Below are 54,841 nucleotides of genomic sequence, written 5' to 3' on the forward strand. Positions count from 1 at the left end.
GTGACCCGTTCAAGGACACCGCCGGCCCGGCCATCAACCCGCTGATCAAGGTGATGAACCTGGTCTCGCTGCTGATCGCCCCGGCCGTGGTGGCCTGGAGCGTGGGCGACGACCGGAACACCGGCCTGCGGGTGGCCATCGCCGTGGTGGCCGCGCTGGTCATCGTGGCGGCCGTGGTGTTCAGCAAGCGCAAGGGCGTGGCGATGTCCGACTCGGACACCGACGCCGGCGCGGGCAGCCCGGATCAGCGACCGGAGCCGGTCAACGCCTGATCCGTACCTCCCACCCGGTCCCCGGTCGGCAACCCGCCGGCCGGGGACCGGTCCGTCCGGGCCGCCGGGGCGGCGTCGGGGCACCGCGCCTGACCGGTGCCACCACTCGACAGAGGTCGTACGCTGCAACGCATGCGTACGTGCCGGGCGGCAGCCGCCGGAAAGCTCACGGTGGTCGTGGCCACGCTCGTACTCATCGTCGCCGGCTGCGGCGGCGGGCCCAGCGCGCGCGCCTGGGCGGCGTCGGTCTGCTCGGCGCTGACCCCGTGGCGGGCCGAGATCAGCAAGCTGACCAGCAGCACCGACCAGCAGATGACCGCGCAGACCACGCCGGCGCAGGCCAAGGAGAACCTGGTGCGGCTCTTCGGTGGCGCCGAGCAGGCCAGCGAGACGGCCCGGCGCAAGGTCGAGCAGGCCGGCATCCCGGAGGCCGAGCACGGTGCCGAGGTGTCCGCGGGGTTCCGCACCTCGCTGGCGAAGATGCGGGACGCCTACGGCAAGGCCCGGGACACCATCGACGGGCTGAGCACCGGCCAGGCCGGGCCCTTCTACGACGGCGTCCGCGCCGCCGTGGACACCCTGAACAAGGAGTACGACGCGAGCGCGCTGGACACCAGCCGGCTCAACTCCGAGGAGTTGAAACGCGCCTTCGCCGAGGTGCCGGAGTGTCGCTGAGCGGGACCGGTGAGCCGCCGGGCGGGCAACCGCCCCCGGCGCTGTTCCCGGTGCCCGAGCCGGCCTCGCCGCCGCGGGGTCGGCCCGGGCGGCCGGCTGCCGGTGGTGGCCGGCATCGGCCGGGCGGCCGGTCCCGCGACGCCGGGTCGACCGCGACGGCCGACCGGGGCGCGGCGACCGCCGAGGGCGACCCGGCCGATCCGGCCCCTGCCGAGGGCGGCCGGGACGACGCCCGGCGGCAACTGGTCTTCTTCGGCGCGGAGGCGGCGGACCCGTCGGTCGCCGACCTCGCCGGTCTGCTCGCCGGGCCCGGCGAGGTGGCCGTGATGGGGGGCACCGCCCGACTCTCGGTGGTGGTGGACGCCGCCTGGCGGGTGCACGTCCTGGTCGCCGAGTTGGCGCTGCGCGGCCTCGCCGCCAGCTGGGAGGCGACCGGGGACGAGCGGCACGCGGTGCGCACCTCGTACACCCGGACCTTGAAGCCGCTCGCGGCGGCCTGGCTGCGCGGCACGGTGAAGCGGCCGCCCGCCGGTTTCCACCTCACCGGCCGGCGGCTGCGGCTCTGGCTGTCCGCGGCGGGGGTGGCGGAGCCGGCCGGGTTCCTGCTCCGGCTCGGCCCGGCCGACGCCGAGTGCCGGGCGGCGGTCGGCGCGGCGCTGGCCGCGGCCGGGCTGGCCGGGGCGCCGGTGGATGCGGAGGCGGACGGGCCGGCGTACCGGATCACCGGCCGCCGCCGGCTGGCCCGGCTGGCCGAGCTGGTCGGCGACCGGCCGCCCGCCGCGCCCGTCACCGCCTGGCCGGCCCGGCCCTGACCGCTCGGCTCGCCGCCCGGCCCCGCGGCCCGGACCGCCCGGGTGACGCGGCCTGGCGGCCCTGACCGCCGGCGTCACCGCCCGGGCCGGTTCGCCGCCCGGTCCGGCGACCCGGACCTCCGCCGCCATCGCCTTCGCCCGCACCGCTGTCGATTCGCGTCGCGCCGCCCTGACCTGCGCCGGGACCGCCCGGCGCCGGCGTCGCCGGGACGCGCCGGGTGGCGGCGGGCTGTCCGGTCGGCGACAGTGGGGGTGGTTTGGCATGGAAAACGGCCGGGTGGCGCCTCGGCCGAGGGTCCGCCATCGTCACAGTGTCCCGCTTCCGGGCCTACCCACGGTGTACGGTGGCGCCGTCCGGCAACCCCGGCCGCGTTTCGGCGGCGGCGACCGCCCCGCCGGGTGGTTTGCCGCCCGCGAAACCCGAAACGCGGACGGCGCGTTACGTTGGACATCCGGACCGCCGGGCATCGGCGGGTCGAAGCCGGCCCGAACGGGACGCGGGCGGCAGTGAGCAGGAGTGAGGTCGGAGAGAAACGTGCCGAGCAACGCTGGAACCACCCGTCTGGTCATCGTCGAGTCACCGGCGAAGGCCAAGACGATCTCGGGCTACCTCGGCCCGGGGTACGTCGTGGAGGCCAGCTTCGGCCACGTCCGGGACCTCCCGCGCAACGCCGCTGACGTGCCGGCCAAGTACAAGGGCGAGCCGTGGGCCCGGCTCGGGGTGGACGTCGACAACGGTTTCCACGCCCTCTACGTGGTCTCCGCCGACCGCAAGCAGCAGATCAGCAAGCTGGTGAAGCTGGCCAAGGAGGTCGACGAGATCTTCCTGGCGACGGACGAGGACCGCGAGGGCGAGGCCATCGCCTGGCACCTGGTGGAGACGCTCAAGCCCAAGGTGCCGGTCAAGCGGATGGTCTTCCACGAGATCACCAAGCCGGCCATCCAGGCGGCGGTGGCCAACCCGCGCGAGATCGACCGCGACCTGGTCGACGCCCAGGAGGCCCGGCGCATCCTCGACCGCCTCTACGGCTACGAGGTCTCCCCGGTGCTGTGGAAGAAGGTCATGCCGAAGCTCTCGGCGGGCCGGGTGCAGTCGGTGGCGACCCGGATCGTGGTCGAGCGGGAGCGGCAGCGGATGGCCTTCCGCACCGCCGAGTACTGGGACATCCTGGCCACCCTGGCGGTCGGGAACGCCGGCGAGGGCCCGCGCAGCTTCAACGCCACCCTGGTCGCGCTGAACGGTGACCGGATCGCCACCGGCAAGGACTTCGAGCCCACCACGGGCCGGGTGAAGCCGGGCGCCGGGGTGGTCCACCTCGACGAAGGAGGTGCCCGGGGTCTCGCGGCCCGTCTGGAAGGGCGGCCGTTCACCGTCACCCGGGTCGAGGAGAAGCCCTACCGCCGCCGCCCGTACGCGCCGTTCATCACCTCGACGCTCCAGCAGGAGGCGGCCCGCAAGCTGCGGTTCTCGTCGCAGCAGACGATGCGCACCGCGCAGCGGCTCTACGAGAACGGCTACATCACCTACATGCGTACCGACTCGGTGAACCTGTCGGAGACCGCCATCGCGGCGGCCCGCCGGCAGATCGTCGAGCTGTATGGCGAGCGGAGCGTGCCGCCGGAGCCGCGCCGCTACACCGGCAAGGTGAAGAACGCGCAGGAGGCGCACGAGGCGATCCGCCCGGCGGGGGACAACTTCCGTACCCCGGGCGAGGTGGCCAAGGAACTCTCCGCCGAGGAGTTCAAGCTCTACGAGCTGATCTGGCGGCGCACCATCGCCTCGCAGATGACCGACGCGGTCGGCTCCAGCGTCTCGGTGCGCATCCGTGCCGTCTCCTCCGCGCAGGAGGAGGCCGACTTCGGCGCCACCGGCAAGACCATCACCGACCCGGGCTTCCTGCGGGCGTACGTCGAGTCCAGCGACGACGAGAACGCCGAGGCCGAGGACGCCGAGCGACGGCTGCCCACCCTGGTCAAGGACCAGCCGCTGACCGCCGAGGAGCTGGCCGCGCAGGGCCACCACACCCAGCCGCCGTCGCGCTACACCGAGGCGTCGCTGGTCAAGGCCCTCGAAGAGCTGGGCATCGGCCGCCCCTCCACGTACGCGTCGATCATGCAGACCATCCAGGACCGCGGCTACGTCTTCAAGCGCGGCCAGGCGATGATCCCGTCCTTCCTGGCGTTCGCGGTGATCGGGCTGCTGGAGCGGCACTACCCGCGGCTGGTCGACTACGACTTCACCGCCAGCATGGAGAACGAGCTGGACGAGATCGCCGGCGGGGACCACGCGGCGGTCGACTTCCTGACCGCTTTCTACTTCGGCAGCGCCAACGGCGCCGGCGACCAGGACATCGCCCGCTCCGGCGGGCTGAAGAAGCTGGTCACCGAGAACCTCAGCGAGATCGACGCGCGCAGCGTCAACTCGATCCCGCTCTTCACCGACGACGAGGGCCGCGAGGTCGTCGTCCGGGTGGGCCGCTACGGGCCGTACCTGCAGCGGGCGGTGCCGGGCGAGGCGCCGGCGCCGGCCGCCGAGGGCGAGGAGGGCGGCGCCCAGGGCGACCGGGCCCCGATCCCGGAGGGCCTGGCGCCGGACGAGCTGACCCCGGAGAAGGTGCACGAGCTGTTCCTCGGTGGCGGGGGCGAGCGCAAGCTCGGCGACGACCCGGCCACCGGCGAGCCGATCCTGCTCAAGTCCGGCCGGTTCGGCCCGTACGTGGCCAGCGGCGAGCGGAAGTCCTCCCTGCTGCGCTCGCAGTCGCCGGACTCGCTCACCTTCGACGAGGCGCTGAAGCTGCTCAGCCTGCCCCGGCTGGTCGGGGTGGACCCGGAGGGCAACGAGGTCTTCGCCAACAACGGCCGCTACGGCCCGTACGTCAAGCGCGGCGAGGAGTTCCGCTCGCTGGACTCCGAAGAGAAGATGTTCACCGTCACGCTGGACGAGGCGCTGGCCCTGCTGGCCGCCCCGAAGACCCGCCAGCGTCGGGCCGCCGCGCCGCCGCTGCGGGAGATGGGCGTCGACCCGCTCACCGAGAAGCCGCTGGTGATCAAGGACGGCCGGTTCGGCCCGTACGTCACCGACGGGGAGACCAACGCGTCGCTGCGTCGCGGCCAGACTCCGGAGGCGCTGAGCCTCGAGGAGGCCTCCGAGATGCTCGCCGAGAAGCGCGCCAAGGGCCCGGCCCCGCGGAAGAAGGCGGCGGCGAAGAAGGCCCCCGCCAAGAAGGCCACGGCGACCAAGAAGACGGCCGCCGCCACCAAGTCCACGGCGAAGAAGACCACCACCGCCAAAACCACCACCCCCAAGAAGGCCGCCCCCAAGAAGGCCACCACCCCCACCGAGTAACGCCTCCCTCAGGGATCTTGGAAGGAAACGGCCCTTGGAGGGGCCAGAGCCTTCCAAGATCTCGACGTTGTCCACAGGGGCGGACGGGGAGTGGTCGCTTCGCGGAGACTCGGTGGGGTGGGGGCACGGCGAAGAGTGACGCTGGGGGCGTTGAATCGGCGTCTGCCGGCCGATGACGCCGACGAGTTGACCTGGCTGCTCTTCCGGCAGGACGACGTGATCAGCCTCAGCCAGGCGCTGCGGCACCTGTCCCGCAAGGCGATCCGGCACCGGGTGGCGACCGGCCGCTGGCGTCAGGTCCACCGGGCGGTGTTCGTCACGCACAACGGCCCCGTGAACGCCGACCAGTTCCGGTGGGCGGCGGTGCTCGCCGCCGGGCCGTCGGCCGTGCTGGCTGGACTGACCGCTGCCCAGGCCGGCGGGCTGCGCGGCTTCCCGCACCGGATCGTTCACGTGTTGCTGCCGGCGACGTGCCGGAGGGGCCCGCTACCGCCGGGTGTCGCGGCACACCGCACGACCCGCCTGCCGTCGGAGGACGTGCACGCCGCCGGGCAGCCGCGCCGGACGATGCCGGCCCGTTCGATCGCGGACGCCGCCCAGTGGGCGGCCACCGACGACGAGGCCCGGTCGATCGTCGCCGCCGCGTTCCAGCAGCGCCTCGTCGGCGGTGACGAGCTGCATCTGGTGGTCGAGCGGCTGCCCCGCCTCCGGCGCCGACGGCTGATTCTCGACACCGCCACCGACGCAGCCGGTGGTGCCCATTCGCTGAGCGAACTCGATTTCCTGCGTCTCATCCGCCGCGCCGGGCTGCCCGAGCCGACGCGCCAGCAGGTCCGACGGGACTCCGCTGGCCGACGCCGTTACCTCGACGCCTACTTCGAGGAGTGGCGGGTGCACGTCGAGATCGACGGCGGCCAGCATCTGGACCCGGCCCACGCGTGGGCGGACATGCGTCGGCAGAACACTGTCTGGACCGAGGGTGACCGAATGCTCCGGTTCCCCGCCTGGGCCATCCGCGCCCGCCCACACGACGTCATCGATCAGCTCCGCTCCGCCCTACGCGCCGCAGGCTGGCCCGGTTGACGGTCCGCTGACCAGAGATCTTGGAAGGAAGCGGCCCCTCAAGGGGCCATTCCCCGCCAAGATCTCGGATGGGCTCAGCCGAGGATGTGGGTGAGGTGGGGGTTGGTGAAGAGGCGGTCGGGGTCCAGGCGGGTGCGGAGGGACTGGAAGTCGGCCCAGCGGGGGTAGGCGGGCGCGAGTGACCCCGCGTCCCGGTAGTGCAGCTTGCCCCAGTGCGGGCGTCCGCCCAGGCCGGCGGCGACCTGCTCGAACGCGCGGAAGTACGGCTCGTAGGGCATGCCCACGTACTGGTGCACGGCCAGGTACGCCGAGTCGCGGCCGTAGCCGTGCGACAGCCAGATGTCGTCGGCGGCGGTGAACCGGATCTCGACCGGGAAGAGCACCTTGAACGGCAGCCCGTCCACGATCCGGCGCAGTCCGTCCAGCGCCTCGGGCAGCGCGGCGCGCGGCACCGCGTACTCCATCTCCACGAAGCGGACCCGGCGCGGGGTGCAGAAGACCCGGTCGGAGCGGCCGGTGTAGCGGCGCTCGGTGAGCGCCCGGGCGGAGACCGCGCTGATTCCCGGGGCGAGCGCCGGCACGGCGCGGCCCAGCCGGCAGGCCCCGGCGAAGACGGTGTTGGCCAGGAAGTCGTCGTCCAGCCAGCCGCGCAGCCGGGACAGCGGGCGGTCGTCGGCGGGCACCCGGTCGTTCGTCTTGAGCTGCACCCGCGCGGTGTACGGGAACCAGTAGAACTCCACGTGGTCGTGCGCCTCGATCAGCTCGGGCAGCTCGCCGAGCACCGCGTCCAGCGGGGCCGGCCGTTCGTGCGCGTGCAGCACGAAGGCGTCCACGCAGCGCAGGGTGACCTCGACCAGCACGCCGAGCGCGCCGAGCGAGACCCGGGCGGCGGCGAACACGTCCGGGTGCTCGTCGGCCGAGCAGCGCAGCACCTCGCCGGTGCCGGTGACCAGGGTGAGCGCCTCGACGAAGGTGGAGAGGCAGCCGTAGCCGGACCCGGTGCCGTGGGTGCCGGTGGAGATCGCGCCGGCGATCGTCTGCGCGTCGATGTCGCCGAGGTTGGGCAGCGCCAGCCCGTGCGCGGCGAGCAGCCCGTTGAGCGTGCGCAGCGTCATCCCGGCCGGTACGGTGACCAGCCGACGCTCGGCGTCCACCCGGACGCCGGTGTCGAGCGCGTCCAACTCCATCCGGTGACCGTCGGTGACCGCGACGGCGGTGAAGGAGTGGCCGCTGCCGACCGCCCGGATCCGCTGGCCGCTCGCCGCGGCGGTCCGGACGGCCTCGGCGACGTCCGCCACCGAGGTGGGGCGCAGGATGGTGGTGGCGGTGCTGCGCTGGTTGCCGGCCCAGTTGGTCCAGGCGGTGGTGAGCGGTGCGGTGGCGGCCATTCGCGCTCCTCGACATGAATATGAACTGACTTCATATCAGGAACGTTGTACCTGGTAAATACCGCAACCGAGGTCCGCTCGTTGTACCGGTAGTCACGAAGATGTGACGTGCAGATATGTTCATCCGTCGAAGGGGGGTGGCGCCGAGTGTCCACACCAGCCGCCACGACCGGGCCGCTGCGCCGCGTACCGGTGCAGGGTCGAAGTGTCGCGCGGGTCCAGCGGATGCTGGACGCCTGCGCCGAGCTCGTCGACGAGGTGGGGTACGAGGGGCTGACCACGACCTTGCTCGCCGAGCGTGCCGAGGTGGCGATCGGGTCGGTCTACCAGTTCTTTCCGGACAAGCGGGCGATCGTGCAGGCGCTGACCCTGCGCACGATGGAGTCCTACCTCCAGCGGCTCGACGAGCGGTTCGCCTCCGACGACCTGACCCACTGGTGGGACGGCGTCGACGCGGGCATCGACGAGTACATCACGATGCACCGCACGGTTCCCGGGTTCCGTACCCTGCACTTCGGCGACGTGGTCGACCTGCACCTGCTCGATGAGCAGCGGGACAACAACGGGGTGATCGCGGACCAGTTGGCCCGCGTACTCACCGAACGGTTCGGGCTCACCAACGTGCCCGAGCTGCGCTTCCACCTGGAGATCGCGGTGGAGGTGGCCGACGCGCTGATCAAGCTGGCGTTCCGCCGCAAGCCGGACGGCGACGAGCGGGTGCTGGCCGAGGCGAAGGCGCTCATCCGGGAGTACCTGCACCAGCAGGTCGAGAGCCCGGTGGACGCCGCGCGGTCCAGCTGATCCACGCCGCCGGCGTCGGTGCGGCGCGGCGGACCGCCCGGGTGCGACCGGGCGAGGGTGCGACAGGACGATCGGCCCGGGGTGCGACCGGGGCACGGTGCGACAGGACGATCGGCCCGGGGTGCGCCGGGCGAGGTGCGACAGCGGAACGCCCGGGGTGCGACCGGGTGACGGTGCGGAACGACCCCGGGTGCGCGGGGAGTCGGCGCGAGCCGGCCCCGCGGCGTGCGGGGCCGGTGGCTCAGAGGAAGGCGTGGCCCTCGCCCCGGTAGGTGGGCACGGTCGCCACGACCTCGTCCCCCTCCACCAGGTGCAGCTCGTTGACGTGCTCGCAGAGCTCGCCCGCCTTGGCGTGCCGGAACCACACCCGGTCGCCCACCCGCAGGGTGGCGGCCGCGGTGCCGGCCAGCGGGGTCTGCACCTCGCCGGTGCCCTCGGTGCCGATCAGCTTCAGCCCGGCCGGCAGCCACGGCCGGGGCAGGCGGCTGGGCGCGGCCGGGCCGGAGGCGATCCAGCCGCCGCCGAGCACGGTGGCCAGCCCCGGCGCCGGCCGGCGGACCACCGCGCAGGCGAAGAACGCCGCCGGGGTGGGCTGCCACGCCCGGTACGCGTCGAACAGCGTCGGCCCGTACAGGCCGGATCCCGCGGTGACCTCGGTGACCGCGGGATCGGCGCTGGTCGCCGCCACGCTGCCGGTGCCGCCGCCGTTGACGAACTCCAGCTCGGCGTGTTCGCGGACCGCGGCCACCGCCGCCCCCCGGCGGGCCAGCAGCTCACGGTACGAGCCGCGCTGGGTCAGCCGGATCGCGGCGCCGAGCAGCGCCTGCCCGGGCGGCGCGTCGCCCAGGCCGGCGATCTGCGCCTCGTACGCCATCAGGCCGACCAGCCGGAAGCCGGCGCGGCCGGCGACGGTGGCGGCGAGCGCGCCGGCCGCCCGGGCGCTGTGCACCGGCGAGCGGCGGACCCCGACGTGCACCCCGCGCATCGGCCGCCACGAGGCGTCCAGGTCGAGACAGACCCGCAGCTCGGGGCGGCCGGCCGGGGCCCGCACGGCGTCGACCAGGTCGAGCTGCTCGGTGCCGTCCACCATCAGGGTGATCGCGGCGGCGAGGGCCGGGTCACCGGCCAGCTCGGCGAGCGCGCCCCGGTCGGCGGTCGGGTACGCGACCAGCACGTCGTCGCTCACCCCCTGGCGGACCAGCCAGATCGCCTCGGGCAGGGTGAACGCCATCACGCCCCGCCAGCCCGGCCGGCCGAGCGCCCGGCTGAGCAGGTCACGGCTGCGGACCGACTTGCTGGCGACCCGGAGCGGCTTGCCGGCCGCGCGGTCGGCGAGCGCCGTCGCGTTCGCGTCGAAGGCGGTCAGGTCGACGACCGCGTACGGGGGGTCGAGGTGGGCGGTCGCCCGATCGAGGCGCTCGCGCAGTTTGTCGCTTTCGGTGGCCACGTGTGCACGCTAACTGTCCGGCGGTCAATGCGAAACACCCTCGCGTACGCCGGGTGTGCGCCGTGGTGCCGGCGGCCTAGGCTCGGCGAGCAGGAGAATGTCATCGGTGGGACGGGGTCCCACCGGGTCTAGAGTGTTGCACCGGGGATGCCCAGCGATGGGCCGGCACGTGGAGGTACGGCCATCGAAAGCCAGTTCAACGGCGAGTCGCCCGGCGTGTCGCCGTCCTCGAACAAGTCCGGCGCCGCCGCCGAGAAGTCCGGCAACGACCTGTCCGGCTACGCGGGCATCCGCTCGGTGCTGCGGATCACCCCGTTCCGCCGGCTCTGGATCGTGCTCGGCGCGGCCTCCTTCGGTGACTGGTTCGGCCTGCTCGCCACGTCGGTCTTCGCCGCCGCCCAGGTCGAGGGGAGCACCGCCAAGGGCGCCGCCTTCGGTGGCGTCATCGCCGTCCGGCTGCTGCCGGCGCTGGTGCTCGGCCCGATCGCCGGCGTGCTCGCGGACCGCTTCGACCGCCGCTGGACGATGGTCATCTGCGACGTGCTGCGGTTCCTGCTCTTCGCCTCGATTCCGCTGGCCGCGCTGCTCGGCGCCCCCGGCGGGGTGGTGGTCGGTTGGGCGGCGATCGCCACCTTCCTGATCGAGTCGCTCACCCTGCTGTGGATCCCGGCCAAGGAGGCCGCGGTCCCCAACCTCATCCCGCGGGCCCGGCTGGAGGCCGCCAACCAGCTCACGCTGATCACCACGTACGGCCTCACGCCGGTCCTCGCCGCGCTGATCCTGGCGGCGCTCGACGGCATCGTGCGGGCGGCCACCGGCGGCTCGACGCCGGACTGGGCCGAGCCGGCCCAGCTCGCGCTCTGGTTCAACGCGTTCTCCCGGCTGGCCACCGCGCTGGTGGTGGCGTACGGCATCAAGGAGATCAGCCACGGGCAGGCCGACGAGCGGGAGCGCACCGAGCAGAGCATGCTGCGCCAGTTCAAGGAGGGCTGGCGCTACATCGGCCAGACCCCGCTGGTCCGCGGCCTGGTGCTCGGCATCTTCGGCGCCTTCGCCGGCGGCGGCATCGTGATCGGTACCGCCAAGTTCTTCGCCACCTCGCTGGGCGCCGGCGACGCCGCCTTCTACCTGCTCTTCGGCGCCATCTTCATCGGCCTGGCCCTCGGCATCGGGCTCGGCCCGATGATCGTCAAGGAGATGTCCCGGCGGCGCTGGTTCGGCATGAGCATCGTGCTGGCCAGCGCGTCGGTGATGGCGCTGGCGTTCGCCATCCACCTGTCGATGGCGATGGTCGGCGCGATCCTGGTCGGCGCGGGCGCCGGGATGGCCTTCCTCTCCGGCACCACGCTGCTCGGCGGCGAGATCGCCGACGAGGTACGCGGCCGGGTCTTCGCGGTGGTGCAGATCGGCACCCGGCTGGTGCTGATCCTGGCCATCGGCCTGAGCAGCCTGCTCGCCGGCGTCGGCGGCTCCCGCAAGCTGGAGATCGCCGACCTGGGCGTCTCCATCTCGTCCACCCGGTTGCTGCTGCTGGCCGCGGGCGCGGCCGGCATCTTCGCCGGGATCAGCGCGTTCGGCCAGATGGACGACAAGAAGGGCGTACCGGTCCTGGCCGACCTCTGGGGCTCGATCCGCGGCCGCCCGCTGATGCCGGCCGAGCCGTTCGTCTCCGCCGGGCTCTTCGTGGTCTTCGAGGGCGGCGAGGGCGCCGGCAAGTCCACCCAGCTCGCCACGCTCGCCGAGCGGCTGCGCGGGCAGGGACGCGACGTGGTGGTCACCCGGGAGCCCGGCGCCACCACGGTCGGCGAGCGGATCCGCTCGCTGCTGCTCGGCGCGCCCGGCTCGGACGTGCCGTCGCCGCGCGCCGAGGCGCTGCTCTACGCCGCCGACCGGGCGCACCACGTGGCCACCGTGGTCCGGCCGGCGCTGACCCGGGGCGCGGTGGTGATCAGCGACCGGTACGTCGACTCGTCCCTGGCGTACCAGGGAGCGGGGCGGACGCTGCCGGTCGACGAGGTCTCCTGGCTCTCCTCCTGGGCCACCGGCGGGCTCAAGCCCGACCTGGTGGTGCTGCTCGACGTCGACCCGCGCACCGGCCTGTCCCGGGTGGCGGCGCGCAACGAGGAGGCCGACCACGTGGAGGCCGAGTCGGTCGCCTTCCACGAGCGGGTCCGGTACGCCTTCCTCGACCTCGCCGCCGCCGACCCGAAGCGCTACCTGGTGCTGGACGCGTCCCGCCCGGTCGAGGAGATCGCCGAGCGGGTGGCCCGCCGCATCGAGGAGCTGCTCGGCACCCCCGGCGGCATCGTCCACCCGCGCCCGGCGCAGGGGCCGGACACCTCGGTGCAGCCCGAGTTATCCGAAACGGAGCTGGTGACGATGGAGCATCGGACCTGATGCCGGACGTCTTCGCCGATCTGGTCGGGCAGGACGAGGCGGTGGAGACGCTGCGCCGGGCCGCCGCCGCGGCGGCCGCCGTGCTGCGCGCCCCCGCCGCCGGGCCGGTGCCCGACTCCGCCGACGACGACCTGGCCGCCCTCGCCGAGGAGGCCGACGCCGCGGCCACCCCGGCCGGCGGCGCGGCGGGCGATCCCGGGGCGGGGATGACGCACGCCTGGATCTTCACCGGGCCGCCGGGATCGGGCCGGTCGGTGGCCGCCCGCGCCTTCGCCGCCGCCCTCCAGTGCGCGTACGGCACCGGCTGCGGCGAGTGCCCCGGCTGCCACACCACCATGGCCGGCACCCACGCCGACGTACGGCTGGTGGTGCCGGAGGGGCTCTCCATCGGCGTCGGCGAGATGCGTGCCCTGGTGCTGCGGGCGGCCAGTACGCCGTCCGGCGGGCGCTGGCAGGTGGTGATCATCGAGGACGCCGACCGGCTCACCGAGGCGGCCGGCAACGCCCTGCTCAAGGCGGTCGAGGAACCGCCGCCCCGGACGGTCTTCCTGCTCTGCGCCCCGTCCACCCACCCGGACGACGTATCGGTGACGATCAGGTCGCGCTGCCGGGTCGTACCGCTGCGGCAGCCGCCGGCCGAGGCGGTGGCCGAGGTGCTGGTGCGCCGGGACGGCATCGCGCCCGACGTGGCGGCCTGGGCGGCGGCGGCCGCCCAGGGGCACGTGGGGCGGGCCCGGCGGCTGGCCCGCGACCCGGAGGCCCGCAGCCGGCGGGAGGCGGTGCTGGCGGTGCCGCGCCGGCTCACCGGGGTGGGCGCCGCCTTCGACGCGGCGTCCGCGCTGATCGAGGCGGCCGAGGCGGAGGCCGAGGCGTCGGTGGCCGAGGCCGACGCGGCCGAACGGGCGGCCCTGGAGACCGCGCTCGGCGCGGGCGGCACCGGGCGGGGCGCGGCGGGTGCCCTGCGGGGTGCCGCCGGGCAGCTCAAGGACCTGGAGAAGCGGCAGAAGTCGCGGGCCACCCGGGCCCAGCGGGACGCGCTGGACCGGGCGCTGGTCGACCTGGCCGGCTTCTACCGGGACGCGCTCACCAAGGCGCTCGACGCCCCGGTCGCGCCGGTGCACAGCGACACCGCCGCCATGGCGGAGGCCGGCGCCCGCAGGTGGGACGCCGAGGGCGCGCTGCGCCGGCTGGAGGCGGTGCTGGCCTGCCGGGCGGCGATCGAGGCGAACGTGAAGCCCCGGATCGCCGTCGAGGCGATGATGCTCGCCCTCTGGAAGGGCTGAGTCCCGGAAGGCTCCCCCCGGTGGTCCCGCGCGCCGGACCGGTCGTCCACAGGCATCGACAGGCGCAATTGCTGTGCGGTACGGTCCGGTGTGCCGTGACGGTGGCGGCACGCAGAGTGATGACTGTTCCGGGAGGAGTCCGCCGATGCCACGGGGGGAGATCGACGAGGCCTGGATCGAGGAGGCGGTGCGGCGCTACCGCCGGATCGAGTCCCTGCAGGCCGAGTTCGACCAGGCGGTGTCGACGGTCGAGGTCACCGTCCGGTCGCCGGACGGGCTGGTCGAGGTGGTGGTGACCGCCGGTGGGCGGATCACCGACGTGCGCTTCCTCGGTCCGCTGCACGCCCGCCACCCCCGCGACGTCGCCGGCTCCGTGCAGGCAGCGGTCACCGCCGCCGCGGACGCCGCCCAGTGGGCCCGGGAGAAGCTGCACAACGAGACGTTCACCGCCTACCGGCCGCTGGCGGGTGCCTGAGATGGAGACCCTGCGCGCCCTCGCCACCCGCCTCGACGAGGCCGGCGCCACCCTGGCCGCTCTCTCCCGCACGGTCACCGCCGGCGACCCGCCGCAGGCCGCGTTCGGCGCCGACGCGGCCGGCCGCCCCGGCGAGATCGGCCGGGCGCTGCACCGGCAGTGGGTGGCCGCCACCACCGACCGCGCCCGCGAGGCGCACGCCGCGGCCACCCGGCTGGCCGAGGCCGCGACCGCCGTGCGGGGCGCCGCCGACGGCTACACCGCCGCCGACGACGCGGCCCGCCGCCGGCTGGCCGGGGAGGCGTGATGGACGCCCTCGACCGGCTCGCCGAGCCCGGCCTCGACCTGCTGCGCCGGGTCGACACGCTGCTCGCCACCGGTGCGCCCGAGGGGCACCCGGTCTGGCCGCTGCTGCGCCGGATGCAGGTGCTCCCCGGGGAGGCGGTCCGCGGCTTCCTCGACCTGCGTCCCGCGCCGCTGGCCACCGCCGGCCACGCGGTGCGCCGGCACGTCCGGGCGTACGACGAGGTGGGCGCCGCGCTGACCGATCCGCTCCTCTGGTCCGGGCCGGCCGCCAGCCGGTACGGGCAGGCCCGCACGGCCCTGCTGCGTCACCTCGACGAGGGGCCGGAGAGCCTGGTCGGGCGGCTGGAGTCGACGGCCGGCTACGCCGACGCCCTGGCCGACTGGGTGGAGGGCAGCCGGCTCACGCTGGCCCGGGCCCTGGCCGACGTGCTCCGCTCGGCCGAGGCGGTGACAGTGGTCGCCGCGACCGGGATCCCGGGTGCGGTGACCCGGCCCCGGCCGGCCGGCCCCGGCGGGGCGGCGGCGGCCGAGATCGCCACCCGGGTGCTCGCCGTGCTCTGCGTCGCGTACGACGGCGCCGAGACGTTGCTGCGCCAGTGGGGGCCGAGTCTGGCCGAATCCCGCTGGCGGGCGCCGGTGGCCGAACGGACCCGCTACGACAGCCCCACCCGGGTCGGCTGGTGACCATCCGCTGATCCGGGCCGGGGTGCCGGCTCTGATCCGGGCCGGGGTGCCGGCTCGGGGCGCCGTCGGCGGTGCACGGCGCACGGCGTCGCGCTCGGGGCCCCGTTCGATCGGGCTCCGGCGCCGACGCCGTGGCCTTTCCCTGCACCCCCCGCAGGTCTGTCTTCACTCAACGCCTCCCGGGGGCGTTTGTCCCCCACCCGCGGCAGGAATCAGCCGTCCGGGCGAGGATCAACGGCACGACGAGACGGGCGGGGCATCGGTCAAGTCGACGGACATGGATGGCTGCACGGCGTAGTCGGCCGGCGACGGCTGTGGCGGGCCGGAGTCGGGCGGTCGTCGTAGGGTGGGAGCCATGGGCATGCTCTGCGCGGTCAGCTTCCAGCGGTACGGGCGCCTCTACTACCTCGACCCGGGCGAGCTGAATCCACAGGTGGGCGACAAGGTGCTGGTGCCCACCGACGACGGGCCCGAGGTGGCCGAGTGCGTCTGGGCCGCCCAGTGGGTCACCGAGGACACCGCCGGCTTCGCGAAGCTGGCCGGGCTGGCCCAGGAGGAGGACCTGCGCCGCGACGAGGCGCTGCGCCGCCGCAAGGCCGAGGCGAAGGTCGCCGCCAAGCGGCTGATCCGGGAGCACGGGCTGCCGATGAAGGTGGTGGCCGTGGACCACGTGCTCGGCGGTGGCGAGGGTGGCGGCGAACGGAGCACCATCTACTTCACCGCCCCGCACCGGGTGGACTTCCGGTCGCTGGTCCGTGACCTCGGCGCGACCCTGCACTGCCGGGTCGAGCTGCGCCAACTCTCCGCTCGCGACTCGGCCCGGGTGCAGGGCGGCATCGGCTCCTGCGGTCGGGACCTGTGCTGCGCCACCTTCCTCACCGACTTCGAGCCGGTCACCATCCGGATGGCCAAGGACCAGGACCTACCGCTCAACCCGCTGCGCATCTCCGGGGCGTGCGGCCGGCTCATGTGCTGTTTGAAGTACGAACATCCCTTGTACGCGCGGTTTCAGGAGTCGGCGCCGGCGACCGGCGAGCGGGTCACCACACCGGAGGGCAGCGGTCGGGTGGTCGGGCACAACGTGCCGAGGGACGCGGTGCTCGTGCGGCTCGACGCCGACGGCTCGCGTTCCATGTGCTCCCGCGCCGACGTCTGCGGCTCCCGCCACGCCTACGACAACCGCCACCCCCCAACCCCACCCCCCTCCCCGCCCCTCCCGGGTTGATCATGAGGTTAGCGGCGAAGGTGATCGCCGATGGCGCCGCCAACCTCATGATCAACGGGCCGGTTCCGGGGTCGGGGTGGGGTTGGGGAGGGTGATGGGGGGTTCGGCCAGGCGGGGGGTTAGGGGGTCCTTGGGGGTCAGCCAGGAGGCGGTGGGGGAGGGGTCGGGGTTGACCTGCCAGTGGCGGGCTACGCGGTCCACCGCGATCGGGTAGATGGTGAGGGTTCCGTCGGGGTCGATGCGGAGCCGGAGGAACGCCTTCGCGTCCTCGATGCCCTGACCGGCGAAGAGTTCGTTGACGTTCACCCCGAACGCCCCCGCCACCAGCAGGTACGCCGCCACCAACTGGCTCGCCACCAGCCCGCTCACCGGGCCGTACAGCACCGCCGCGGCGACCACCGGCAGCGGCCACGGCCAGTCGTGGAAGGGCAGCGCCAGCCACCCCCAGGTGCCGGCGGCGGCCAGCCCGACGTGCGCCAACCCGTGGCCGACGCCGAGGATCCAGTGCCGGGCGTGCCGCTTGCCGCCGGAACTGGGCGGCTTGGCGAAGAAGGCCGCGCCGAGCAGCGTCACCAGCAGCATCAGCACCAGCGGCAGGCTGAACAGCCGCTGCTCGGTGCCGGTGCGGTTCTCCACCACCCCCACCATGGCCAGCATCAGCAGCGTGTGCAGGGTGCCGAGCAGGGTGGTGAAGCCGGGGTTGCGCAACGGCAACCGGGGGAAGATGCCCCAGGCGTAGCGCCGGGAGCGGGCCGCGTCCGGGTAGCGGCCGGCCAGGTCGTACGGGCGGCTCGGGCTGGCCCGCCGGGCCAGGGTGTCCCGCGGCGGCACCTCGATCCGCTCCGGGAGCTTGTGGGTCGGGTAGAGGTACGCGCCGCCGCTGCCGCAGGTGACGAGCTGGCGATCCGGGCCGGCGTACCGGGCGTAGTGGTGCAGGTCGCCGGAGATGAGCAGTCGCACCTGCGCCCCGGTCGGCGCCACTATCGTGCGGATGAAGTAGTCGATCGAGTCGTACGCCGTGGGGTGGTCGACGGCCTTGACCCAGGTCGGCGCCGGCACGGCCACGATCACCTTGCTCTGCGGGCCCAGCTTCTCGGCCACCGTGTCGAAGTAGGTCAGCTGCGGGTCGTCCAGGTACGAGCCGGACTGGTCGTCCAGGCCGAGCAGCCACCAGTCGGCGGGCAGTTCGACGGCGAAGTACGAGCGGGACTGCCCGGTCGCCCAGCCGCCGAAGTGCCGGTCCCGGGACCGGACGAAGAGCCGCAGGAAGGCGGTCAGCCCGTCGTACCAGTCGTGGTTGCCGGGCACCGCGAAGAGGGTGGGCTTCTCGGGCGGCGTGCCCGGCAGCGCGGCCTGGTAGGGGCCCTTGCAGCGGTCCTCGTACGCCTCGAAGGCGGCCGACGGGTAGACCTGGTCGCCCCCCATCACCAGGGTCTGCGCCCGGGGCAGCCGGTGCCCGTCCACCTCCAGCTCCGGCTGGGCGAGCAGGTACGCGACCGAGTAGGTGGCGTTGAAGCCGTCGCCCAGGTCGGCCACGTAGTCCAGCCAGAGCCCGCCGTCCGGCCCGACCTGCCGCTCGATCCGGGCCTCCAGCGAGTTCTGCAACTCCCGCTTGTCCAGGTACGCCCCGAAGAGCATCGCCAGCAGCGTACGGATGCCGGTGCTGATCAGCAGGAACGGCGCGAGCCACGGCACCGGCTTGCGTGGGGTGAAGCCCAGCTCCAGCGGGTCGGTCGAGCGTGGCCGGCGGGCGGGCCGCCCGCCGGTCGCCTCGCTGCCGTCGGGGTCGTCCGGGGCGGGCACCGGGGGGTGATCGTCGGTCACCCGCCGCAGCGTAGTCCCGCCCGGCCGGCATCGCTGTCCGGCGAACGTACGGATCGTGCCGGATGTCCGGGTCGCTGGCGTCGGGTGGGCATCCCGTTCGGTCGGGGCGGGTCGGGTGCCGTACACTTGACGATCGTTGCCGCCTTAGCTCAGTCGGCTAGAGCGACGCACTCGTAATGCGTAGGTCGACGGTTCGATTCCGTCAGGCGGCTCGGTACGGAAGCCCAGGTCAACGGCCTGGGCTTCGCCGTTTTCAAGGTCGACAACCGCGCCGCCGTGCCAGTCCGCAAATAGTCCGCATCCCGCGCCGCGACCGCCTCGTCCAGGCGGTTGGCGACCGCATCCGGGTCGGCACCGAACAGGCCCGCGCACACGTCCAGCGTCATCGACGCCGCGAGTCGATGGCTTGAGCTGCACCTGAGCCGCCATCCACTGCGTGGCCCAGGCGCCCACCGACAGCCGCGCCCGAGCCGGGTCGATCCAGTCGCCTCGCGAGATGGCCGCCTTGGTCGCCGTCTCCCACCGCAGTTCCCAGGCATGCCGTTGTTACCCGCCGGCCGGGGCGGTGGCAGCGTCGGTGGTGACGCCAAGGAGGGCCTTGACCCACTCGCGGCGGTCGGCGAGGGTCTTGCCGGACCACTGGCGGAAGATGAGGACGCGCCGGCCGTCGATGCCGAGGGTGTCGCGCTTGTGGACCTTGTTCTTGCAGTTGCCCGGCTTCAACCCGCGCCGGGCCTTCTTCGGCTGGACGCCGTAGAGCAGCCGCTAGTCGGTTCATGAAGGCTCGGTGTGCCAACCACGGTCGTAGATCAGGTCGGGCCTTCCCCCCTAGGGTTGGTTGCCGATACCGTGGCGAGATGTCCAGGCGCATGGCCATCTCGGCAGTCGTCGCTCTGGTGGTCGCCGGCGGTGTTATTGCGTATGTCTGGTGGCAGGACGCCAGATTCACTGAGTGTCAGAGACGAGCCACTACGCTGGGGGCCGCCTCGCTATTGATGGAGCAGCCAAACGGAGTGCAGCCAGACACGCCGTACTCGGGATGCGACGTGGACCGGCTAGTTGCCTACGCAGGCCGCCAGTATCAAGGCGAAGCTAGCGAGCAGGCCATCGTCTCTTTCTACCAACAAATAGCGGAAAGGGATGCGTGGCTGGTGACGCCCTCCGGTGCAGGCGTTGCCAAACTGTGCGCGAGAAAGGACGTTGGCGGTGGCACGGTCTATATGAACCTTTCGTTTCCGTTGCCGGGCACCTTCGATCTGCACATCGCCGATTCGCCCGACTCAGGGGCCCGTTGCTGACGTGTGTGCAAATCGAGGGGGACACGAGCGGTCGATCACCTTTTGAACTGGCGCTCCGGGCCGCCTGGCCGGGCAGTCCGCACCTGGTCCGCAAGGGGCCGACCGACAGCGGGGGAGTGATGGGAGTTGTCGAGAGGCGGCAGCCAAACATCATTCACCCGACCACAGCGCCCCCTCCAGTCGTGACGCGGCTTCCCGCGCGATCTCCGGAGCCACGTGTGCATGGATGTTGAGGGTGGCGCTGATCCGGGAGTGGCCGGGGATCTCCATGATCACCGGGGCCTGCGGGCCGACCGGACCCGTCACCGGAAGCGGGCCACACGTCCACAGCGGCACTGACGGCAGTGACCAGCCCATAACCCTACGGTCGGCTGTTGATCCGTACCGTAGGTCGCGGCGGTGGGATCAGCGGGCCGGCCAGGTTCCACGACTCGTCAGGCATCCATTGCAGGATCAACCGCGCGTCCACAGTAGAGATGGTCTACCGGAGCCGGCCGCCCAACCGCCACCGGAGGCACGCCTTGGGGCGCACTGAACAGCGGCAGGGTCGGAATTTCATGATCGCTGGAGGTGTTGCACCGCCCGTCAACAGCAGTCGCGTGAAGGGCTCTCCCGTGCGTGCCATACAGATCAATCGCTTCGGCGCACCCGACGTTCTCAGTCTCGTCGAGGCTCCCCAGCCTGAACCAGGTTCTGAGGAGGTGGTGATCCGGACAGTCGCGACCAGCATCAATCCGGTCGACGACAAGACGCGGAGGGGCGCCATCGGCGAGGGAACACCCCCGCTGCCGATGACGCTTGGATGGGACCTGGCTGGCATCGTGGTCGACGGCGGCAACAGCGGTCTGCGCGCCGGGGAACGCGTCATCGCGATGTCGCACCAGCTCAGCGCCGGCCGGGGAACCTGGGCCGATCTGGTTGCGCTTCCTGCGCTGGCGGTAGCCCCCGCGCCGGAGGCGGTCAGCCTGGTCGAGGCAGCGACCCTGCCGCTTTCCGGGCTGACGGCGTTGCAGACTCTGGACTGGCTTGCGGTGTCTGCCGGGGAGCGACTGCTGGTCGCCGGTGCCGCAGGCGGAGTTGGAGGGCTGGCACTGCAGATCGCTCGCACACGTGGCGTCGAAGTCGACGCTCTGGTCTCCCGGGACGCGCAGGTCGCCTTCGCCCATGGGCACGGCGCGGGCCTCGTCACCACCGACAGCCGCGATCTACAAGAGCGCAGCTATGACGCCGTCTTCGACACCTTCGGGGCTTTCGTGACCGAGGCTGTGGCTGACGGCGGCCGATATGCGTCGATCGCCACCCAAGCCGGGCCGGTCCCCGACCTGTCCGCACGCGGTGTCCGTACCACCGTTCACCAGGTGCAGGAGGATGGCGCGGGACTGAACGAGCTCGCCAAGCTCGTCGACCGCGGCTCTGTGCACCTGCGTGTGCACTCCACCTTCGGCCTGCACGAGATCCAAGCCGCACACGAACGCTTCCTCCACGGCAGAGTGGCAGGAAAGATCACCGTGACCTTCTGAGACTTCTGATCCTCCGGCGTGCCCCCTGGCCCGAGGGTCAGGGCAAGATGCTCATCCCGGACGGCTCACCCGGCCCCTGATCCCAGACTGGTATCCGCCTCCCGGCTAGTAATCAGCGAAAGATCAACGACAACGCTGGTCAGTGCCGGTACCGCAGGGCGGCGATGTCGCTCGGGCCGCCGGTCGGTCGACCAGCGTTGCCGTTGATTCGGGCTGGGATCTACGCCGGGGTTACGAGACATCCCTTAGTCAGCGACGTGGATGACGACTTTGCCGCGGCGTTTGGCCGTCTCGAGCGCCTCGTAACCTGAGCGCGTCTCAGTGAGGGGCAGCACGCGGTCCAGCACCGGCCTCAGCCGGCCGCTGTCGACGAACTCGGCGATGGACCGCAGCGCGTTCTGGTCGGGCTCGACGATGAAGTACACCCCACGAACGCCATGCCGGGCTGCTTCCTGCTCGTCGGGAGGCGCGGCGAGGGTCACCAGGACACCGCCCGGCTTCAGGACCGACCAGGACCGCGACTGTGTGGCCCCTCCGACGAGATCGACGACCACGTCCACGCCGCCGACGTGATCCTCGAAGCGGTCGTGCGCATAGTCGATGACCTGCTCGGCACCCAGACCCTTGACGAACTCCAGGTCGGCCGCCGCGGCCGTGGCGCTCACGCGAGCACCGAGACCGGCCGCGAGTTGCACCACGAAAATCCCCACGCCGCCGGCGCCGCCCTGCACCAGCACGTGTTGGCCGGCCTGCACGTCGGCGTGGTCCACCAGTGCCTGCCAGGCACTCAGGGCAGCCAGTGGGAGCGCTGCGGCGTGGTCGTGGTCGACGGTGGCGGGTTTGGCCGCCACGACGGCCGCGGGCAGGACGACGTACTCGGCGGCCGCGCCATCGCGAGTGAAAGGGATCAAGCCATAGACGGCCTCCCCTTCGGCGGGGCTCTCCACCCCCGCGCCGGACGCCGCGACGACTCCGGAGAATTCGTGCGACGGGATGATCGGGGTGCGCTCGGGTCCCGTCCCGTCCGAGGTGTGCGTCCAGGTTTCCGGCCAGGTGAGCTCATGGGGTGTCATGGAAGCGGCCTTCACGGCCACCAACACCTCTCCGGGCCCCGGCTCGGGCTGCGGCGCCTCCTCGTACACGAGTTGTTCCGGCCCGCCCCTGGTGTGGGCTCTCACGGCGTGCATCGTGCTCATCCGACGGCTGCTCCCTCCCACCGCATTCGATCAGCCACCGGCCGCCCCTTGGCGATGAACCGCAGGCCAACTCCCGCATTATCCGGCAGTTCGGCAGCCGCCTGCCGGACTTCCGGAGCCCTTGCCCCCTCGGTGCGGAAGCGCGCTGGATCAGGGGCGCTCCAGGGCGGCGGCACGCGGCGGACGTCGGGTGGCGACCGCCGAAGCGTGCACCGGCTGCCGACAGACGTGGCGCCATGTCGATGTGGGTGACAGGTGGCTCGCCGCCTCAGCTCATCCGTCCGCCGCGATTGCCGCGATGGCGGCGTGTGGCCGTTGAGTGCCTTCGCTGGGCCGTTGCAGGCGCTCGACCTCCGCGAAGCCGGCTCGCGCCAGTCGCTCGGAGAACTCGTCGACGGGCCAGCGATAGGCGGTGACCACCTTGTGGTCGAAGGCTTCGACCTCGTCACCCACGAAGAGACCGAGCACCAACCGTCCGGCCGGGGCCATCACCCGCCGGAACTCGGCGAGCTGGCCGTCGAGATCGTCCGGCGGCAGGTGGATCAACGAGCCCCAGGCCAGGATGCCGGCGATGGATCGGTCGGCAACGGCGAGGTTCTCCATCGACCCGAGTTGGTAGCTGCCGCCCGGGTGGGCTGCCCGCGCATGGGCGATGAACTCGGGGACCATGTCGACCCCCGTGGCGTCGGCGCCCAGCGAGCGAAGGTAGTCGGTGATATGGCCGGGCCCGCAGCCCAGATCGAGCACCGTGCCCGGCCGGCCCGCCAGGTGTCGCCCGATGAAGGCGAGGTCGTCGGGGTGTACCTGCTGCCGTGTTCCGAACAGCTCGATGTAGAGCTCCGCGACGGACCCGTATGCCTGCCGGACCTGCTCCAGGTTCACCACGCGACAGTACGGGCTGTCGGAGAGGCGGAGCTGGCCGGGGCCGACGCGACCGGTTTCTCGAGGTCGACCACCCCCTGCTGGTCGATGAGGCTGCCGGCCGGCAGCATGTCCTCATGGCCATCAAGCGCACAGTGCCCAACTTCGCGACCGAGAACATCGCGGAGGCCACCGCCTTCTACGTCGAGGTACTCGGCTTCGAGGTCGTCATGGACATGGGCTGGATCGTCACCCTGAGTGATCGCGCCAACCCGGGAGCCCAGCTGAGTCTCCTGACCCACGACGCCACCGCGCCGGTCGTCCCCGACGTGTCGGTGGAGGTCGATGACGTCGACGCCGCGCATCAGGCCGCCCGGAATGCCGGCGCCGAGATCGTGCACCCGCTCACCGACGAACCATGGGGAGTCCGGCGCTTCTTCGTGCGCGACCCCAACGGCAGGGTCGTCAACGTCCTCACCCACCGGGGCTGATCCACACGGATCGTGGTCATCGTCTCCAGAACAGGAGGTGGGTGACCCCGCTGGGGCTCGGCACGGACTCGAGGTGGAAGCGGTCGAGAAGCTCCGTGTGGCTGTCCCACAGCCGTTCGCCGCGGCCGAGGTCGACGGGCGCGACGGCGATGTGCATGGTGTCGACCAGGTCGGCCTCGATGAACTCGCGGATGGTGGCGACCCCACCACCGAGCCGTACGTCCCGACCGGCGGCGGCTTCCTTGGCCCGGGCCAGCGCCTCCGCCGGACTGGCGTCGAGGAAGTGGAACGTGGTGTCGGACAGGGTGAACGACGGGCGTTCGTGGTGGGTGAGGACGAAGACCGGCGTGTGGAAGGGTGGGTTGTCCCCCCACCACCCCTGCCACTCGTGGTTCTCCCAGGGGCCACGTTGGGGGCCGAACTTGTTCCGGCCCATGATCTCCGCGCCGATGTTGTGGTCGTGGTCGCGGGTCAGAAGGTCGTCCAGGCCGCGAGTGCCGCCGGGTTCGTTGCGGTACACGAAGCTGGCGGTGGCGGCGCGCCAGGAGAACAGCGGGGTGGGGTCGGCGTGGCCGAAGGGCCGCTCCAGGCTCTGCCCCTCACCGGCGCCGAACCCGTCACGCGACACGTTGAAGCACTGCACCCTCAACAGTTGCGACACCGATCCTCCCTCAGGCAATTCCGGTTGCAATCTACAACCGGTTGGACCCTAATACACTGGTTGCATGCCGCAAGCAGTTGGTGCTCGTCGCCTTCCCGTGCCCGAGGGGAAGTCGGGGTGCCCGATCAATCTGACCGCCGAACTGTTGGGCGACCGATGGAGCCTGGTCGTGCTGCGGGACGTCATGTTCGGCGGTCATCGGCACTTCCGCGAGCTGCTCACGCATTCCGTCGAGGGCATCGCGTCGAACATCCTCGCCAGCCGCCTGTCGAAGCTCGTGGACGCGGGCCTGCTCAGCCGACACGACGACCCGAGCCACCGGCAGAAGATCGACTATCGGCTCACCGAGGCGGCCATCGAACTCGTTCCGGTCATGGCACAGCTCGGTGCCTGGGGTTCCCGATGGCTCCCCACGACACCCGAGCTGTCGATCCGCGCCGAACTCCTCGCCGCCGGCGGTCCGAAGATGTGGCAGCGGTTCATGGACGAACTCCGCGCCGTCCACCTCAAGGGCCGCCCGCAACCCGCCGACGGCGTCCTCGCCGAGCTCACCCTGGCCTACGAGCGCGCCGCGGCCGCCGCTGACCTGCCCCGGTAGCGCGGCCGGCATCCGGCCCGGGGCCGGAGGTGGCACCCCGATCCCGCGCCGGAAGTAGTTTCGCCCCCGCTCAGCTGAGCCCGGTCGGTACCAGGAGGTACGCCCGTCTGGCGCGGTCACCGCCCGCGTCGCAGGCGACGGGACAGGCGAAGCCGACGATGAGCCCGTCGTCGTTGATGTCCTCCGCGGACCGCAGGGTCACCGTCGGGGGCAGATCCGGGACCCGCTTGTTCAAGTCGACCATCCGGCCGTCCTGCCAGAGGAACGCGCGCTCGGTGTAGAACCCGTCGCTCGAGGTCCGGGCGATGCCCACGATCTGTCTGGCGTTGTTGACCGCCCGCGCTTCCGAGTAGTTGCCCCCGAGCGTGCCGAGGTCGCGGATGGTGCCGGCGGCCCAGAGGGTCGCGTGCATCTCGCTGCCCGTGTTCTGGGAGATGCCGACCACGTCGCCGACGTCGTTGAGGCCCCGGGCGTACGTGGACTCGGTGCTGCCGCCGAGGGTGCCGAGATCCTCCAGCGCGCCGCCCTTCCAGCGGAACGCGTGCAGGGCGCCGCTCGGCGTGATCGCGCCACCGACAACATGCCCGGCGTCGTTGACGGCGTAGGCGATGCTGTCCGTGCCCCACGGCCCGGCCTGGCCGCCGAACGTGCCCAGGTCGACGATCATGCCGTCGCGCCAGACGACCGCCCGTGTGGGCGAGCCCTGCCGCTCGAACCGGCCGCCGACCACCGTGCCGCTGTCGCTGACGTCGTTCGCGTGGCTGCCACTGCCCGGGCCGTAGCCGGTGCCGAGGTCGCTCAGCGTGCCGTCGGCGTACCGGAAGGCGTGCGGCGGGTCCGTCGCGTTGACGTGGGTCGAGCCGACGACCACACCCAGGTCGTTGATGCCGGTCGCGGAACTGGCGCCGTACGTGCCGCGGTAGATCGCGCCGAGGTCGGTCATCACCCCGGCGGTCCACGCGAACGCGTGGTGGTTGTAGACCCCGTCGATCGTGGAGACTCCCACCACGGTGCCGGTGGCGTTGAGGGCGTACGCGTCACTGCTGGGCGGCGCCGCTCTCGGGACACCGATCGTGCCCAGGTCGATGTAGGTGTAGGTGGGCAGGGCGGTGGCCGCCGTCGCGACGCCGGGTGTGGTCGCCACCCCGGCGACCACCACGGTCAGACAGGCCAGGATTCGCTGTAGCCGACTCATCGGCAGCCCCCTCGTGACGTACTGCGGATGGCTAGATGATCCGGTCGAGCGGCGTCGAAAACCCTTACGTGCTGGTTACCTCACGGCGAGGCGTACGCGGGAGCGTTGGCCCGGCCGGCCCGGTTCCTGGCCGTGGCCGACCCGGAGACCTGGTTGCGGACGGTCGCGATGAACCTGGCCCGGACCCGCGTGATTGCATGACCTGTCGGTGAGCGAGTAACAGTCGCCGAGGACGCATCCGATGTTTCGAACCCCGCAGGTCATCCTGTTCAGCGAGGACGTCGCGCGCGCCGCGAGCCGTCTGGCGCGGTCCGCGCCGGGTGCGCCGAGGTCAGCGCGCACCCCAGCCCAGCGCGCCGGAGGCGACCGGTTCCACAGGGGATTCCCGACCGTCGGCTTGGCTACGATCGGGGGCGGCGGGTCCAGCACACCCGATGGGGGGCCGGATGCGGGTCGATCAATTGTGGCGGTATCCGGTGAAGTCGGTGGGCGGCGAGTCCCTCACCTCCGCCACCGTCGGCGCGTACGGGATCGAGGGTGACCGGGTGATCGCCGTGCGCGACGAGCGGGACGAGGTCACCTGGGCCGGCGCGATCCCGGGGCTCATGCGGGTGCGGGCGGTCACGGTGGGCGAGGGCGTGGCCGAGCTGGTCCTGCCGGACGGCGAGCGGTTCCGCTCCGACGCGCCCGACGCCGGGGCCCGGCTCAGCGCCGCGGTCAACGCCAAGGTCACCCTGGCCGCGCACCGGCCGGACCAGCCGGACGCCGCGCTGCACGTCCTGACCACCACCTCGCTGCGCAGCCTCGACCGGGCGCTGCCGGAGAGCGCGATCGACGTCACCAGGTTCCGGCCCAACCTCGTGCTGGACGGCGTGCCGGGGGCCGGGCACCCCGAGCACGACTGGCTCGGCCGCCGGATGGCGATCGGCGCGCTGCGGTTGCGTTTCACCGGGGGCTGCGACCGGTGCGTGATGATCACCAAGGAGACCCCGACGGTGCCGCACGACCGCGGGGTGCTGCGCTGGGTCGCCCGCGAGTTGGGCAACACCCTCGGCGTGTACGCCGCTGTCGAGTCACCCGGTCAGGTTCGCGTCGGCGACGAGGCCCGCTGGCTCGACTGAGCGCGGGGACGGCCCGCGCCCGGGGGCGCGGGCCGCCACGCCGCCGGGCGGGTCAGCTCGGCGTCGAGCCAGTCGAGCAGCGTGCGGGTGTACTGCTCACTGATGCTGGCCAGATCCTCGCCCCCGCCGAGGATGGGCAGGTGGTCGCAGCCGTCGAGCCGGCAGACGCTCAGCCGCGCCGAGCCGCCGGCGGTGGCGCGCCGCCAGGTGGCGATGCTCGCGTCCACCGGCACCCAGGCGTCGGTGGCGCCGTAGTACAGCAGCACCGGGCAGGTGACCCGGGCGAACACCGGTGCCGGGTCGAAGTCCATGTCGGCCCAGGTGCCGGGCTGGTCGGGCAGCTCGCGGGGCACCCAGGCCAGCGGGAACCAGACCCGGTCGGCGGCCCGGTCGACGGTCCGCTGGGCGGTCTGCCGGTCCAGCCGCCCGCGCAGGTACTCCTCCACCGTGGACCGGAGCCGGCCCAGCTCGGCGAGGTCGGTGTCGGCGTACCCGTGCCGGCGGAGCTGCTCGGCGGTGCCGTAGCGCATCTGGGCGGCGGGGCTGACGCCGCTGCCGGAGACGAGGACCAGGAACGACACCAGGTCGGGATGGCGGGTGGCGGCCAGCGGGGCGGCCCAGGCGCCCTGGCTCCACCCCCACAGCCCGATCGGCGCGTCGCCGACGTGCCGGCGCAGGAGCCGGACCGCCGCGGCCGCGTCGTCGGCCTGCCGCACCAGGGGTACGTCCCGGTCGTTGACGCGCGGGCGGCGGTCGAAGCGCAGCACCGCGACACCGGCGCCGGGCAGCAGCCCGGCCAGGTGGGCGTAGCAGAAGTACGACCGCTGCCCCGCCCCCGCCCCGTGCAGCACGACCACCGCCCCGCGGACCGGGCCGGCCGGCAGGTCGAGCGTGGCCGGCAGCCGTACGCCGTCGACCTCGATGGTCAGCTCCATGGCCGGCAGTCAAGCACGGACGGCGACCCGGCCGGGGACCCGCCGCCCGTGCCGCGGCGGGTCAGCAGTCGTAGTTGTGCTCCCGGAGCAACTGTCGCACCCTGTCGGGGCCGGGACTGTTGCCTCCCCAGCCGTCCACGTCGGTGTCGTTGACCTCCTCGATGTTCCAGTGGTCGCCGCGCAGCGAGTCCGAGTTGTACGCGGGGTGCCGGAGGGTGACCTCGCAACTCGTCGGGTCCGCGTCGGTGTTCACGGTCCACGTGAAGACGTACGCCACGGTGCTCTTGCGTTTCTTGTTCTTCCGCATGGAGGTCTTCGTCTCGGGGGACACCCGCACCGAGTCGAAGCCGGCCTTGCTCAGCTTGTTCGCGTACTCCTTCCCGGCGTCACCGTCGCTGCCGCAACCGGCGAGGGCCACCAGGGCCATCGCGACCGGCACCGCGACCGGGGCGTACTTCCTGCTTCTCACACGGCCTCCTGGCGTAGTGCTGCGAGGGGTCCGCGGGATGGGCCGACCGAGTGCCCGGACCGCGGCGCCATCAAGGTAGGAGGCCCCGGCAACTGACGCGGTCGGCAGCGTCGCCGGACGACCGGCAGGCGGCGCGACGCCGAGCGCCGCCGCGCTCCGGCCACCACCAGCCGAGCGGCGCGGATCGTCGTGACCCCGGATGCCGCTACCCGGAGGTCGATGTCCGCGTGCTCTCCCGGGCCAGCAGGGTGTGCGGTGTCACCACGGTGACCGGGGCCGCGTCCGGGCGGGCGATGCGGGCGACGATGCGGGCCACGGCCTGGCGGGCGAGGAACGCGGGGTCGGCGGCGACGGTGCTGAGCGCCGGCCGCGTCCAGCGCCCCTCCTCGCTGCCCCCGACGCCGATCACCGCGAGGTCCTGCGGAACACGCACACCGGCGTCGGCCGCGGCGCAGAGGGCGCCGATCGCCAGGGCGTCCGAGGCGCAGACGACGGCGTCCGGTCGTCGGCGCTGGCTCAGCAGCGCCCGGGCGGCCCGGTAGCCGTCCGAGCGCTGGTCCGCCGGGACCTGCTGGAGGCGACCGGGGAGCGGGTCCCGGCCGGCGGCGCGGAGCACCTCCGCGTATCCCTGGCGGCCGATCGTGGCGGAGGGCTGGCCCGGTGCGACGCCGATGGCGGCGATCCGCGACCGGCCGGTGGCCACGAGGTGGTCGACGGCGTCCCGGGTGGCGCGGGCGTGGTCGATGCCGACCCGGTCGGCGGACCCGCCGGCGGTGGCCTGGCCGAGCCGGACGACGGGCGGCCCGCCGGTGGGTGGCTCGGCCGGAAGGTCGGTGAGCAGGAGGCAGCCGTCGACCGACAGCGGAGGAGTCGCGACACCCTGGCACTCCGGGTCGACCGGGTCGATGACGACCCGGTAGCCGTGCCGGGCCGCCGCCCGGACGACGGCCCGGGCGAGCACGCCCACCCCGTCGGCCTCCGCCACCGTCAGGGCGAGCACCCGGGTCCGGCCGGTTCGCAGCGTCCGGGCGGCCCGGTTCGGGTGGTAGTCCAGCGCGGCCAGGGCGGCCTCCACCCGGCGCCGCATCCCGTCGCTGACGTGCGGATACCCGTTGACCACGTTGGAGACGGTCTTCACCGAAACCTGGGCCAACCGCGCCACGTCGCGGAGCGTGGTGGACATCGCCTTCCCTCGGTCGCATCCGTGCTACACCATCAAACGCACTTTGATGGTGTACAAGGCTGTTACACCTGTCAAGGCGATACGCTGGTGTCACGTGAGGGGGTGGTGATGAGCGAGGAGGACGTGATCCCGCCCGCCGCCCGCCTGGTCCGGGACTTCGTCAACACCTTCGAGCCGCAGGTCGACGAGGAGAGCCTGACCACCCCCGACCAGCTCCGCGACTGGTTCGCCGGACGGGGGCTCCTCCCCCCGGGCGCCCGGCTGCGGGCGGCCGACCTTGCCGTCGCCCGGGCGGTGCGCGAGGGTCTGCGTGCGGTGCTGCTCGGCCACGCCGGCCATCCCGCCGACCCGGCCGCGCTGAGCCGGCTCGACCAGGCCCTGGCCGAGGTGCCCGTCCGGATGACCTTCACCGAGACCGGCCCCCGCCTCGTCGCCGTCCGCGACGCGGTGTTCGACCAGGCTCTGGCCGCACTGCTGGACGCCGTCCGGCAGTGCGGGGCGGAGCAGAGCTGGGCGAGGTTGAAGGCGTGTGCCCGGGACACCTGCCGCTGGGCCTACTACGACGTCTCCCGGAACCAGGCCCGCCGCTGGTGCTCCATGGCCGGCTGCGGCAACTACGTCAAGATGCGCCGGGCGTACGCCGTCCGACGGCGCAGGGCGACCGCCGGACCGGACACGCCGTAACCACCGGCGGCTCGGCGGGTCAGGTCGCCTGCTCGGGCAGGTCGCGCAGCCGCCGGACGGGGGAGAAGAGCACCCAGAGCACCCCGGTCAGCGCGCCCGCGGTGGCGATCCAGAGCGCCTCGCGTACCCCGAGGGCGGTGCCGAGCGCGCCGCCGATGAGCGCGCCGATCGGCCGGATCCCGTAGTTGACGGTGCGCCGGGCCCCGGTCACCCGGGCCAGCATCGCGTCCGGGGTGAGCGCGGTCTGCACCGAACCGGAGACGATGTCGAGCAGCATCACCCCGACGGCGCAGAGGAACTCCGCGGTGAAGAGCATGCCGAGCACCAGCGGCGTGGGCCCGCCGGCGAGCGGCACGAGCAGCAGCGGCGCGGGGAAGAGCACGAAGCTGGCCACCAGCGTCGGCCCGATGCCGAAGCGCCGGGTCAGCCGCCCGGTGACGGCCGCCCCGCACAGCCCGCCGACCGCGCCGGCACCGAGCACCAGGCCGAGCATGCCCGGCGCCAGGCCCAGCTCCTGGGTGGCGTAGAGCACGAAGAGCGCGGCGAACATGAAGTTGAACAGGTTCACCGTGGTGGTGCCGAGCAGGATCGCGCGCATCATCGGCGCCCGGGCGAGGAACCCCAGCCCGGCGCCGATCCCCAGGCCGCCGCCGCGCGCCGGCGCCGGCTCCGTCGGCCGGATCCGCGCCAGGAAGTACGCGGACACGACGTACGACAGCGCGTCGGCGAGCAGGGCGATCGGCGCGGTGAGCACCTGCACCAGCACGCCGCCGATGCTCGGCCCGGCGACCAGGGACATCGCCCGGCTGCCGTTGATCAGCGTGTTCGCGTCGACGTAGTCGCGTCGCTGCACCAGGGACACGAAGAGCGGCCCGCGGGCCACCTCGAAGAGCACGGCGAGGGTGCCGACGCCGAAGGCGACGAGGTAGAGCTGCGGCAGGGCGAGCAGGTCGAGCAGGTACGCCGCCGGCACCGTGGCGAGCAGTAGGGCCCGGCCGAGGTCGGTGAGGATCATGACCCGCCGCTTGTGCGGGTAGCGGTCGACCCAGGCGCCGGCGAGCAGCGAGAAGAGCAGGTTCGGGGCGAGCAGGGCGGCGGTGAGGTAGCCCATCTCGGCGGGCCCGGCGCCGGTGCCGAGCACGGCCAGCAGCGGCAGCGCCAGGGTGGAGATCTCGTCCCCGAAGTAGGACACGGTCTGCGCCGACCAGTAGCGGCGGAACGCCCGCTCGCGCAGCAGCCGGGGCAACCGGCGGTGCCGGGCCGGGCCGGCGGGCGGGGCGGTGGCCGGGGCGGCCGTGCCGCTCACCGCGGGCCGCCGTCGTCGCCCCGCTCGGTCGGGTCGGTGGCGGCGGCCGGCTCTCGCCCGGTCCGCTCGGGACCGCGCCGGGTTGAGGCCGGCGCTGAACCCGGCCCGGCTGAGGCCGCTGCCGGCTCGGCGGTGGTCGGTTCCCGCTCGGCGGCGGCCGGTTCCCGCTCGGCGGCGGCCGGTTCCCGCTCGGCGGGGGCCGGTGCCGGCTCGGCGGTGGTCGGTTCCGGTCCGGCGGGGGCCGGCTCGGGCAGCAGGGCGAGATGGATCAGGCTGACCTTGCGGCTGCCGGGGGGACGCCGGGTCGGGTCGGTGATCCGGTCCTCGTACTCGGCGAGCAGGGCGTCGATCCGGCCGGTCAGCTCGCCCAGCTCGTCGGGGGTGAGGTGCAGCGTCAGGTCGCTGAACCCGGTGACCGCCCGCCAGGCCGCCGGCTCGCCCGCCCGCCGGGCGAGGTACTCCTCGGCGCGCCGGGTGTACTGGGCCAGCTGGGTGGCCGTCAGCTCGTCGGTGGCGGCGCGCAGCACCGGGTCGTCGGAGGCGTCGTCCCACGAGGTGACCATCGCGGTGGCCCGCCAGGGGCGCTCCCGGGCGTCGGCACCGGGCACCCGCTCGGCGAGCCCGTACTTGGCCAGCTGGCGCAGGTGGAACGAGCAGTTCGGCACGCTTTCGCCGAGCCGGGCGGCGGCCTGGGTGGCAGTCATCGGGCCGTGCTGACGGAGCAGGCCGACGAGGCTCATCCGCAGCGGGTGGGCGTACCCCCGCAGGGCGGTCGGGTCGGAGAGCTTCACCCGGGACAGCGACATACGCTAAAGCTATCTTTATAAAGATATCTTTAGCAAGTGTCGACGCGACAGTCCGCAGCACCGGAATCAGCGGCCGGACCGTCCGCGCCGGCGCGGACGGCCGCGCTACCGGGTCAGGTGTAGATGGTGTTGACGTAGTCCGGGCCGTAGTGGCGTTCCAGGTCGGCGAGGTCCGCCGCCGGGTACTCCACCTCCTTGACCAGCCGGGCGCGGGACGGCAGCGCGTCCGGCTGCCAGCTCTCCGGCCGCCACAGCTCGGAGCGGAGGAACGCCTTGGCGCAGTGGTAGAAGATCTGCTCGATCTGCACCACCACGGCGAGCACCGGCCGGTGCCCCTTGACCACCATGTCGTCGAACCAGGGCGCGTCGCGGACCAGCCGGGCCCGCCCGTTGATCCGCAGCGAGTCGGTCCGGCCGGGGATCAGGAAGATCAGCCCGACGTGCGGGTTCTCCAGGATGTTGCGGTAGCCGTCCGCCCGCCGGTTGCCCGGCCGCTCCGGGATGGCGACGGTCCGGTCGTCCAGCACCAGGGTGAACCCGGGCGGGTCGCCCTTCGGCGAGACGTCGCAACTGCCGTCCGCGCCGGCCGTGGCGACCAGGCAGAACGGCGACGCCGCCAGCCACTGCCGGTCGCGCTCGTGCAGGCTGGTCCGCTCCTTGGCCGCCGCCCGCGCGGTCGGCGTGCCGAGCAGCTCGCGCAGCTCCTCCGCCGAAGTGATCTCCACCGTCACGTCGTCCTCCCCCGTCCGTTGATCTCGGTGACGACCCGCCCCGGCGCGCCGTCGGCTACAGCCTAGGCAGCACGGTCCGGCGCGAGGTTTGCCCCGCGGTGTCGGGGGTACCGCGTGACCACACTCGCCGGAGAACAGTGGAGGCCCGGAGATGGAGAGCCGACTCAAGGTGCTGGGCCACCCCGTGCACCCGATGCTGGTCATGTTTCCGGTCGCCCTGCTGGTCACCGCCGTCCTCTTCGACGTGATCGACACCGTCGGCGGCCCGGACTTCCTCGGCGAGGTGGCGTACTGGAACATCGCCGTCGGCCTGATCGGCGGCCTGCTCGCCGCGGCGGCCGGCGCGTTCGACCTGCTGGCGATCCCCACCGGGACGCGGGCCAAGCGGGTCGCGCTCACCCACGCCGCCGCCAACGTCGCGGTGATCCTGCTCTTCGCCGCGATCTGGGTGGTCCGGCTCAACGCCGATTCCCGGGCCGCCGGCGGCGCGCTGATCGCGATCGAGGTGGTCGCCGTGGCGATCCTCGGCATCAGCGCCTGGCTCGGCGGCGAACTGGTCGACCGGCTCGGCGTCGGCGTGGACCGGGACGCGGGCCTGAACGCGCCCAGCTCGCTGCGGTCCCCGACGCCCACCCGGGTCGGCGAGGCGCGATGAGCCGGCGCGACGGACGGATCAGCAGGGACGGCGTGACCGGGTCGAAGGCCCGGGCGGAGCGAGGGGAGGCGCTGGCATGAGCGAGCGTGAGCGAGCGAATCATCGGTGCGGCGCGGTGGTGCCTCATGGCGGCCCGGAGCGAAGCGGAGTGCCGGCATGAGTGAACAGGGCGGAGGGTTCGGCCGGGGCTGGCGGGGCCGGCAGCAGGGCTGGGACCCGATGGGCGAGTTGCAGTCGCTCCGTTCCGAGCTGCGGCGGCTGGTCGGTGGCCGGTCCGGCCCGCCGGAGGTCGAGCTGGCCGAGACCGCCGACGGCTGGGAGGTCGTCGTCCGGCTGCCCGGGGTGGCGCCGGAGGAGGTGGCCGTGGAGCTGGACGACCGGGAACTCTGCGTCCGCGCCCGCACCGAGGCCGAGGTCAACGCCGACCACGGCATCCCCGGCGGCTTCGAGACCCGCGGTTTCGAGTACCGCGTCGACCTGCCCTCCCGGGTGGACCCGGACGCCATCGACGCGGTGATGGACCACGGCCTGCTCCGGGTGCGGCTGCCCCGGGCCGCCCGGCCCGCGCCGCGCACCATCACCGTCGGCCGCACCGGCTTCCGCGCCGACAGCGAGGGTACGCCGATCGACCCGGCCGCGGACCGGGAGCTGCACCACCCGGACACCGCCGCCGGCGGGCTCGACCGGCCGTAACGGGGCCGCGTGGTCACCCCGGCCCTGCTCGGCGCACCCGCCGAGCCCGTGCCCGACGTCGAGCGGATCGCCGTGCTGCGGGCCAACGCGCTCGGCGACTTCATCTTCGTGCTGCCGGCGCTGGACGCGTTGCGGTCCGCGTACCCCGAGGCGGAGATCGTGCTGCTCGGCGCGCCGTGGCACGCGAAGCTCTGGCGCGACCGGCCCGGCCCGGTGGACCGGGTGCTGGTGGTACCCGCGGCCCCCGGGATCCGGGGCCCCGACCCGGGCGAGCCGGCATCCGGGATGGCGGACTTCCTGACCGCGGCCCGCAAGGAGCGCTTCGACCTGGCGTTGCAGGTGCACGGTGGCGGCGGCAACTCCAACCCGCTGGTCAGCCGGCTCGGCGCCCGGGTCACCGCCGGACTGCGGACCGAGGACGCGCCGCCGCTGGACCGCTGGATCCGCTACGTCTACTACCAGCACGAGGTGATCCGCTACCTGGAGGTGGCCGCGCTGGTCGGCGCGCCGGCCACCACCATTGTGCCGACGCTGGCGGTCACCGACGCGGACCGGGCCGAGGCGGCCGAGGTGCTCGGCCCGCCGGAGCGGCCCCGGGTGGCGCTGCACCCGGGCGCCACCGACACCCGCCGGCGCTGGCCGGCCGAGCGGTTCGCCGAGGTCGCCCGCGAACTGGTCGGCGACGGGTACGAGGTGCTGGTCACCGGGACCGCCGCCGAGCAGGACGTGGTGGACCGGGTGGTGGCGGCGGCCGGGGTGCCGCTGCGACCGCAGGTGGGCACGCTCAGCCTGGGCGGGCTGGCCGGCTGCTACGCCGGTTGCGAGCTGGTCGTGTCGAACGACACCGGACCGCTGCACCTGGCCGCCGCGGTGGGCACCGCGACGGTCGGCGTCTTCTGGGTCGGCAACCTGATCAACGTGGCGCACCCGCTGCGCGGCCGGCACCGCCCGATCAGCTCCTGGACGGTGCACTGCCCGGTCTGCGGGGTGGACTGCACGCCCGGCATCTACCCGCACCGCCCCGGCGACGGCGAGTGCCCGCACCGGGACTCGTTCGTCACCGACGTGCCGGTGGTCGAGGTGCTGGAGGCGGCCCGGGAACTGCTCCGCCCCGAGCCCGGCGCACCCTGAGCGGCCCGGCACCGCCGTGGCCGCGGGTCAGCGTTGCGGGTGGCGCGATCGGGTTCGAAGTCCGCGCGAGGCCCGGTCGGGCCACTGCCTCAGACCCGCTGGGCCTCATCCTCCTCGGCGAGGACGACCTCCCACGCCTCCACCTCCCGGTCGGTGACAGTGGTCGGCGACTCCAGGTGGTACGCGCCGCTGGGCAGGACGCCGGCGCCGCCGAAGCGCGCCAGCACGGCGAGCTGGGCGGCGACATCCTCGCCCTGGTGCTTCTCGTGCACCCGCCGCCAGAAGTCGAAGCCGCCGGAGTCGACCAGCTTCGCCCGGTCGTAGAGCACGCACCCGCCGATCCAGGAGACCTTGTACGCCCGCCACGCCCCCGGCGGCAGGTCCAGCTTGCCGGTCACGTGCAGCAGGTTCGCCGCCGGATGGATCTGCGCCCGGTCCCACTCCGGCGTGCCGGGCCGGATCCGTTCCGGCGTGGGCGGGCCGATCCACTCCTCGTAGTGCCGGTGCGTCTCCGGCCGGACGTCGTCGAGGTAGGAGAGGCCGTGCACCGCGTTGCCGACGAAACCGCAGCCCAGCTCGCCGATCGCGGTGACCAGCCGGCGCAGGGTGCCCGGCTCCAGCCAGACGTCGTCGTCGAGGCAGAGCACGTACCGGGCGGCGGAGGCGGACAGCAGGTAGGCCCGGTGCTCGGCCAGCCCGCGCCGGGGCAGCCGGCGGGTCAGCAGCACCGGGTGCCCCCGGTGCCGCAGCGCCCGGACCATGGTGGCGGCCGCCGGGTGGGTGAAGGCGGGGCCGTCGTCGGACTGGTCGCTGACCACCACACCGAACCCTGGCACACCCTCCTGGGCGGCCAGCCCGGCGAGGGTGACCGCCAGCTCGGCCGGCCGGTTGCGGGTCGGGATCAGCACGTCGAGCAGGCGGTCGGCGCGGAACCCCTCGGCCGAACCCGGGTCGAGCGGCCGGTTCACGACCGCTTGCTCGTCAGCGACGGATCCGTCTCGCGGTCCTGGCCGTGCGCCCGGATCCGGTCGATGATCGCCGAGGTGGACCGGTCCGGCACGTAGCCGAGGGTGCGCACCTGGCCGCCGAGCCGCCGCACCAGCGGGGCCTCCGGCACCATCTCGGGCGGGTAGTCGCCGCCCTTGACGTAGACGTCGGGGCGGACCGTCTCGATCAGCGAGGCCGGCGAGTCCTCCTCGAACACCACCACGTGGTCCACACAGGAGAGCGCGGCGAGCAGGGCGATCCGGTCCTCCACCGGGTTCACCGGCCGGTCCGCGCCCTTGAGCCGGCGTACGCTGCCGTCGGAGTTGACCGCCACCACCAGCAGGTCGCCGAGCGCCCGGGCCTGCTCCAGGTAGCGCACGTGGCCGCGGTGCAGCACGTCGAAGCAGCCGTTGGTGAACACGATCGAGCGCCCGGCGGCGCGGTGCTCGGCGGCGATCGTGGCCAGCTCGCCGGCGCCCACCAGCGCCGGGTGCCCGGTGTCGGCCGGCACGTCGAGCGCGCTGAGCAGGTCCTCCCGCCGGCACACGCAGGTGCCGGTGTCCGAGACGGTGATGGTGGCGGCGAGCTGGGCCAACTGGGCGGCGGTGGACAACGGCGCGTCGGCGGCCAGGGCCAGCGTCATGGCGGCCAGGTACGCGTCCCCCGCGCCGACCGCGTGGCTGGCCGGCACCGGGGTGCTGTGGCTGCGCCGGGGCTCGCCGTCGGCGCCGCCGACCACCGCCCCCTCGGTGTCCAGGGTCACCGCCACCACGTCCGCGCCGGTGTGCGCGCGCAGCTCGGCCAGGCGCGACTCGGCCAGCACCGCCCGGTCGACGCCCTCGCCGGCGGTGGCGTTCACGGTCACCCCGGTACCGGTGACGCTCAGCCCGTCCCCGGTCATCGCCACCCGGCCCTCGCCGGGCGTCGGCTCCCCGGTCGGCCCCGCTCCGGCGGCCAGGCCGACCGCTTCGTCCGGTCGGTCCGGCACCCCGGCCGGGCTGTCGGGCAGGCCGGCACCACCGGGCGCGGCGCCGACGGTCAGCTCGGAGGGGCCCTCCGCCGGGTCCCCGTCCGGGTGGTCCAGGTGCAGCTCGGTGCCGCGGCCGCGGGCACCCGCGGCCCGGGCCAGCAGCCGGGTGGCCTCGGCGAAGCTCGGCGTCACCACGGTCGGCGCGAGGCCCCGCCAGTCGGCGAGGTCGTGCGCGTCCAGCGCCACGGTGGCGTACCGGTCCCGGTTGGCGACCAGCCAGGCGCGTACCGGGGCGGGCAGTGCGCCCAGCGCGTAGTCGCAGACCACCAGGGTCGGGGCGGCGCCACCGGCGGCCGCGCGCAACTCCTCGGTGGCGCAGTCCAGCGCGGTGAGCAGCCGGGCCACCCCGTCGTCGGTGAGCGGGTCGTCCGGGTCGCCGGAGTCCTCCCGCAGCAGGATCTGGTTGCCGGCCAGCATCCGTCGCTTGACCGGCGTCGGCCGGCCCGGCTGGTTGACAGTACGGTCCCACACGCCGGCCCGGTCGAGACAGTCGTGCAGTTCGTCGCCGGCGACGTCGGCGCCGATCGGGGCGACCAGCACGGCCCGGCCGCCGAGCGCGGCGATGTTCACCGCCGTGTTGGCGGCCCCGCCGGCCGCGGAGATCCGCCGGCGCAGGGTGAGGACCGGGGCGGGCGCCTCCCGGCACAGCCGGTCGGACTCGGCGAACCGCCACTCGTCGAGCATGGCGTCGCCGATCACCAGGACGGGACGACCCGACCAGCTCTCCACGACGGTGGCGAGCCGGCGCTGTTCCGCTGCTGCTCCTGCCATGCCCTTCGGGGTCCCCCCGGTCCGGCGGGTCAAACCTGCGTACCCCCGGGCCCGGGCCGCCCAGCGATCGACGGTGGTGAGCGGCCGCCGGCGTCGGCGGTTTCGGACACCGGGGCGCGGGAAGGGGTTTCGGGTACCCCGGAAAGGAGAAGTACCCAGATGGCAGCGACGACACTTCAGGGCAAGCGGATCGCCTTCCTGGCCGCCGACGGCGTGGAGGAGGTCGAGTACGTCCAGCCCCGCGAGGCGGTCGAGCGGGCCGGCGCGACGGTCGAGCTGGTCTCGCTGAAGCCGGGCTCGATCCAGTCCTTCAACCACCTGGACCAGTCGAAGACGTACGACGTCGACGTGGCGGCAACCGACGCGGACGCCGGCGGGTACGACGGGCTGGTGTTGCCGGGCGGGGTGGCGAACCCGGACTTCCTGCGGACCGATCCGGACGCGGTGCGGTTCGTGAAGGCGTTCTTCGACGCCGGCAAGCCGGTCGCGGTGATCTGCCACGGGCCCTGGACGCTGATCGAGGCGGACGTGGTGCGCGGCCGCCGGATCACCTCCTGGCCCAGCCTGCGCACCGACCTCGCCAACGCCGGCGCCACCTGGCTGGACGAGCCAGTCGTAACAGACGACAACCTGATCAGCAGCCGCAAACCCGACGACCTCCCCGCCTTCTGCCAGGCCCTCGTCGACCGCTTCGCCACCGCCTGACCCGCACCGCGTCGATCATGAGGTTGGCGGCGAAGTCGATCTCCAGGCGTGCCGCCAACCTCATGATCGACCGGGAAGTGGGCGGTGCGGGGCATGTTCTGCGGGGGGTGGGAAAGGGGCGGGGATGACGACGGAGGAGCACGCCCCACCCGCGCTGAACAGTCGCCAGATCCGCCTGCTGATGCTCGGCCTGATGACCGGCATGCTGCTGGCCGCGCTCGACCAGACAATCGTCGGCACCGCGCTGCCGACCATCGTCGGTGAGCTGGGCGGGATCAACCACTACTCCTGGGTGGTGACCGCCTACCTGCTGGCCTCGACCGCCTCGACCCCGCTGTACGGGAAGATGGCCGACCTGTTCGGCCGCCGGCCGGTCTTCCTCTTCTCGATCGGCACGTTCCTGGTCGGCTCGTTGCTGGCCGGGTTGTCGCAGGACATGACCCAGTTGATCGTCACCCGTGGCATCCAGGGCCTCGGCGCCGGCGGTCTGATGACGCTCGCGTTCACCATCATCTCGGACGTGGTGTCGCCCCGGGAGCGCGGCCGCTACCAGGGCCTGTTCGGCGCCGTGTTCGGCATCTCCTCGGTGGCCGGCCCGCTGGTCGGCGGCTACTTCGCGGAAACCGACTGGCGGTGGATCTTCTACATCAACGTGCCGCTGGCGATCCTGGCCATCGTCGTCTGCTCCCGGGTGATGCGGCTGGTCCCGTTCACCCGCCGCGAGCACGCCATCGACTGGCTCGGCGCGGGGCTGCTGGTCGCCGGGGTGAGCTGCCTGCTGCTCGCGCTGAGCTGGGGCGGCAACGAGTACGCCTGGGGCTCCGGGGTGATCATCGGGCTGATCGCCGCCGGCGCGGTGCTCGGTGTGCTCTTCGTGCTCCAGGAAGCCCGGGTCGCCGAGCCGATCCTGCCGCTGCGGCTGTTCCGCAGCCGGACGTTCGCCCTGGCCAACAGCGCGGGCTTCGTGCTCGGTCTGGTGATGTTCGGGTCGATCATCTTCATCCCGCTCTACCTGCAGATCGTCAAGGGCGCCTCGCCCACCCGCAGCGGCCTGCTGATGCTGCCGATGATGGCCGGCATCATCGTCACCTCCGTGCTCACCGGGCGGGCGATGAGCCGGATCGGCCGCTACAAGTGGTTCCCGGTGATCGGCTCGGTCGTGCTGCTGGTCGGCATGCTGCTCTTCACCCAACTGCACGTGGGCACCTCGCTCTGGCTGGCCTTCGGCTTCATGGTGGTGATCGGCGTCGGTCTCGGCCTCTGCATGCAGTCGCTGATCCTCGCCGTGCAGAACGCCGTCTCGATGCGGGACCTGGGCGCGGGCACCTCCGCGGCGACCTTCTTCCGGTCGCTGGGCGGCGCGTTCGGGGTGGCCATCCTCGGCGCGGTGCTCTCCGCGCGGCTCACCTCCGGGCTGGCCGACCGGCTGCCCGCGGCGATCGCCCAGCTGCCGCCGCCGGAACAGGCAGCGGTCGCGGCGAGCGGTGGCGCGGACATCTCGGTGAACGACCCGGCCACCATCATGGCCCTGCCCGCCCCGGTGCGCGCCGCGGTCCAGACGGCCTTCGTCGAGTCGCTGGACCGGGTCTTCCTGACCGCCGGGGTGATCGCCATCCTGGCGGTGCTGGTCACCCTGGCGCTGCCGGACGACCGGCTGCGCGGTACCGGCCCGCAGGGCGCCACCGGCGGCACCGACGGCCTGGGCGGCGAGGCGCCCGCCCCCGGCGGCAAGCCGCTGACCCGGGAGTCGAAGGAGGAGGCGGCCGCCGAGATGGAGGCGAAGAGCCAGACCCTGCTCTGATCCGCCCCGGCCGGGCCGGTCGGGCCGGTCCCCTCACGCCGCGGCGGTCCCCTCACGCCGCGGCGGTCCCCTCACGCCGCGGCGGTCCCCTCACGCCGCGGCGGTCACTTCAGGATCAGGCGGTTGGTCTGCTCGAAGACGTCGAGGTCGGCGAGGGTCTCCGGGACGCTGGCGGAGATCGGGGCGGGTAGCTGGTCGCGGCGGAAGAAGCCGGCGTCGATCGTCTCGTCGGTCACCCGGGCGAGCTGGCCGTCCCACTCCTCCACCCGGAACGCGGTGGTGAAGATCTGGTACGTGTGGCCGTACATGTTGGTGTGGGTGCGGTCCGGGCCGGTGTAGAGGGCGAACGCGCTGACCCGCAGCGCCCGCAGCCCGGTCTCCTCGCGCACCTCGCGGACCGCGCAGTCGGCGATCGACTCGCCCAGCTCCATCGCGCCGGCGGGCATCGCCCACTGGCCGTTGTCCGAGCGGCGGATCAGCAGCACCCGTCCGGCGTTGTCGCGCACCACCGCGCGGGCGCCGACGAACATCAGCGTCCGGTCACCGGCCAGGGCGCGGAGCTGCCCGACGTACGAATCAGCCCAGGAGATGCTCACCCGGACAATTTACGGGGCAGGCCGAGGCCGGACGGGTTTTCCAGGGTTCCCAAGGTGTGACCGGCGACACTAGCTTGTTACCCATGCGTAGCACGATGATGGACGCCCCTCTCCAGGTCTCCCGGATCCTCGACCACGGCTCCACCGTGCACGGCACGGCCGAGGTGGTCACCTGGACCGGCGCCGAACCCCGCCGGATGACGTACGCCGAGGTCGGCAGGACGGCCGCCCGGCTGGCCCACGCGCTGCGCGACGAGTGCGGCGTGACGGGCGACGAGCGGGTCGGCACGTTCATGTGGAACAACAACGAGCACCTGGTCGCCTACTTCGCGGTGCCCAGCATGGGCGCGGTGCTGCACACCCTCAACATCCGGCTCTTCCCCGACCAGGTCGCCTACATCGCCAACCACGCCGAGGACAAGGTGGTGCTGGTCGACAGCACGCTGATCCCGCTGCTGGCCCGGGTGATCGGCGAGCTGACCACGGTGCGGCACGTGGTGGTGGTCGGCGGCGGCGACCCGGCGCCGCTGGTCGCCGCGGCCGGTGACCGGATCACCGTGCACCACTGGGACGAGTTGCTGGCCGGCCGGCCCGAGACGTACGACTGGCCCGAGGTCGACGAGCGGGACGCCGCGGCGCTCTGCTACACCTCCGGCACCACCGGCAACCCGAAGGGCGTGGCCTACTCGCACCGCTCCATCTACCTGCACTCGCTCCAGGTCTGCATGCCGGAGGGTTTCGGGCTCGGCCCGACCGACCGGGAACTGGCTATCGTGCCGATGTTCCACGCGATGTCCTGGGGGCTGCCGTACGCGGCGTTCCTCTCCGGCGCGTCGCTGATCATGCCGGACCGGTTCCTCCAGGCCGCGCCGATCGCCGAGATGATCGCCGCCGAGCGGCCCACCCTGGCCGGCGCGGTGCCGACCATCTGGACCGACCTGCTGGCCCACCTGGACAGCCACGACGTGGACACCTCCTCGCTCAAGGAGGTCATCGTGGGCGGCTCGGCCTGCCCGCCGGCGCTGATGCACGCGTTCGCCGACCGGCACGGCATCGAGGTCATCCACGCCTGGGGGATGACCGAGATGTCCCCGCTCGGCTCGGTCTCCCGGCCACCCGCCGGGGCGACCGGCGACGAGGCCTGGCGCTACCGCTACACCCAGGGCCGGGTGCCGGCCGGCGTGCAGGCGCGGATCGTCGGCCCGCTGGGCGAGCCGCTGCCCGCCGACGGCAGCTCCGTGGGCGAGCTGGAGGTCCGGGGGCCGTGGGTGACCGCCCGGTACGTCGGGGACGACGCCCCCGACGAGGAGAAGTTCCGCGACGGCTGGCTGCGTACCGGGGACGTCGGCACCCTGTCGGCCGACGGTTTCATCACCCTCACCGACCGGGCCAAGGACGTGATCAAGTCGGGCGGCGAGTGGATTTCCTCGGTCGAGTTGGAGAACGCCCTGATGGCCCACCCGGCGGTGCTGGAGGCCTGCGTGGTGGGCGTGCCGGACCAGCGCTGGGACGAGCGCCCGCTGGCCACCGTGGTGGTGCGCGAGGGGGCCAGCGTCACGGTGGAGGAGCTGCGCGACTTCCTCGGCCGGTCGGTGGCCCGCTGGCAGTTGCCGGAGCGCTGGGCCTTCGTGGACGCGGTGCCGAAGACCAGCGTCGGCAAGTTCGACAAGAAGGTGGTCCGGTCCCGCTACGCCGAGGGCGACCTGGATGTCCGGGAACTGGCAGCGCCGTAACGTTTTCTCGGGCAGTGTCGCCTCTTGGGTAGGGACACACTCCTGAGAGACATCCCTCCCCAGGGGCGGCCCCGGCGTTCGCACCGCGCCGGGGCCGCCCGTTCCATGCGGGGCGACCCGCACCGTCATTCTTGCGAAACTTGTTCGCCTCTGTCCTGCGGAACGACGAAATAGGTTCGGATTTCCGCAGCTCACGGGCTTGACGGCGGTCCTGTCAGGGCGCCCTCGTACGATCCGGGCGTCCACCGGTCGACCGCAGCCCAGGAGGCGTCCATGGCCACCCTCAAGACCGCCCCCACCGGCGCGAGCGTCGACGACTTCCTGGCCGCCGTGCCCGACGAGGCGCGCCGGAGCGACGCGACGGCGGTGCGCGACCTCATGCGGGAGGTCACCGGCGAGCCGCCGACCATGTGGGGCGACAGCATCGTCGGCTTCGGCCGGCGGCGGCTGCGCTACGCCACCGGGCGCGAGCTGGACTGGTTCCTGGTCGGCTTCTCGCCGCGCAAGGCGGCAACCACGCTCTACCTGCCGGAGGACTTCCCGGGCAAGCCGGAGCTGCTGGCCCGGCTCGGCCGGCACACCGTCGGCAAGGGCTGCCTCTACGTCAAGCGGCTCGCCGACGTCGACGTCGAGGTGCTCACCGAACTGGTGCGCGCGGCGGCCGCCCAGGCCCACTCCGGCGACCCCGCCGGCTGACCCGCCGTCACTGTTCGCTGGTGGTGATCAGCACCTTGCCCACCACCGAGTTCTCCACCGCCCGGTGCGCCGCCTGGGTGGCCGAGAGCGGGTGGTGGTGCAGCGGCAGGCCGGCCTCCTCGCCGACCCGGATCCCGCCCTGGGCCGCCGCCGCGGCGACGTCCCGGACGGCCTGCGCCTTGGCGGCCTTCGGCTCGGTGTAGACGAGCACGAACTGCCAGCGCGCGTTCGGCATCATCAACGGCCGGATCGGCAGGGTGACCTCGGCGCCGCCGTCGTCGGCGTACACGCAGACCGCGCCACCGTTGCGCAGCAGCTGGACGTCGGTGGCGGCGTTGCGCGCGGCGGAGACCTCGACGATGGTGTGCACCCCGTCGGGGGCGATCTTGCGGACCTCCTCGACCACGTCCTGCTCCTTGTAGTTGACCACGAAGGAGGCCCCGGCCGCTGCCGCCAACTGCGCCTTCTCCGCGCTGCTGACGGTGGCGACGACGCAGGCGTCGGCCCAGCGGGCGAGCTGGATGGCCGCGTTGCCGACCGCGCCCGCCCCGCCCTGCACCAGCACGGTGTGGTCGCTGAGCGCGCCGGCGTGCAGCTTGTCCGGCATGTACTCGCCGGCGGTCAGGCAGCGGTGCGCGGTGAGGAACGGGATGCCCAGGCAGGCGCCCAGGTCGAAGGAGGCGTCGCCGAGGCGTACCGCCTGCCGCACCGGGACCACCGTGTACTCGGCGGCGGTGCCCCAGGGCCGCTGCCAGGCGGCCTCCCAGAGCCAGACCCGCTCGCCGATCAGCTCCTGGTCGACCCCCTCGCCGACCGCCTCGATCACCCCGGCGCCGTCCTGCCCGGGGGTCTGCCAGCCGGCCGGCAGCGGCCACTGCCGGCGGGCCTTCCAGTCCGTCGGGTTCACCCCGGAGACGGCCACCCGCACCAGCACCTCGCCCGGCCCCGGCTCCGGCACCGGCCGGTCCACCAGTTGCAGCACCGAGACGTCGCCGGTGCGCTCGTACACGATCGCCTTCATCGCCGTCTCCTCACCCGCGAACGCCCGCTGCCGGGCTCGCGCCGTCGGCTGCGGTACCCGACCGGATCGCGCTCATGCCGGCCGCCCCGCAAACCGTACAACCGGACAGTGCGGGGGAGGGACCGGTCAGCCGAGCCGGGCCACGGTCTCCGCCGTCAACTCGTCGACCGAGCCGAGCACCACGGCGGCCAGCCGGGCCGCGTCGTCGTCCAGCGGGTACGCCCCGTGCGGGATCGCCACCACGGCCATCCCGGCGGCGGCCGCCGAACGCACCCCGTTGGAGGAGTCCTCGACCGCGACGCAGCGGGCCGGGTCGACGCCGAGCCGCTCCGCCACGGCCAGGTAGACGTCGGGCGCCGGCTTGCCCCGCTCGGTCTCCTCGGTCGACAGGGTGGCCCGGAACGCGTCGGTCAGGCCGGTGGCGGCCAGCGCCGCCGCGATCAGCCGGGTCGGTGACGAGCTGGCCAGGCCGAGCGGCCACCGCGCGGCCAGCCGGCGCACCACCTCCGGGGCGTCGTCGATGACGGGTACGCGGGCCCCGTAGCGCCGGGTCATCTCCTCCACGACCTCGCTGGCGACCTGCTCGGGGCTCCGCCCGACGCCCAGCTCCGCGCTCAGGTAGCGGGACCACTCGCCGGTGCTCATCCCCATCAGCCGGCGCTGGGTGTCGGCCTGCCACGTCCCGCCGTGCTCCGCCACGTACGCCCGCCGGACCTCCTCCCAGACCGGCTCGGAATCCACGATCACGCCGTCCAGGTCGAAGACCACCGCATCCACCACGTGCCCATCCTGCCCGACCGGCCGCCTCAGGTGAGGAAGGGCGCCCACTCCCGCGCCCCGACGATCCGCACCCCCGGCGTCGAGTAGTACGGGTCCCGCGCGAGCAGCCGGTCCAGCGCCGCCCGGTCGGGCACGTCGAAGACGAGCACCGCGCCGGAGTCGTCGGCCAGCGGGCCGGACATCCGGACGATCCCCTCGGCGTGCAGGGCGGTCAGCAACTGCCGGTGCGCCGGACGGGCGGCGAGCCGTTCCGGCGCGTCGGTGAAGGCGAGTTCCACGATCCACATGTGGGGCACGATAGGCGCACCCGGCACAGCCGCCTGGGTCAGGCCGGTAGCGCGGGGAGGCCGATGGGGCTGTCCGGCGGGATCACCGTGTGCCCGGCGCGGGCGATCGGGTCGAGCAGTTCGCGCAGCCGGTCGGTACGGTCCGGGCCGAGCACGCGCCAGGGGCGGGCCGCGGCGGCGTCGGTGGCGTCCTCGACGGCCTGGAACCCGGCCCGGCCGCGCTCGGTCGGCTCGCCGTCGGGGGTGAGCCAGCCCCGCTCGGCCAGCCGCTCGCGGGCCGCCGCCCACTGCTTCTCCGACCAGCCCCGGCCGAGCAGGTTCTTCGGGGCCAGGTCGACCGCCACCCGCCAGGCCAGCGTCTCGACCGGGTCGAGGTCGGCGGCGACCAGCGCGGCGATGTGCCCGTCGCCGCGGTGCTCGCGCAGCGTGGTGGCGGCCTGCCAGAGCCGGGCCAGCGGGTACTCGCCGGCGGGCAGGGCGGCGTTGGCCGCGCCGAGCACCCGGCCGGCGGGCTCCAGCGTGCCGGCCGCCTCCTCGAGCAGGTCGGCGGCCTCGGCCAGGTGCGACTCGGGCAGCTCGTAGGTGAGTTCGGCGAGCGCCTGCACCGCGCCGGTGAGCCGGGCGCGCAGCGCCTCCGCCGGGGTGGCCAGCCGCCAGACGGCCGGCAGCGCCCGGGCGACCATGTGCGGGGCGAAGCTGAAGAACGCCGCGATCACCGGGGCGGCGTCGGTCGGGCCCAGCGGGGCGGCCCGACCGGCGAAGTAGCCCCGCCAATAGCCGCGCAACCCGACCGCCTCGTACGCGGCGCGGGCCCGCGGGTGGAAGTAGGTGATCGCGTGCACCGGCTCGAAGTGCGTCCACAACAGTCGGGCGGTCCGCCCCGGGTCGTCCGTCACGGGCCCCTCCACGTCCGGTCCGTCGTCACCCCGGGCGGCGGGCCGCCCGGGGTGACGCTGAACCTACTGCCGTCCGGTGACGGCTCGGAAGCCCTGTGTGGGCAACTGCATCGATCCCGGGTGACAAGCCGGGCGTACCGGTCGGGTCACTGCGCGGCGAGCACGTCCACGACGAAGCGCAGCGGGCCGGCCGGGCGGCCGCCGGAGGAGTCGTTGCCGTACGCCAGCTCGGCCGGGATGTCCAGCTGCACCCGGCTGCCCACGGTCACCCCGACCAGGCCCTGGTCCCAGCCCTTGATGACCTGCCCGACGCCGATCGCGAAGCTGGCCGGCTGGCCGCCCTCCCACGACGAGTCGAACTCCTTGCCGTCGGAGTAGAACACGCCCACGTAGTTCGTGGTGATGGTCTGGCCCGCCTGCACGGCCGGGCCGGTGCCCTTGATCAGCGGGGTCACGGTGAGCTTGGTCAGCTCGCCCTTGCCCGGGCTCACCGCCGGCTTGGTCTTCAGCGCCGGATCGGCGCCCTCCGGCAGCTGCGGGGCGGCGGGGGCCGCCGCGTCGTCCGCCGGGGCGGAGGCCGACGGGCTGCCGGCCGCCGGCTGGGCCGGGTCGTCGTCGCCCTGGCCGACGATCACGAAGACGGTGATCAGCACCGCCACCACGGCGAGACCGGCCAGCCCGCCGAGCCACGCCTGCCGGCGCCGCTTCGCCTCGGCGGCCTTCTGCGCCGCCAACTGGGCGGCCAGCCGCCGCTCCGACTTCGACCGGTTCTGCGTGCCTTCGCTCACTCGTCGACTCCCTGCTGCGAGGTGGTGGCCGGCATCGCTGCCGGGGGGAAAGCCGACGCACACGGTACCCGGCCGGACGCCCACCGTGCCGCATCCGCCCGGCCGGAACGGACGCCGGTGCCGGGCCGGCACGAACCGCCGCGGCGCGGGCCGGCGGCGCGCGGCTCAGTCCGGGTCGGGGACCACCATGAAGTCGGTCACGAACGAGGTGACCCGGCCGTCCGCGGCGCGCCCGATCCAGGTGCCGTAGCAGCCGTCACCCCAGCCCGAGGAGACGGTCACCACGTTGGCGCCGGACGCCTCGTCGAGCACGGCCGTGATCAGCCCGGGCACCGGGGTCTCGGGATACTCGGCCGGGATGAACACCTCCTCGACCTGGTCGTAGTCCCACCCCGACAGCACCTCCAGGGCGGTCGGATCGGCCAGCGTGGCCATGCCGGCGTCCACCCCGAAGCCGAAGTAGCCGTCGTCGTCGAGGGTGCTGACGTCCTGGTCGCCGACCAGCGCCAGCTCCCAGCGCACCGCCGGCTCGTCGTGCACCACCAGCTCCAGCGCGGCCACCCGCCGGTCCGCCTCCGCGCCGTCGCGCAGCACCGCCGCCACCCAGGCCCGGGCCGGGTAGCGGCCGGGCGGCACGGTGACGGTGAACGGTTCGGCCTCCGGGCAGACCAGCGGGTCGCAGCCGACCACCTGGCCGGTGGGGAGCACGACGTCGTCGACCGGGTGCGCCTGGATGACGTACGCACCGTGCTCGTCGGCGTAGCGGGCGCCGGGGGTCAGCAGCCGGTGCAGGTCGGGGACGTACGGCATGGACGGTCCTTCCGGGGGCGGTGTCGGCCGGCGGAGCGTAACCGGCCCGGCCGACACCCCCGTCAGGCGTCGCCGACGTGCCGGCCCAGGGCCGACCGCAGGTGGTTCTTCGGGCGCGCCCCGACGATGGAGCCGACCAGCTCACCCCGGTCGAACACCAGCAGGGTGGGCAGGGACAGCACCCGGTACCGGCGGGTGGTCTCCGGGTTCTCGTCCGAGTTGATCGTGGTGATGTCCAGCCGGCCGGCGAACTCGACGGCCAGTTCCGCCAGGCTGCGGGAGATGGCCCGGCACGGCGGGCACCAGTCGGCCCAGAAGTCGACCACCACCGGCCGGTCGGCGGCGAGTACGGCGGAGTGGAAGGTGGCGTCGGTGACAGTGGTCAGCGAGCCGCTCTGCGCAACCTCAGGCATGTTTCCTCCCGTTGGGCGATGGCGTGGGCGAGCTGCTCCCGCAGCCCCTGCCGGACCGTCCGCAACCGGTCGATGCCGGCGTCGACCTCGGCCAGCTTGCGACGCAGCACCGCCACCGAGTCGGGGCAGACGTGGCCGGAGCTGTTGCCGGCCCGCAGGCAGGCGACGAACGGCCGGATGTCGTCGAGGCCGAAGCCCACCGCGAGCAGCGACCGGATCTCCCGTACGACGGCCAGCTCGGCCTCGTCGTAGACCGGGTAGCCGTTCGCCGAGCGGCCCGGCCGGACCAGCCCGTGCGTCTCGTAGTAGCGCAGCGCGCGCGTGCTCGTGCCGGCGCGCTCAGCCAACTCGCCGATCAGCATCCGACCCTCCCTCGCCGGTGGCGTCGCGGCCCACGCTAGACCTTGCCGCCGACGTCAAGGCAACGTCGGATGCCGGGCACCCGGGCGGTTCCGCCGGTAGATTCCGACCATGGCGATCCTCACCGACGAAGACCTTGCCCTGCTCGCCGAACCACAGCTGGCCCACGTCGCCACCGTCGAGGCCGACGGCTCGCCGCACGTGACCCCGGTCTGGGTGGACACCGACGGCGAGCACATCCTGTTCAACACGGCCAAGGGCCGGGTCAAGTACGAGAACATCCGGCGCAACCCGGAGGTCGCGATCTCCGTGGCGGACAAGGCCAACGACTTCCGCACGCTGTGGGTGAAGGGCACGGCCGAGCTGGTCGAGGAGGGGGCCGACGAGCACATCGACCGGATGGCGCAGAAGTACCTCGGCCAGGACCGTTACCCGTTCCGGCAGGTCGGGGAGGAGCGGGTGATCGTGCGGATCACCCCCACGCAGAAGCTCGGCCGGGGCTGACGCGGGGGACCGGGGTCAGGCGGTCTTGCGGGCGGCCTTCTTCGGGGCGGCCTTCTTGGCCCCGGTCTTCTTCTCCGCCGCGGCGGTCTTCTTCGGCGCGGCCTTCTTCTCCGCCGCCTTCTTGGGGGCCGCCTTCTTCTCGGCGGTCTTCTTGGCCGGCGCCTTGGCGGTCTTCTTCTCGGCCGCCTTCTTCGCCGAACGGGCCGCCGAGATCGGGGTCGGCTCCGCGCCGCCGCCCCGGGCCGGCGCCTCGCCCCGGGCCGCCTTGGCCCGCTCCACGGACGCCTTGAGCGCGGCCATCAGGTCCACCGCCGCCGCCGGGGCCTCCTCGACCTCCTCCGGCTGGACCACCTCGCGGCCCTCCACCTTGGCGTCGATGACCTCCTGCAACGCGGCCCGGTAGTCGTCGGTGAACTCGTCCGGGTGGAAGTCCCCGGCCATCGAGTCGATCAGCGAACTGGCCATCGCCAGCTCCGGCGGCCGGACCTTCAGGTCCTCGTCGAGGAAGCCGAAGTCGGGCTTACGGATCTCGTCCGGCCAGAGCATGGTGTTGAGCAGCAGCACGCCCTCGCGGACCCGCAGCGTGGCGAGCTGTTCCCGCTGGCGCAGCGCCACCTTGACGATGGCCACCCGCTCGGAGTCGGTCAGCGCGTCGCGCAGCAGCACGTACGGCTTGGTCGCCGCGCCGTCCGGCTCCAGGAAGTAGGCCTTGTTGTAGAGGATCGGGTCGACCTGCTCGGCCGGCACGAACTCCAGCACGTCGATCGCGTGCGAGGTGCTCAGCGGCAGCTCGGCGAAGTCCTCGTCGGTGAGGATCACCATCTCGCCGCCGCCGATGTCGTAGCCCTTGGCGATGTCGTCGTAGCTGACCTCTTCGCCGCAGATCTGACAGGTGCGCTTGTAGCGGATCCGGCCGCCGTCTTCCCGGTGCACCTGGTGGAACCGGATGTCCTTCTCCTCGGTGGCCGAGTAGAGCTTCACCGCGATCGAGACCAGCCCGAACGAGACGGCACCCTTCCAGATGGCTCGCATCCCGTGCTCCTCTCCCCGGTACAGCCCAGGATCGCAAATGATCGAAGCGGGCGCGAGCGCTTCGGCCGGCAACTACAGTCATGAGGTGCCCGGCGCACCGCTCAAGCCGATGCTCGCGATGACCGGGCAGCTCCCGGCGGGTGACGGCTGGGCGTACGAGTTCAAGTGGGACGGGGTCCGCGCCCTGGCCGACATCTCCGGCGGGCGCCAGCAGCTCTACGCCCGCTCCGGCGTGGAGATCACGGTCGCGTACCCGGAGCTGGCCACCCTGCGTACCCAGGTGGACGACGCGCTGCTCGACGGCGAGGTGGTGCTGCTCGGCGAGACCGGCCAGCCCTCGTTCACCGCGCTCGCCGAGCGGATGCACGTCCGCGACCGGAACAAGGCCGCCCGGCTGGCGGCGGTCATGCCGGTCACGTACATGATCTTCGACCTGCTCCGGCTCGACGGCGAGGACCTGACCGGCTGGCCGTACGCCCGCCGCCGGGAGGCCCTGGACGGCCTGATGCTGGGCGGCGCGCGGTGGGCGGTGTCGCCGCTCTTCCTCGACGGCCCGGCCACCTACGAGGCCGCCGGCGAGCACGGCCTGGAGGGGGTGATGGCCAAGCGGGTCGACTCGGTCTACCGGCCGGGGGTGCGCTCGCCGGACTGGGTGAAGGTCAAGCTGGAGGTCACCGGCGACTTCGTGGTGGGTGGCTGGCGGCCGGGCGCCCGCCGGATCGGCGGCCTGCTGGTCGGGGTGCCCGGCCCGGCCGGCCGGCTCACCTACCGGGGCCGGGTCGGCGGTGGCATCGGCGCGGCCCTGGAGCGGGAACTGCTGCGTGAGCTGGAGCCGCTGCGCACCGGCGCGTCGCCGTTCGCCGGAGACGTGCCGCGCGAGGATGCCCGGGGAGCGATCTGGGTAACACCCCGGGTCGTGGTGGAGGTGAAGTACGGCCAGCGCACCCCGGACGGGCGACTGCGGTTCCCCCGGGTGCTCCGGCTGCGACCGGACAAGCCCGCCGAGGAGGTCGACGATGCCGGCTGACCGGCTCCGGGTGGACGTCGAGGGCCGCCCGCTGGAGCTGTCCAACCTGGACAAGGTGCTCTATCCGGCGGCCGGGTTCACCAAGGGCGAGGTGATCGACTACTACACCCGGATCGCCCCGGTGCTCCTGCCGCACCTGAGCGACCGGGCGCTGACCCGGATCCGCTTCCCCAACGGGGTGGACGACAAGTCCTTCTTCGAGAAGAACAAGCCGGCCTCGACCCCCGACTGGGTACGGGTGGAGACGCTGCCCGCGCCCGGGTCGACCAAGGGCCGGGAGACCATCGACTACGTGGTCGCCGACGACCTGCCCACCCTGGTCTGGCTGGCCAACCTGGCCGCGCTGGAGCTGCACACGCCGCAGTGGAAGATCGGCGAGCACCCGGACATGATGGTCGTCGACCTGGACCCGGGCGCACCGGCGGCGCTGCAGCAGTGCTGCGAGGTGGCGCTGCTGATGCGCGACCGGCTGGCCTCCGACGGCATCTCGTCCTATCCCAAGACGTCGGGCAAGAAGGGCATGCAGCTCTGCTGCCCGATCGCCGGCGCCCAGGACGCCGACGTCGTCTCCGGTTACGCCAAGCGGATCGCCCAGGAGCTGGAGCGGGCCCATCCGAAGCTGATCGTGTCGAAGATGGCGAAGAACCTGCGGCCGGGGAAGGTCTTCATCGACTGGAGCCAGAACAACGCGGCCAAGACCACGGTGGCGCCGTACTCGCTGCGCGCCCAGGCGGTGCCGTCGGTGTCCACGCCGTTGACCTGGGACGAGGTCGCCGCCGGTGCGGCCGGCAAGCGTCCCGCCACCCGCCCCTACACCTCCGCCGAGGTGCTCAAGCGGGTGGAGAAGTCCGGCGACCTGTTGGCCCCGCTGCTGGAGGGCGGGCCCGAACTCCCCGACGCCTGACGGCGGCCGGCTCAGCGGGCGAAGAGCAGGACGGCGTCGAGCAGGATGACCACGGCGGTGGCGAAGTGGATGCCGAAGGCGACGGCCTTCGCGCCGCCGTGCCGCAGCACGATGAGGGTGTCCGCCAACGGGATGATCGCGACGATCAGCATGTACCAGGCGACGGCGTCGGCGCTGGCGAAGGCGATCAGCGCGAGGCCCAGCAGGCCGTAGGTGAGGTCGCGCACGCCCTTGATCGTCAGGTAGGCGGCGTCCCCGCCCGGTTTGGCCGGGACCCCGTAGCCGGCGGCGGAAGCCTGGGGCGCGAGGAGGAACCGCGCGCCGATGAGCACACAGAAGAGGCTGAGGACGACGGCGAGCCCGTAGGCGATGGCGCTGAGCATGGCTGACTCCGAGTGCTAGCAGTGCTAGATACGAGAGCGACGCTAGCAGAGCGTCGACAGAATGGCTAGCGGTGCTAGAGTTCCGGAATGTCAACTCAGGCGCGGCGCGAGCGGGAGCGGGCTGAGCGGGAGCGGGCGATCATCGCCGCCGCCCGGGAGCTGGCCGAGTCGGAGGGCTGGGACGCCGTCACCACCCGCCGGCTCGCCGCCGAGATCGAATACAGCCAGCCCGTCCTCTACAGCCACTTCAAGGGCAAGGACGCCATCATGGCGGCCGTCGCCGTGGAAGGCTGCGGCGATCTGGCCGTCGAACTCGCCGCCGCCCGGGCCGCCGCGACCGACCCGCGGCACGCGGTGGCCGGCATCGCCACGGCGTACGCCGCGTTCGCCGAACGCCGGCCCGCGCTCTACGACGCGATATTCACCCTCCCCGTCGACCTCTCCTTCGCCAGCCAGGACACCCCGGTCGAGTTGGCCCGGGCCTTCGCCGAGCTGGCCGAGACGCTGCGCCCCTTCGCCGGTGACGACGACCTGGAGACGTTCACCGAGACCTTCTGGAGTGGGCTGCACGGGCTGGTCACGCTGATGCGCAACGGCCGGCTCCGGCGGGAGGAACACGAGCGACGGCTGGCCCTGCTGGTCGACCGGTTCGCCCCGCCAGGCACGTCGACGTCGTGATCCACGAGGCGCTCTGCTTCGAGGTCGCCATGCGCTGACGCTCCGAGGCGGGTATGCGGTGGAATCTGTTTGACACCCACCAGGGGCGCGGTGCCTACTGCCTGCCGGGCCTTCACCGGTTGACGGATGGTTGGCGGTCGGTCGGTGGGCGTTGACGACAGGGGTGGGGATGGCCGGGACAGGCGGGTTGACCTGGAAAGAGTTCGGTGAGGACCACCTGCCGGAGCTGACCCGGCTGGCCGAGGCGTGCCTGGGCGTCGACGGCGGGCTGCCGCTGTTCGCCCGTACGCCGTTGGTGCGGGCGCGGCTGCTTCAGTCCCGTACCCTCGGCGCCTGGCACGACGGTGGCCTGGTCGCGGCCGTGGCGGTCGGCCTGGGCGGACGGCCGGCCACCAGCACCGGCCTGGTGCACCCGGCCTGGCGGGGGCGGGGCCTCGGCGGGCGGCTGCTGAGCTGGGCGGGCGAGCAGGCGGGCGACGCCGACCTGCTGGTGACCACCGAGACGTGGAGCGCGGGCGCGGAAGCCCTGTTCACGGCGCACGGCTTCGAGCGGACGTTCACCGAGTGGGTGCAGCGGCACGACCTCGGTTCCCTTCCCGATGTCGCTCGCCCCGACGGCGTGACCACCGAGCCCGTGACGCTCGACGCCGAGCTGTTCGAGACCTACCGGGCGTCGTTCGCCGACCGGCCCGGCTTCGCCTCGCCCACCGCCGACGAGTGGCTGGGTGAGCTGGGAGAGGACGACGAGTACCGGCGGGACCTGTCGCTCGTCGCGCGCGGTCCCGACGGTGCCGCCGTCGGCTTCGTCAACGTCATCGACAACTGGGTCGACCAGGTGGGTGTGGTGCCCGGGTGGCGGGGGCGGCGAGTCGGGGCGTACCTGGTGGCCTGTGCGCTGCGCGGCCTCGCCCGCGACGGGGCGCGGGAGGTCTGGCTCTGCGTCAACGACAACAACCCGGCGGCGGGGCTGTACCGGCGGCTCGGGTTCGCCGACGCCGGCCGGCGGGCCCGCTACCTGCTCCCTCGCCGCTGACCACCGGGCGGGCGGCCCGCCCGCACGCCGCCCGGGCCGGGCCCGGGTCAGCCG

The 54,841-nt window shown here is 73.3% G+C and carries 55 protein-coding genes, 1 tRNA gene and 2 pseudogenes (1 of these 58 only partly in view); 31 read left to right on the forward strand and 27 right to left on the reverse strand.

The window, feature by feature from the left end:
• The 5 genes from SM577_RS10310 to SM577_RS10330 all read left to right on the forward strand — a co-directional run.
• Positions 1–272, forward strand: partial view of a sodium-translocating pyrophosphatase gene (locus SM577_RS10310; RefSeq protein ID WP_474586771.1) — the end only. The gene continues 2,101 nt to the left of window position 1, outside the view; the window shows 272 of its 2,373 coding nt (coding positions 2,102–2,373); its start codon lies beyond the left edge, outside the window; it ends in the stop codon at positions 270–272.
• Between the two features lie 132 nt (positions 273–404).
• The gene (locus tag SM577_RS10315) at positions 405–947 is read left to right on the forward strand and encodes a hypothetical protein (protein WP_302918587.1); all 543 of its coding nucleotides are present in this window, start codon (positions 405–407) and stop codon (positions 945–947) included.
• A complete protein-coding gene (locus SM577_RS10320) occupies positions 938–1,759 on the forward strand; it encodes a hypothetical protein (protein WP_474586772.1) in 822 nt (273 codons plus the stop codon). The genes SM577_RS10315 and SM577_RS10320 overlap by 10 nt, the downstream gene beginning before the upstream one ends.
• 535 nt (positions 1,760–2,294) lie before the next feature.
• Positions 2,295–5,105 carry a type I DNA topoisomerase gene (gene topA / locus SM577_RS10325; RefSeq protein WP_302918749.1) on the forward strand — a complete coding sequence of 937 codons (2,811 nt, stop codon included), beginning with the start codon at positions 2,295–2,297 and terminating at the stop codon, positions 5,103–5,105.
• Between the two features lie 150 nt (positions 5,106–5,255).
• Positions 5,256–6,188, forward strand: coding sequence for a DUF559 domain-containing protein (locus SM577_RS10330; RefSeq protein ID WP_474586773.1), 933 nt, complete (start codon positions 5,256–5,258; stop codon positions 6,186–6,188).
• A gap of 74 nt (positions 6,189–6,262) precedes the next feature.
• Here SM577_RS10330 and SM577_RS10335 read toward each other — a convergent pair whose 3' ends face one another.
• Positions 6,263–7,576, reverse strand: a complete 1,314-nt coding sequence (locus SM577_RS10335; RefSeq protein ID WP_302918584.1) for a D-arabinono-1,4-lactone oxidase — start codon at positions 7,574–7,576, stop codon at positions 6,263–6,265.
• A 225-nt stretch (positions 7,577–7,801) separates the two neighbouring features.
• Between SM577_RS10335 and SM577_RS10340 the strand changes: the two genes are divergently transcribed.
• Complete coding sequence (locus SM577_RS10340) at positions 7,802–8,377, forward strand: TetR/AcrR family transcriptional regulator (RefSeq protein ID WP_302918748.1); 576 nt, start codon at positions 7,802–7,804, stop codon at positions 8,375–8,377.
• Between the two features lie 241 nt (positions 8,378–8,618).
• Here the strand turns inward: SM577_RS10340 and SM577_RS10345 are convergent, their stop codons facing one another.
• Positions 8,619–9,824 (reverse strand): amino acid deaminase/aldolase, encoded by a 1,206-nt coding sequence (locus tag SM577_RS10345; protein WP_474586774.1) that lies wholly within the window; start codon positions 9,822–9,824, stop codon positions 8,619–8,621.
• A 147-nt stretch (positions 9,825–9,971) separates the two neighbouring features.
• On the opposite strand from SM577_RS10345, the gene tmk reads away from it, so the two are divergent.
• The 6 genes from tmk to SM577_RS10375 all read left to right on the forward strand — a co-directional run bounded on the left by tmk (position 9,972) and on the right by SM577_RS10375 (position 16,194).
• Positions 9,972–12,221 (forward strand): dTMP kinase, encoded by a 2,250-nt coding sequence (tmk, locus tag SM577_RS10350; protein WP_302918582.1) that lies wholly within the window; start codon positions 9,972–9,974, stop codon positions 12,219–12,221.
• Complete coding sequence (locus SM577_RS10355; protein WP_474586775.1) at positions 12,221–13,504, forward strand: DNA polymerase III subunit delta'; 1,284 nt, start codon at positions 12,221–12,223, stop codon at positions 13,502–13,504. Before tmk ends, SM577_RS10355 begins: the two co-directional genes overlap by 1 nt.
• A gap of 145 nt (positions 13,505–13,649) precedes the next feature.
• Positions 13,650–13,979: a YbaB/EbfC family nucleoid-associated protein gene (locus SM577_RS10360; RefSeq protein WP_302918580.1), complete on the forward strand. Its 330-nt coding sequence runs from the start codon at positions 13,650–13,652 to the stop codon at positions 13,977–13,979.
• Between the two features lies 1 nt (position 13,980).
• The gene (locus SM577_RS10365; RefSeq protein ID WP_302918579.1) at positions 13,981–14,286 is read left to right on the forward strand and encodes a hypothetical protein; all 306 of its coding nucleotides are present in this window, start codon (positions 13,981–13,983) and stop codon (positions 14,284–14,286) included.
• The gene (locus SM577_RS10370; RefSeq protein ID WP_474586776.1) at positions 14,286–14,969 is read left to right on the forward strand and encodes a hypothetical protein; all 684 of its coding nucleotides are present in this window, start codon (positions 14,286–14,288) and stop codon (positions 14,967–14,969) included. Before SM577_RS10365 ends, SM577_RS10370 begins: the two co-directional genes overlap by 1 nt.
• A gap of 355 nt (positions 14,970–15,324) precedes the next feature.
• Positions 15,325–16,194, forward strand: coding sequence for a PSP1 domain-containing protein (locus tag SM577_RS10375; protein ID WP_474586777.1), 870 nt, complete (start codon positions 15,325–15,327; stop codon positions 16,192–16,194).
• A 51-nt stretch (positions 16,195–16,245) separates the two neighbouring features.
• On the opposite strand, the gene SM577_RS10380 is transcribed toward SM577_RS10375, so the two are convergent.
• The gene (locus SM577_RS10380) at positions 16,246–18,018 is read right to left on the reverse strand and encodes a metallophosphoesterase family protein (protein WP_474586778.1); all 1,773 of its coding nucleotides are present in this window, start codon (positions 18,016–18,018) and stop codon (positions 16,246–16,248) included.
• A gap of 138 nt (positions 18,019–18,156) precedes the next feature.
• Here SM577_RS10380 and SM577_RS10385 point away from each other — a divergent pair.
• Positions 18,157–18,230 (forward strand) — tRNA-Thr (locus SM577_RS10385).
• A gap of 367 nt (positions 18,231–18,597) precedes the next feature.
• On the opposite strand, the pseudogene SM577_RS10390 reads toward SM577_RS10385, so the two are convergent.
• Positions 18,598–18,780 (reverse strand): annotated as a pseudogene (locus SM577_RS10390) (replication initiator); the annotation flags it as partial.
• 95 nt (positions 18,781–18,875) lie between these two features.
• On the opposite strand from SM577_RS10390, the gene SM577_RS10395 reads away from it, so the two are divergent.
• Both SM577_RS10395 and SM577_RS10400 read left to right on the forward strand, forming a co-directional pair.
• Positions 18,876–19,316 (forward strand): hypothetical protein, encoded by a 441-nt coding sequence (locus SM577_RS10395; protein WP_474586779.1) that lies wholly within the window; start codon positions 18,876–18,878, stop codon positions 19,314–19,316.
• Between the two features lie 614 nt (positions 19,317–19,930).
• On the forward strand, positions 19,931–20,836 hold the full coding sequence (locus SM577_RS10400; protein WP_474586780.1) for an NADP-dependent oxidoreductase: 906 nt from the start codon (positions 19,931–19,933) through the stop codon (positions 20,834–20,836).
• A gap of 245 nt (positions 20,837–21,081) precedes the next feature.
• On the opposite strand, the gene SM577_RS10405 is transcribed toward SM577_RS10400, so the two are convergent.
• Together SM577_RS10405 and SM577_RS10410 are read right to left on the reverse strand one after the other, a co-directional pair.
• Positions 21,082–22,032 carry an NADP-dependent oxidoreductase gene (locus tag SM577_RS10405; protein WP_474586781.1) on the reverse strand — a complete coding sequence of 317 codons (951 nt, stop codon included), beginning with the start codon at positions 22,030–22,032 and terminating at the stop codon, positions 21,082–21,084.
• Between the two features lie 273 nt (positions 22,033–22,305).
• The gene (locus tag SM577_RS10410; RefSeq protein ID WP_474586782.1) at positions 22,306–22,914 is read right to left on the reverse strand and encodes a class I SAM-dependent methyltransferase; all 609 of its coding nucleotides are present in this window, start codon (positions 22,912–22,914) and stop codon (positions 22,306–22,308) included.
• A 116-nt stretch (positions 22,915–23,030) separates the two neighbouring features.
• Between SM577_RS10410 and SM577_RS10415 the strand changes: the two genes are divergently transcribed.
• Positions 23,031–23,384, forward strand: a complete 354-nt coding sequence (locus tag SM577_RS10415; protein ID WP_302918572.1) for a DUF6894 family protein — start codon at positions 23,031–23,033, stop codon at positions 23,382–23,384.
• A gap of 16 nt (positions 23,385–23,400) precedes the next feature.
• Here SM577_RS10415 and SM577_RS10420 read toward each other — a convergent pair whose 3' ends face one another.
• A complete protein-coding gene (locus SM577_RS10420) occupies positions 23,401–24,045 on the reverse strand; it encodes a dihydrofolate reductase family protein (protein ID WP_474586783.1) in 645 nt (214 codons plus the stop codon).
• 64 nt (positions 24,046–24,109) lie between these two features.
• On the opposite strand from SM577_RS10420, the gene SM577_RS10425 reads away from it, so the two are divergent.
• Complete coding sequence (locus SM577_RS10425; RefSeq protein WP_474582219.1) at positions 24,110–24,643, forward strand: winged helix-turn-helix transcriptional regulator; 534 nt, start codon at positions 24,110–24,112, stop codon at positions 24,641–24,643.
• 70 nt (positions 24,644–24,713) lie between these two features.
• Here the strand turns inward: SM577_RS10425 and SM577_RS10430 are convergent, their stop codons facing one another.
• The gene (locus SM577_RS10430; protein ID WP_474586784.1) at positions 24,714–25,838 is read right to left on the reverse strand and encodes a hypothetical protein; all 1,125 of its coding nucleotides are present in this window, start codon (positions 25,836–25,838) and stop codon (positions 24,714–24,716) included.
• A gap of 446 nt (positions 25,839–26,284) precedes the next feature.
• Here SM577_RS10430 and SM577_RS10435 point away from each other — a divergent pair, with 446 nt between their 5' ends.
• Positions 26,285–26,959: an MOSC domain-containing protein gene (locus SM577_RS10435; RefSeq protein WP_474586785.1), complete on the forward strand. Its 675-nt coding sequence runs from the start codon at positions 26,285–26,287 to the stop codon at positions 26,957–26,959.
• On the opposite strand, the gene SM577_RS10440 is transcribed toward SM577_RS10435, so the two are convergent.
• The 3 genes from SM577_RS10440 to SM577_RS10450 form a co-directional block, all read right to left on the reverse strand.
• A complete protein-coding gene (locus SM577_RS10440) occupies positions 26,920–27,894 on the reverse strand; it encodes an alpha/beta hydrolase family protein (RefSeq protein ID WP_474586786.1) in 975 nt (324 codons plus the stop codon). The two genes, SM577_RS10435 and SM577_RS10440, sit on opposite strands and share 40 nt — an antisense overlap.
• Positions 27,895–27,955: 61 nt before the next feature.
• Positions 27,956–28,363, reverse strand: a complete 408-nt coding sequence (locus tag SM577_RS10445; protein ID WP_302918567.1) for a hypothetical protein — start codon at positions 28,361–28,363, stop codon at positions 27,956–27,958.
• 205 nt (positions 28,364–28,568) lie between these two features.
• Positions 28,569–29,546 carry a LacI family DNA-binding transcriptional regulator gene (locus SM577_RS10450; protein WP_474586787.1) on the reverse strand — a complete coding sequence of 326 codons (978 nt, stop codon included), beginning with the start codon at positions 29,544–29,546 and terminating at the stop codon, positions 28,569–28,571.
• Between the two features lie 108 nt (positions 29,547–29,654).
• On the opposite strand from SM577_RS10450, the gene SM577_RS10455 reads away from it, so the two are divergent.
• A complete protein-coding gene (locus SM577_RS10455) occupies positions 29,655–30,230 on the forward strand; it encodes a CGNR zinc finger domain-containing protein (protein ID WP_474586788.1) in 576 nt (191 codons plus the stop codon).
• A gap of 19 nt (positions 30,231–30,249) precedes the next feature.
• On the opposite strand, the gene SM577_RS10460 is transcribed toward SM577_RS10455, so the two are convergent.
• The 3 genes from SM577_RS10460 to SM577_RS10470 form a co-directional block, all read right to left on the reverse strand.
• A complete protein-coding gene (locus SM577_RS10460; RefSeq protein ID WP_474586789.1) occupies positions 30,250–31,536 on the reverse strand; it encodes an MFS transporter in 1,287 nt (428 codons plus the stop codon).
• Positions 31,533–32,342: a winged helix-turn-helix domain-containing protein gene (locus SM577_RS10465; RefSeq protein WP_474582223.1), complete on the reverse strand. Its 810-nt coding sequence runs from the start codon at positions 32,340–32,342 to the stop codon at positions 31,533–31,535. The genes SM577_RS10460 and SM577_RS10465 overlap by 4 nt, the downstream gene beginning before the upstream one ends.
• A 113-nt stretch (positions 32,343–32,455) precedes the next feature.
• A complete protein-coding gene (locus tag SM577_RS10470; protein ID WP_302918564.1) occupies positions 32,456–33,073 on the reverse strand; it encodes a pyridoxamine 5'-phosphate oxidase family protein in 618 nt (205 codons plus the stop codon).
• Positions 33,074–33,224: 151 nt separating this feature from the next.
• Between SM577_RS10470 and SM577_RS10475 the strand changes: the two genes are divergently transcribed.
• The 3 genes from SM577_RS10475 to SM577_RS10485 all read left to right on the forward strand — a co-directional run bounded on the left by SM577_RS10475 (position 33,225) and on the right by SM577_RS10485 (position 35,552).
• A complete protein-coding gene (locus SM577_RS10475) occupies positions 33,225–33,728 on the forward strand; it encodes a DUF2231 domain-containing protein (RefSeq protein ID WP_474582224.1) in 504 nt (167 codons plus the stop codon).
• A 156-nt stretch (positions 33,729–33,884) separates the two neighbouring features.
• Positions 33,885–34,421, forward strand: coding sequence for an Hsp20/alpha crystallin family protein (locus SM577_RS10480; protein ID WP_474586790.1), 537 nt, complete (start codon positions 33,885–33,887; stop codon positions 34,419–34,421).
• Between the two features lie 9 nt (positions 34,422–34,430).
• Positions 34,431–35,552, forward strand: a complete 1,122-nt coding sequence (locus tag SM577_RS10485; RefSeq protein WP_474586791.1) for a glycosyltransferase family 9 protein — start codon at positions 34,431–34,433, stop codon at positions 35,550–35,552.
• Between the two features lie 89 nt (positions 35,553–35,641).
• On the opposite strand, the gene SM577_RS10490 is transcribed toward SM577_RS10485, so the two are convergent.
• Positions 35,642–36,520 (reverse strand): glycosyltransferase family 2 protein, encoded by an 879-nt coding sequence (locus SM577_RS10490; protein ID WP_302918560.1) that lies wholly within the window; start codon positions 36,518–36,520, stop codon positions 35,642–35,644.
• Positions 36,517–38,340, reverse strand: a complete 1,824-nt coding sequence (rfaE2, locus tag SM577_RS10495) for a D-glycero-beta-D-manno-heptose 1-phosphate adenylyltransferase (RefSeq protein ID WP_302918559.1) — start codon at positions 38,338–38,340, stop codon at positions 36,517–36,519. The genes SM577_RS10490 and rfaE2 overlap by 4 nt, the downstream gene beginning before the upstream one ends.
• A gap of 159 nt (positions 38,341–38,499) precedes the next feature.
• On the opposite strand from rfaE2, the gene SM577_RS10500 reads away from it, so the two are divergent.
• A complete protein-coding gene (locus tag SM577_RS10500) occupies positions 38,500–39,045 on the forward strand; it encodes a type 1 glutamine amidotransferase domain-containing protein (RefSeq protein WP_474586792.1) in 546 nt (181 codons plus the stop codon).
• A gap of 124 nt (positions 39,046–39,169) precedes the next feature.
• The gene (locus tag SM577_RS10505) at positions 39,170–40,846 is read left to right on the forward strand and encodes an MDR family MFS transporter (RefSeq protein ID WP_474586793.1); all 1,677 of its coding nucleotides are present in this window, start codon (positions 39,170–39,172) and stop codon (positions 40,844–40,846) included.
• A 104-nt stretch (positions 40,847–40,950) separates the two neighbouring features.
• On the opposite strand, the gene SM577_RS10510 is transcribed toward SM577_RS10505, so the two are convergent.
• The gene (locus SM577_RS10510) at positions 40,951–41,442 is read right to left on the reverse strand and encodes an NUDIX domain-containing protein (RefSeq protein ID WP_302918556.1); all 492 of its coding nucleotides are present in this window, start codon (positions 41,440–41,442) and stop codon (positions 40,951–40,953) included.
• Between the two features lie 83 nt (positions 41,443–41,525).
• Between SM577_RS10510 and SM577_RS10515 the strand changes: the two genes are divergently transcribed.
• Both SM577_RS10515 and SM577_RS10520 read left to right on the forward strand, forming a co-directional pair.
• Complete coding sequence (locus tag SM577_RS10515) at positions 41,526–43,175, forward strand: fatty acid--CoA ligase (RefSeq protein ID WP_474586794.1); 1,650 nt, start codon at positions 41,526–41,528, stop codon at positions 43,173–43,175.
• Positions 43,176–43,448: 273 nt separating this feature from the next.
• Positions 43,449–43,871 (forward strand): DUF1801 domain-containing protein, encoded by a 423-nt coding sequence (locus SM577_RS10520; protein WP_302918554.1) that lies wholly within the window; start codon positions 43,449–43,451, stop codon positions 43,869–43,871.
• Positions 43,872–43,878: 7 nt separating this feature from the next.
• On the opposite strand, the gene SM577_RS10525 is transcribed toward SM577_RS10520, so the two are convergent.
• The 8 genes and pseudogenes from SM577_RS10525 to SM577_RS10560 all read right to left on the reverse strand — a co-directional run bounded on the left by SM577_RS10525 (position 43,879) and on the right by SM577_RS10560 (position 49,228).
• On the reverse strand, positions 43,879–44,892 hold the full coding sequence (locus SM577_RS10525; RefSeq protein ID WP_474586795.1) for an NADPH:quinone reductase: 1,014 nt from the start codon (positions 44,890–44,892) through the stop codon (positions 43,879–43,881).
• A 126-nt stretch (positions 44,893–45,018) separates the two neighbouring features.
• Positions 45,019–45,672, reverse strand: a complete 654-nt coding sequence (locus SM577_RS10530; protein ID WP_474586796.1) for an HAD family hydrolase — start codon at positions 45,670–45,672, stop codon at positions 45,019–45,021.
• Between the two features lie 26 nt (positions 45,673–45,698).
• Positions 45,699–45,959: a YciI family protein gene (locus tag SM577_RS10535; protein WP_302918550.1), complete on the reverse strand. Its 261-nt coding sequence runs from the start codon at positions 45,957–45,959 to the stop codon at positions 45,699–45,701.
• Positions 45,960–45,997: 38 nt separating this feature from the next.
• On the reverse strand, positions 45,998–46,855 hold the full coding sequence (locus SM577_RS10540; protein WP_474586797.1) for an SCO6745 family protein: 858 nt from the start codon (positions 46,853–46,855) through the stop codon (positions 45,998–46,000).
• A gap of 146 nt (positions 46,856–47,001) precedes the next feature.
• A pseudogene (locus SM577_RS10545) lies at positions 47,002–47,678 on the reverse strand (FKBP-type peptidyl-prolyl cis-trans isomerase).
• Between the two features lie 130 nt (positions 47,679–47,808).
• Positions 47,809–48,453, reverse strand: coding sequence for a DUF4241 domain-containing protein (locus SM577_RS10550; protein ID WP_302918548.1), 645 nt, complete (start codon positions 48,451–48,453; stop codon positions 47,809–47,811).
• A gap of 62 nt (positions 48,454–48,515) precedes the next feature.
• A complete protein-coding gene (locus SM577_RS10555; RefSeq protein WP_474586798.1) occupies positions 48,516–48,866 on the reverse strand; it encodes a thioredoxin family protein in 351 nt (116 codons plus the stop codon).
• Positions 48,836–49,228, reverse strand: coding sequence for a MerR family transcriptional regulator (locus tag SM577_RS10560; protein WP_474586799.1), 393 nt, complete (start codon positions 49,226–49,228; stop codon positions 48,836–48,838). The genes SM577_RS10555 and SM577_RS10560 overlap by 31 nt, the downstream gene beginning before the upstream one ends.
• 109 nt (positions 49,229–49,337) lie before the next feature.
• On the opposite strand from SM577_RS10560, the gene SM577_RS10565 reads away from it, so the two are divergent.
• Entirely contained in the window at positions 49,338–49,730 is a 393-nt protein-coding gene (locus SM577_RS10565; RefSeq protein WP_302918545.1) for a PPOX class F420-dependent oxidoreductase, read from the forward strand.
• Between the two features lie 15 nt (positions 49,731–49,745).
• Here SM577_RS10565 and ku read toward each other — a convergent pair whose 3' ends face one another.
• Complete coding sequence (ku, locus tag SM577_RS10570; RefSeq protein ID WP_302918544.1) at positions 49,746–50,762, reverse strand: non-homologous end joining protein Ku; 1,017 nt, start codon at positions 50,760–50,762, stop codon at positions 49,746–49,748.
• Between the two features lie 85 nt (positions 50,763–50,847).
• Here ku and ligD (SM577_RS10575) point away from each other — a divergent pair, with 85 nt between their 5' ends.
• Entirely contained in the window at positions 50,848–51,789 is a 942-nt protein-coding gene (gene ligD / locus SM577_RS10575) for a non-homologous end-joining DNA ligase (protein WP_302918543.1), read from the forward strand.
• Positions 51,779–52,693 (forward strand): non-homologous end-joining DNA ligase, encoded by a 915-nt coding sequence (gene ligD, locus SM577_RS10580; RefSeq protein ID WP_302918542.1) that lies wholly within the window; start codon positions 51,779–51,781, stop codon positions 52,691–52,693. The genes ligD (SM577_RS10575) and ligD (SM577_RS10580) overlap by 11 nt, the downstream gene beginning before the upstream one ends.
• 11 nt (positions 52,694–52,704) lie before the next feature.
• Here the strand turns inward: ligD (SM577_RS10580) and SM577_RS10585 are convergent, their stop codons facing one another.
• Complete coding sequence (locus tag SM577_RS10585) at positions 52,705–53,076, reverse strand: DUF4267 domain-containing protein (protein ID WP_474582232.1); 372 nt, start codon at positions 53,074–53,076, stop codon at positions 52,705–52,707.
• 87 nt (positions 53,077–53,163) lie between these two features.
• Here SM577_RS10585 and SM577_RS10590 point away from each other — a divergent pair, with 87 nt between their 5' ends.
• Complete coding sequence (locus tag SM577_RS10590; RefSeq protein ID WP_302918540.1) at positions 53,164–53,754, forward strand: TetR/AcrR family transcriptional regulator; 591 nt, start codon at positions 53,164–53,166, stop codon at positions 53,752–53,754.
• A 169-nt stretch (positions 53,755–53,923) separates the two neighbouring features.
• Positions 53,924–54,787 (forward strand): GNAT family N-acetyltransferase, encoded by an 864-nt coding sequence (locus SM577_RS10595; protein ID WP_474586800.1) that lies wholly within the window; start codon positions 53,924–53,926, stop codon positions 54,785–54,787.
• Positions 54,788–54,841 lie beyond the last annotated feature (54 nt).

Source organism: Micromonospora desertarenae (assembly GCF_056150265.1).

Coding starts and splice junctions, on each gene's coding strand:
- SM577_RS10315 (WP_302918587.1), top strand. CDS start 405: ATGCGTACGTGCCGGGCGGCAGCCGCCGGAAAGCTCACGGTGGTCGTG.
- SM577_RS10335 (WP_302918584.1), bottom strand. CDS start 7,576: ATGGCCGCCACCGCACCGCTCACCACCGCCTGGACCAACTGGGCCGGC.
- SM577_RS10340 (WP_302918748.1), top strand. CDS start 7,802: ATGCTGGACGCCTGCGCCGAGCTCGTCGACGAGGTGGGGTACGAGGGG.
- tmk (WP_302918582.1), top strand. CDS start 9,972: ATGCCCAGCGATGGGCCGGCACGTGGAGGTACGGCCATCGAAAGCCAG.
- SM577_RS10355 (WP_474586775.1), top strand. CDS start 12,221: ATGCCGGACGTCTTCGCCGATCTGGTCGGGCAGGACGAGGCGGTGGAG.
- SM577_RS10360 (WP_302918580.1), top strand. CDS start 13,650: ATGCCACGGGGGGAGATCGACGAGGCCTGGATCGAGGAGGCGGTGCGG.
- SM577_RS10365 (WP_302918579.1), top strand. CDS start 13,981: ATGGAGACCCTGCGCGCCCTCGCCACCCGCCTCGACGAGGCCGGCGCC.
- SM577_RS10370 (WP_474586776.1), top strand. CDS start 14,286: ATGGACGCCCTCGACCGGCTCGCCGAGCCCGGCCTCGACCTGCTGCGC.
- SM577_RS10375 (WP_474586777.1), top strand. CDS start 15,325: ATGGGCATGCTCTGCGCGGTCAGCTTCCAGCGGTACGGGCGCCTCTAC.
- SM577_RS10395 (WP_474586779.1), top strand. CDS start 18,876: ATGTCCAGGCGCATGGCCATCTCGGCAGTCGTCGCTCTGGTGGTCGCC.
- SM577_RS10405 (WP_474586781.1), bottom strand. CDS start 22,032: ATGAGCACGATGCACGCCGTGAGAGCCCACACCAGGGGCGGGCCGGAA.
- SM577_RS10415 (WP_302918572.1), top strand. CDS start 23,031: ATGGCCATCAAGCGCACAGTGCCCAACTTCGCGACCGAGAACATCGCG.
- SM577_RS10425 (WP_474582219.1), top strand. CDS start 24,110: ATGCCGCAAGCAGTTGGTGCTCGTCGCCTTCCCGTGCCCGAGGGGAAG.
- SM577_RS10430 (WP_474586784.1), bottom strand. CDS start 25,838: ATGAGTCGGCTACAGCGAATCCTGGCCTGTCTGACCGTGGTGGTCGCC.
- SM577_RS10435 (WP_474586785.1), top strand. CDS start 26,285: ATGCGGGTCGATCAATTGTGGCGGTATCCGGTGAAGTCGGTGGGCGGC.
- SM577_RS10440 (WP_474586786.1), bottom strand. CDS start 27,894: ATGGAGCTGACCATCGAGGTCGACGGCGTACGGCTGCCGGCCACGCTC.
- SM577_RS10450 (WP_474586787.1), bottom strand. CDS start 29,546: ATGTCCACCACGCTCCGCGACGTGGCGCGGTTGGCCCAGGTTTCGGTG.
- SM577_RS10455 (WP_474586788.1), top strand. CDS start 29,655: ATGAGCGAGGAGGACGTGATCCCGCCCGCCGCCCGCCTGGTCCGGGAC.
- SM577_RS10465 (WP_474582223.1), bottom strand. CDS start 32,342: ATGTCGCTGTCCCGGGTGAAGCTCTCCGACCCGACCGCCCTGCGGGGG.
- SM577_RS10475 (WP_474582224.1), top strand. CDS start 33,225: ATGGAGAGCCGACTCAAGGTGCTGGGCCACCCCGTGCACCCGATGCTG.
- SM577_RS10480 (WP_474586790.1), top strand. CDS start 33,885: ATGAGTGAACAGGGCGGAGGGTTCGGCCGGGGCTGGCGGGGCCGGCAG.
- rfaE2 (WP_302918559.1), bottom strand. CDS start 38,340: ATGGCAGGAGCAGCAGCGGAACAGCGCCGGCTCGCCACCGTCGTGGAG.
- SM577_RS10500 (WP_474586792.1), top strand. CDS start 38,500: ATGGCAGCGACGACACTTCAGGGCAAGCGGATCGCCTTCCTGGCCGCC.
- SM577_RS10505 (WP_474586793.1), top strand. CDS start 39,170: ATGACGACGGAGGAGCACGCCCCACCCGCGCTGAACAGTCGCCAGATC.
- SM577_RS10515 (WP_474586794.1), top strand. CDS start 41,526: ATGCGTAGCACGATGATGGACGCCCCTCTCCAGGTCTCCCGGATCCTC.
- SM577_RS10520 (WP_302918554.1), top strand. CDS start 43,449: ATGGCCACCCTCAAGACCGCCCCCACCGGCGCGAGCGTCGACGACTTC.
- SM577_RS10525 (WP_474586795.1), bottom strand. CDS start 44,892: ATGAAGGCGATCGTGTACGAGCGCACCGGCGACGTCTCGGTGCTGCAA.
- SM577_RS10535 (WP_302918550.1), bottom strand. CDS start 45,959: ATGTGGATCGTGGAACTCGCCTTCACCGACGCGCCGGAACGGCTCGCC.
- SM577_RS10550 (WP_302918548.1), bottom strand. CDS start 48,453: ATGCCGTACGTCCCCGACCTGCACCGGCTGCTGACCCCCGGCGCCCGC.
- SM577_RS10555 (WP_474586798.1), bottom strand. CDS start 48,866: ATGCCTGAGGTTGCGCAGAGCGGCTCGCTGACCACTGTCACCGACGCC.
- SM577_RS10560 (WP_474586799.1), bottom strand. CDS start 49,228: ATGCTGATCGGCGAGTTGGCTGAGCGCGCCGGCACGAGCACGCGCGCG.
- SM577_RS10565 (WP_302918545.1), top strand. CDS start 49,338: ATGGCGATCCTCACCGACGAAGACCTTGCCCTGCTCGCCGAACCACAG.
- ku (WP_302918544.1), bottom strand. CDS start 50,762: ATGCGAGCCATCTGGAAGGGTGCCGTCTCGTTCGGGCTGGTCTCGATC.
- ligD (WP_302918542.1), top strand. CDS start 51,779: ATGCCGGCTGACCGGCTCCGGGTGGACGTCGAGGGCCGCCCGCTGGAG.
- SM577_RS10585 (WP_474582232.1), bottom strand. CDS start 53,076: ATGCTCAGCGCCATCGCCTACGGGCTCGCCGTCGTCCTCAGCCTCTTC.
- SM577_RS10590 (WP_302918540.1), top strand. CDS start 53,164: ATGTCAACTCAGGCGCGGCGCGAGCGGGAGCGGGCTGAGCGGGAGCGG.
- SM577_RS10595 (WP_474586800.1), top strand. CDS start 53,924: ATGGCCGGGACAGGCGGGTTGACCTGGAAAGAGTTCGGTGAGGACCAC.